57 protein-coding genes and 2 pseudogenes (1 of these 59 only partly in view) are annotated in these 54,474 nt (G+C 60.8%); 28 read left to right on the top strand and 31 right to left on the bottom strand.

Annotation, left to right across the window (positions count from 1 at the left end; genetic code table 11):
* The 8 genes from BN1143_RS16015 to putP all read left to right on the top strand — a co-directional run.
* Positions 1 to 406, top strand: partial view of an aspartate/glutamate racemase family protein gene (locus BN1143_RS16015; protein WP_042051366.1) — the 3' portion only. 287 nt of this gene lie to the left of the window's left edge; the window shows 406 of its 693 coding nt (coding positions 288-693); its start codon lies beyond the left edge, outside the window; the stop codon is at positions 404 to 406.
* A 251-nt stretch (positions 407 to 657) separates the two neighbouring features.
* Entirely contained in the window at positions 658 to 2,262 is a 1,605-nt protein-coding gene (gene cueO, locus BN1143_RS16010) for a multicopper oxidase CueO (protein WP_042051365.1), read from the top strand.
* Positions 2,263 to 2,417: 155 nt separating this feature from the next.
* Positions 2,418 to 3,524 carry a 1-acyl-sn-glycerol-3-phosphate acyltransferase gene (locus BN1143_RS16005; RefSeq protein ID WP_010636222.1) on the top strand — a complete coding sequence of 369 codons (1,107 nt, stop codon included), beginning with the start codon at positions 2,418 to 2,420 and terminating at the stop codon, positions 3,522 to 3,524.
* 309 nt (positions 3,525 to 3,833) lie between these two features.
* Positions 3,834 to 4,304, top strand: a complete 471-nt coding sequence (locus BN1143_RS16000; RefSeq protein WP_005304798.1) for a NanQ anomerase/TabA/YiaL family protein — start codon at positions 3,834 to 3,836, stop codon at positions 4,302 to 4,304.
* A 174-nt stretch (positions 4,305 to 4,478) separates the two neighbouring features.
* Entirely contained in the window at positions 4,479 to 5,678 is a 1,200-nt protein-coding gene (locus tag BN1143_RS15995) for an acetate kinase (RefSeq protein ID WP_042051364.1), read from the top strand.
* 123 nt (positions 5,679 to 5,801) lie between these two features.
* Positions 5,802 to 7,043, top strand: coding sequence for a mechanosensitive ion channel family protein (locus BN1143_RS15990; protein ID WP_005304793.1), 1,242 nt, complete (start codon positions 5,802 to 5,804; stop codon positions 7,041 to 7,043).
* Between the two features lie 187 nt (positions 7,044 to 7,230).
* Entirely contained in the window at positions 7,231 to 8,157 is a 927-nt protein-coding gene (locus tag BN1143_RS15985; RefSeq protein ID WP_026141444.1) for a L,D-transpeptidase family protein, read from the top strand.
* A gap of 289 nt (positions 8,158 to 8,446) precedes the next feature.
* The gene (putP, locus tag BN1143_RS15980; RefSeq protein WP_017766278.1) at positions 8,447 to 9,964 is read left to right on the top strand and encodes a sodium/proline symporter PutP; all 1,518 of its coding nucleotides are present in this window, start codon (positions 8,447 to 8,449) and stop codon (positions 9,962 to 9,964) included.
* A gap of 155 nt (positions 9,965 to 10,119) precedes the next feature.
* Here the strand turns inward: putP and BN1143_RS15975 are convergent, their stop codons facing one another.
* From BN1143_RS15975 to BN1143_RS15960, 5 genes are all read right to left on the bottom strand, one after another.
* Positions 10,120 to 10,722, bottom strand: a complete 603-nt coding sequence (locus tag BN1143_RS15975) for a hypothetical protein (protein WP_017780495.1) — start codon at positions 10,720 to 10,722, stop codon at positions 10,120 to 10,122.
* A gap of 38 nt (positions 10,723 to 10,760) precedes the next feature.
* Complete coding sequence (locus tag BN1143_RS22465; protein WP_139399259.1) at positions 10,761 to 11,345, bottom strand: hypothetical protein; 585 nt, start codon at positions 11,343 to 11,345, stop codon at positions 10,761 to 10,763.
* 248 nt (positions 11,346 to 11,593) lie between these two features.
* Positions 11,594 to 12,022 (bottom strand): VOC family protein, encoded by a 429-nt coding sequence (locus BN1143_RS15970; RefSeq protein WP_017780496.1) that lies wholly within the window; start codon positions 12,020 to 12,022, stop codon positions 11,594 to 11,596.
* A 338-nt stretch (positions 12,023 to 12,360) separates the two neighbouring features.
* The gene (locus BN1143_RS15965) at positions 12,361 to 12,945 is read right to left on the bottom strand and encodes an MliC family protein (RefSeq protein WP_017780497.1); all 585 of its coding nucleotides are present in this window, start codon (positions 12,943 to 12,945) and stop codon (positions 12,361 to 12,363) included.
* Positions 12,946 to 13,044: 99 nt separating this feature from the next.
* A complete protein-coding gene (locus BN1143_RS15960; protein ID WP_017780498.1) occupies positions 13,045 to 13,407 on the bottom strand; it encodes a DUF2061 domain-containing protein in 363 nt (120 codons plus the stop codon).
* A 186-nt stretch (positions 13,408 to 13,593) separates the two neighbouring features.
* Between BN1143_RS15960 and BN1143_RS15955 the strand changes: the two genes are divergently transcribed.
* Entirely contained in the window at positions 13,594 to 13,812 is a 219-nt protein-coding gene (locus tag BN1143_RS15955) for a hypothetical protein (RefSeq protein ID WP_042051389.1), read from the top strand.
* A 78-nt stretch (positions 13,813 to 13,890) separates the two neighbouring features.
* Here BN1143_RS15955 and BN1143_RS15950 read toward each other — a convergent pair whose 3' ends face one another.
* From BN1143_RS15950 to BN1143_RS15940, 3 genes are read right to left on the bottom strand one after another with little or no spacing between them, the layout of a single operon-like run.
* Positions 13,891 to 14,745, bottom strand: a complete 855-nt coding sequence (locus tag BN1143_RS15950; RefSeq protein WP_042051363.1) for a 23S rRNA (adenine(2030)-N(6))-methyltransferase RlmJ — start codon at positions 14,743 to 14,745, stop codon at positions 13,891 to 13,893.
* Positions 14,739 to 15,200, bottom strand: coding sequence for a DUF2390 domain-containing protein (locus BN1143_RS15945; RefSeq protein ID WP_017780501.1), 462 nt, complete (start codon positions 15,198 to 15,200; stop codon positions 14,739 to 14,741). Before BN1143_RS15945 ends, BN1143_RS15950 begins: the two co-directional genes overlap by 7 nt.
* Positions 15,193 to 17,103 (bottom strand): ABC transporter ATP-binding protein, encoded by a 1,911-nt coding sequence (locus BN1143_RS15940; protein ID WP_017780502.1) that lies wholly within the window; start codon positions 17,101 to 17,103, stop codon positions 15,193 to 15,195. The genes BN1143_RS15945 and BN1143_RS15940 overlap by 8 nt, the downstream gene beginning before the upstream one ends.
* A gap of 156 nt (positions 17,104 to 17,259) precedes the next feature.
* Here BN1143_RS15940 and BN1143_RS15935 point away from each other — a divergent pair, with 156 nt between their 5' ends.
* Positions 17,260 to 17,673 (top strand): CBS domain-containing protein, encoded by a 414-nt coding sequence (locus BN1143_RS15935; RefSeq protein WP_017780503.1) that lies wholly within the window; start codon positions 17,260 to 17,262, stop codon positions 17,671 to 17,673.
* Between the two features lie 80 nt (positions 17,674 to 17,753).
* Here BN1143_RS15935 and BN1143_RS15930 read toward each other — a convergent pair whose 3' ends face one another.
* Positions 17,754 to 18,209: an NfeD family protein gene (locus tag BN1143_RS15930; protein ID WP_042007075.1), complete on the bottom strand. Its 456-nt coding sequence runs from the start codon at positions 18,207 to 18,209 to the stop codon at positions 17,754 to 17,756.
* On the bottom strand, positions 18,206 to 19,126 hold the full coding sequence (locus BN1143_RS15925) for an SPFH domain-containing protein (protein ID WP_005304750.1): 921 nt from the start codon (positions 19,124 to 19,126) through the stop codon (positions 18,206 to 18,208). Before BN1143_RS15925 ends, BN1143_RS15930 begins: the two co-directional genes overlap by 4 nt.
* 187 nt (positions 19,127 to 19,313) lie before the next feature.
* Here BN1143_RS15925 and cysG point away from each other — a divergent pair, with 187 nt between their 5' ends.
* The 5 genes from cysG to cysC all read left to right on the top strand — a co-directional run bounded on the left by cysG (position 19,314) and on the right by cysC (position 25,673).
* Positions 19,314 to 20,732 carry a siroheme synthase CysG gene (gene cysG / locus BN1143_RS15920; protein WP_042051362.1) on the top strand — a complete coding sequence of 473 codons (1,419 nt, stop codon included), beginning with the start codon at positions 19,314 to 19,316 and terminating at the stop codon, positions 20,730 to 20,732.
* Positions 20,733 to 20,835: 103 nt separating this feature from the next.
* Entirely contained in the window at positions 20,836 to 21,744 is a 909-nt protein-coding gene (gene cysD / locus BN1143_RS15915; protein ID WP_005304721.1) for a sulfate adenylyltransferase subunit CysD, read from the top strand.
* 24 nt (positions 21,745 to 21,768) lie between these two features.
* Complete coding sequence (gene cysN / locus BN1143_RS15910) at positions 21,769 to 23,211, top strand: sulfate adenylyltransferase subunit CysN (protein ID WP_042051361.1); 1,443 nt, start codon at positions 21,769 to 21,771, stop codon at positions 23,209 to 23,211.
* A 4-nt stretch (positions 23,212 to 23,215) separates the two neighbouring features.
* The gene (locus BN1143_RS15905; RefSeq protein ID WP_042051360.1) at positions 23,216 to 24,940 is read left to right on the top strand and encodes an SLC13 family permease; all 1,725 of its coding nucleotides are present in this window, start codon (positions 23,216 to 23,218) and stop codon (positions 24,938 to 24,940) included.
* 139 nt (positions 24,941 to 25,079) lie between these two features.
* Positions 25,080 to 25,673 carry an adenylyl-sulfate kinase gene (gene cysC / locus BN1143_RS15900; protein WP_042051359.1) on the top strand — a complete coding sequence of 198 codons (594 nt, stop codon included), beginning with the start codon at positions 25,080 to 25,082 and terminating at the stop codon, positions 25,671 to 25,673.
* A gap of 155 nt (positions 25,674 to 25,828) precedes the next feature.
* Here the strand turns inward: cysC and BN1143_RS22075 are convergent, their stop codons facing one another.
* From BN1143_RS22075 to BN1143_RS15840, 13 genes are all read right to left on the bottom strand, one after another.
* A complete protein-coding gene (locus BN1143_RS22075; RefSeq protein ID WP_082038586.1) occupies positions 25,829 to 26,404 on the bottom strand; it encodes a GIY-YIG nuclease family protein in 576 nt (191 codons plus the stop codon).
* Between the two features lie 168 nt (positions 26,405 to 26,572).
* The gene (locus BN1143_RS15895; RefSeq protein ID WP_042051388.1) at positions 26,573 to 27,004 is read right to left on the bottom strand and encodes a nuclear transport factor 2 family protein; all 432 of its coding nucleotides are present in this window, start codon (positions 27,002 to 27,004) and stop codon (positions 26,573 to 26,575) included.
* 131 nt (positions 27,005 to 27,135) lie between these two features.
* Complete coding sequence (locus BN1143_RS15890) at positions 27,136 to 28,020, bottom strand: alpha/beta hydrolase family protein (RefSeq protein WP_082038591.1); 885 nt, start codon at positions 28,018 to 28,020, stop codon at positions 27,136 to 27,138.
* A 173-nt stretch (positions 28,021 to 28,193) separates the two neighbouring features.
* Positions 28,194 to 28,493, bottom strand: coding sequence for a hypothetical protein (locus tag BN1143_RS22070; protein WP_231570641.1), 300 nt, complete (start codon positions 28,491 to 28,493; stop codon positions 28,194 to 28,196).
* Between the two features lie 684 nt (positions 28,494 to 29,177).
* The gene (locus tag BN1143_RS15880; RefSeq protein WP_042051357.1) at positions 29,178 to 30,806 is read right to left on the bottom strand and encodes a methyl-accepting chemotaxis protein; all 1,629 of its coding nucleotides are present in this window, start codon (positions 30,804 to 30,806) and stop codon (positions 29,178 to 29,180) included.
* A 266-nt stretch (positions 30,807 to 31,072) separates the two neighbouring features.
* The gene (locus tag BN1143_RS15875; RefSeq protein WP_017787620.1) at positions 31,073 to 31,939 is read right to left on the bottom strand and encodes a TIGR03899 family protein; all 867 of its coding nucleotides are present in this window, start codon (positions 31,937 to 31,939) and stop codon (positions 31,073 to 31,075) included.
* Between the two features lie 139 nt (positions 31,940 to 32,078).
* Positions 32,079 to 32,558 (bottom strand): DUF3299 domain-containing protein, encoded by a 480-nt coding sequence (locus BN1143_RS15870; RefSeq protein WP_010636242.1) that lies wholly within the window; start codon positions 32,556 to 32,558, stop codon positions 32,079 to 32,081.
* A gap of 30 nt (positions 32,559 to 32,588) precedes the next feature.
* Positions 32,589 to 33,836, bottom strand: coding sequence for an ABC transporter permease (locus BN1143_RS15865; protein WP_017766291.1), 1,248 nt, complete (start codon positions 33,834 to 33,836; stop codon positions 32,589 to 32,591).
* A complete protein-coding gene (locus BN1143_RS15860; protein WP_042051356.1) occupies positions 33,830 to 34,519 on the bottom strand; it encodes an ABC transporter ATP-binding protein in 690 nt (229 codons plus the stop codon). Before BN1143_RS15860 ends, BN1143_RS15865 begins: the two co-directional genes overlap by 7 nt.
* A gap of 4 nt (positions 34,520 to 34,523) precedes the next feature.
* Positions 34,524 to 35,126 carry a DUF2796 domain-containing protein gene (locus tag BN1143_RS15855; protein ID WP_042051355.1) on the bottom strand — a complete coding sequence of 201 codons (603 nt, stop codon included), beginning with the start codon at positions 35,124 to 35,126 and terminating at the stop codon, positions 34,524 to 34,526.
* A 35-nt stretch (positions 35,127 to 35,161) separates the two neighbouring features.
* Positions 35,162 to 35,452, bottom strand: coding sequence for a hypothetical protein (locus tag BN1143_RS15850; RefSeq protein WP_017766294.1), 291 nt, complete (start codon positions 35,450 to 35,452; stop codon positions 35,162 to 35,164).
* Positions 35,453 to 35,496: 44 nt separating this feature from the next.
* Positions 35,497 to 36,039 (bottom strand): YtfJ family protein, encoded by a 543-nt coding sequence (locus tag BN1143_RS15845; RefSeq protein ID WP_010636247.1) that lies wholly within the window; start codon positions 36,037 to 36,039, stop codon positions 35,497 to 35,499.
* 258 nt (positions 36,040 to 36,297) lie between these two features.
* Positions 36,298 to 37,176: a hypothetical protein gene (locus BN1143_RS15840; protein ID WP_042051354.1), complete on the bottom strand. Its 879-nt coding sequence runs from the start codon at positions 37,174 to 37,176 to the stop codon at positions 36,298 to 36,300.
* Between the two features lie 124 nt (positions 37,177 to 37,300).
* Between BN1143_RS15840 and BN1143_RS15835 the strand changes: the two genes are divergently transcribed.
* Positions 37,301 to 37,663, top strand: coding sequence for a hypothetical protein (locus tag BN1143_RS15835; protein WP_017780517.1), 363 nt, complete (start codon positions 37,301 to 37,303; stop codon positions 37,661 to 37,663).
* A 26-nt stretch (positions 37,664 to 37,689) separates the two neighbouring features.
* Here BN1143_RS15835 and ppa read toward each other — a convergent pair whose 3' ends face one another.
* Positions 37,690 to 38,220: an inorganic diphosphatase gene (gene ppa / locus BN1143_RS15830; protein WP_005304649.1), complete on the bottom strand. Its 531-nt coding sequence runs from the start codon at positions 38,218 to 38,220 to the stop codon at positions 37,690 to 37,692.
* A 179-nt stretch (positions 38,221 to 38,399) separates the two neighbouring features.
* Between ppa and mpl the strand changes: the two genes are divergently transcribed.
* Positions 38,400 to 39,770, top strand: coding sequence for a UDP-N-acetylmuramate:L-alanyl-gamma-D-glutamyl-meso-diaminopimelate ligase (gene mpl / locus BN1143_RS15825; RefSeq protein ID WP_005304646.1), 1,371 nt, complete (start codon positions 38,400 to 38,402; stop codon positions 39,768 to 39,770).
* Entirely contained in the window at positions 39,767 to 40,378 is a 612-nt protein-coding gene (locus tag BN1143_RS15820; protein WP_010636251.1) for a flavin prenyltransferase UbiX, read from the top strand. Before mpl ends, BN1143_RS15820 begins: the two co-directional genes overlap by 4 nt.
* 73 nt (positions 40,379 to 40,451) lie before the next feature.
* Here the strand turns inward: BN1143_RS15820 and BN1143_RS15815 are convergent, their stop codons facing one another.
* A complete protein-coding gene (locus BN1143_RS15815) occupies positions 40,452 to 41,066 on the bottom strand; it encodes a TetR/AcrR family transcriptional regulator (protein WP_005304640.1) in 615 nt (204 codons plus the stop codon).
* Positions 41,067 to 41,266: 200 nt separating this feature from the next.
* Between BN1143_RS15815 and hpt the strand changes: the two genes are divergently transcribed.
* The 6 genes from hpt (at position 41,267) to BN1143_RS15785 (ending at position 46,027) form a co-directional block, all read left to right on the top strand.
* A complete protein-coding gene (hpt, locus tag BN1143_RS15810; RefSeq protein WP_017785869.1) occupies positions 41,267 to 41,797 on the top strand; it encodes a hypoxanthine phosphoribosyltransferase in 531 nt (176 codons plus the stop codon).
* 111 nt (positions 41,798 to 41,908) lie between these two features.
* Positions 41,909 to 42,826 carry an ABC transporter ATP-binding protein gene (locus tag BN1143_RS15805; protein ID WP_024942492.1) on the top strand — a complete coding sequence of 306 codons (918 nt, stop codon included), beginning with the start codon at positions 41,909 to 41,911 and terminating at the stop codon, positions 42,824 to 42,826.
* Positions 42,823 to 43,596 (top strand): ABC transporter permease, encoded by a 774-nt coding sequence (locus BN1143_RS15800; RefSeq protein WP_042051353.1) that lies wholly within the window; start codon positions 42,823 to 42,825, stop codon positions 43,594 to 43,596. Before BN1143_RS15805 ends, BN1143_RS15800 begins: the two co-directional genes overlap by 4 nt.
* Before the next feature lie 233 nt (positions 43,597 to 43,829).
* The gene (locus BN1143_RS15795; RefSeq protein WP_042051352.1) at positions 43,830 to 44,981 is read left to right on the top strand and encodes a double-cubane-cluster-containing anaerobic reductase; all 1,152 of its coding nucleotides are present in this window, start codon (positions 43,830 to 43,832) and stop codon (positions 44,979 to 44,981) included.
* Between the two features lie 9 nt (positions 44,982 to 44,990).
* Positions 44,991 to 45,773: an acyl-CoA dehydratase activase gene (locus BN1143_RS15790; protein WP_042051351.1), complete on the top strand. Its 783-nt coding sequence runs from the start codon at positions 44,991 to 44,993 to the stop codon at positions 45,771 to 45,773.
* Positions 45,770 to 46,027: a putative Se/S carrier protein gene (locus BN1143_RS15785; protein ID WP_042051350.1), complete on the top strand. Its 258-nt coding sequence runs from the start codon at positions 45,770 to 45,772 to the stop codon at positions 46,025 to 46,027. The genes BN1143_RS15790 and BN1143_RS15785 overlap by 4 nt, the downstream gene beginning before the upstream one ends.
* A gap of 56 nt (positions 46,028 to 46,083) precedes the next feature.
* Here BN1143_RS15785 and BN1143_RS15780 read toward each other — a convergent pair whose 3' ends face one another.
* Positions 46,084 to 48,195 (bottom strand): hypothetical protein, encoded by a 2,112-nt coding sequence (locus BN1143_RS15780; RefSeq protein ID WP_042051349.1) that lies wholly within the window; start codon positions 48,193 to 48,195, stop codon positions 46,084 to 46,086.
* A gap of 246 nt (positions 48,196 to 48,441) precedes the next feature.
* On the opposite strand from BN1143_RS15780, the gene BN1143_RS15775 reads away from it, so the two are divergent.
* The 3 genes from BN1143_RS15775 to BN1143_RS15765 all read left to right on the top strand — a co-directional run bounded on the left by BN1143_RS15775 (position 48,442) and on the right by BN1143_RS15765 (position 49,919).
* On the top strand, positions 48,442 to 48,849 hold the full coding sequence (locus tag BN1143_RS15775; protein WP_042051348.1) for a type III secretion system chaperone family protein: 408 nt from the start codon (positions 48,442 to 48,444) through the stop codon (positions 48,847 to 48,849).
* 118 nt (positions 48,850 to 48,967) lie between these two features.
* Positions 48,968 to 49,390, top strand: a complete 423-nt coding sequence (locus BN1143_RS15770; protein WP_042051347.1) for a MauE/DoxX family redox-associated membrane protein — start codon at positions 48,968 to 48,970, stop codon at positions 49,388 to 49,390.
* A gap of 1 nt (position 49,391) precedes the next feature.
* Positions 49,392 to 49,919, top strand: coding sequence for a rhodanese-like domain-containing protein (locus tag BN1143_RS15765; RefSeq protein WP_017781511.1), 528 nt, complete (start codon positions 49,392 to 49,394; stop codon positions 49,917 to 49,919).
* 64 nt (positions 49,920 to 49,983) lie between these two features.
* On the opposite strand, the gene panC is transcribed toward BN1143_RS15765, so the two are convergent.
* From panC to BN1143_RS22065, 5 genes and pseudogenes are all read right to left on the bottom strand, one after another.
* Positions 49,984 to 50,841: a pantoate--beta-alanine ligase gene (gene panC, locus BN1143_RS15760; protein ID WP_024942498.1), complete on the bottom strand. Its 858-nt coding sequence runs from the start codon at positions 50,839 to 50,841 to the stop codon at positions 49,984 to 49,986.
* Between the two features lie 184 nt (positions 50,842 to 51,025).
* Entirely contained in the window at positions 51,026 to 51,820 is a 795-nt protein-coding gene (gene panB, locus BN1143_RS15755; RefSeq protein WP_042051345.1) for a 3-methyl-2-oxobutanoate hydroxymethyltransferase, read from the bottom strand.
* Complete coding sequence (gene folK, locus BN1143_RS15750; RefSeq protein ID WP_042051344.1) at positions 51,817 to 52,326, bottom strand: 2-amino-4-hydroxy-6-hydroxymethyldihydropteridine diphosphokinase; 510 nt, start codon at positions 52,324 to 52,326, stop codon at positions 51,817 to 51,819. Before folK ends, panB begins: the two co-directional genes overlap by 4 nt.
* Before the next feature lie 11 nt (positions 52,327 to 52,337).
* Positions 52,338 to 53,837, bottom strand: a complete 1,500-nt coding sequence (gene pcnB, locus BN1143_RS15745) for a polynucleotide adenylyltransferase PcnB (RefSeq protein WP_017766306.1) — start codon at positions 53,835 to 53,837, stop codon at positions 52,338 to 52,340.
* Positions 53,838 to 54,059: 222 nt separating this feature from the next.
* A pseudogene (locus BN1143_RS22065) lies at positions 54,060 to 54,251 on the bottom strand (tRNA glutamyl-Q(34) synthetase GluQRS); the annotation flags it as partial.
* Between BN1143_RS22065 and BN1143_RS15740 the strand changes: the two are divergent.
* Positions 54,243 to 54,474 (top strand): annotated as a pseudogene (locus BN1143_RS15740) (glutamate--tRNA ligase family protein); the annotation flags it as partial. The pseudogenes BN1143_RS22065 and BN1143_RS15740 sit on opposite strands and share 9 nt — an antisense overlap.

Here is a 54,474-nt window from a genome sequence, read left to right as displayed (position 1 = left end):
CATCGACATCCCACTGCTCCATATCGCCGATGCCACCGCACGTCAGCTGCAAGCGGACGGGATCCAGAGGGTCGGCCTGCTCGGCACCCGCTTCACCATGGAGCAGGAGTTCTACAAGGGGCGCTTGCAGGAGAAGTTCGGGCTGGAGGTGCTGGTGCCGCAGGAGGCCGAGCGGGAGCGGGTGCATCGCATCATCTATGACGAGCTGTGTCTCGGCGACATTCGCGACGCCTCGCGGGCCGAGTACCTGGCCATCATCCGCGCGCTGGCCGACGCGGGCGCCCAGGCGGTGATCCTCGGCTGCACCGAGATAGCCTTGCTGGTGGGAGAGGCCGACGCCGCGGTGCCGCTCTACGACACCACTGCGATCCACGCCGAGGCGGCGGTGAGTCTGGCGCTGGCTTGACGACCATGGCTCTGCTGGCAAGCAGGTGAGGCAGATAGTGGGTTGGAAAATGCCGGCGCCACGGTGCCGCTCTACGACACCACCACGATCCACGCCGAGGCGGCGGTAAGCCTGGTGCTGGCTTGACGACAGGGGTCTGCTGGCAAGCGGATAAGCCAGAAACTGTCCGGCCGCCGGCTCGGCAGGGCTTGACCTTGCCGCAGGGTTGCTGCATAGGCTGAAGGTCCGCTTTGGCCAACGAGGAACGACTCATGCAGCGTCGCGATTTTCTCAAACTCTCCACCGCCGTCGGCATCGCCGGTGCCTTGCCCTGGTGGGGACGGGCGCTTGCCGCCGAGCGCCCAGCCCTGCCTATTCCTGCGTTGCTGGAGGCGGACGCCAGCGGCCTGTTCCAGCTCAGGGCCCAGCCGGGCCAGATGCAGTGGCGACGCCAGCCGACCCGCAGCTGGGGCTACAACGGCAACCTGCTCGGCCCCACATTGCGTGCCCGCCAGGGGCAGGCGGTGCGAGTCCGGGTCGCCAACCAGCTGGCGGAGACCACCACGATACATTGGCACGGGCTGGAGGTGCCGGGCACCGCCGATGGCGGCCCGCAGGCCAGCATCCCCTCCGGCAAAGAGTGGCAGGCGGCGTTTCGCATCGAGCAGCCGGCGGCCACCTGCTGGTATCACCCCCATACCCACGGACAGACCGGCCATCAGGTGGCCATGGGGCTGGCCGGGCTCTTCATCCTCGACGACGAGGAGAGCCTGCGGCTGCCGCTGCCGCAACGCTGGGGGGTGGACGACATCCCGCTGGTGCTGCAGGACAAGCGCCTCGATGGGCGGGATCAGGTGGACTACCAGCTGGACGTGATGAGCGCCGCGGTCGGCTGGTTCGGCGATCTGATGCTGATCAACGGCGCCGTCTATCCGACCCACGACGCCCCCCGCGGCTGGCTGCGGTTGCGGTTGCTCAACGGCTGCAATGCTCGCTCCCTCACGCTGGCGACCAGCGATGGCCGCCCCTTGTATGTGATCGGCAGCGATGGCGGCCTGCTGGCGGAGCCGGTGGCGTTGAGCGAGCTGGCGCTGCTGCCGGGGGAGCGCTTCGAGGTGATGGTGGATGCCCGCAATGGCCAGGCGTTCGACCTGCTCACCCTGCCGGTGCGCCAGATGGGGATGACCCTGGCGCCGTTCGATGCGGCTCTGCCGCTGCTGAGGATCCGGCCCTCCCTGATCGAGGGCAAGGGGCGCCTGCCGGACAGCCTGGCCCGGCTGCCGGCGCTGCCTGCCACTCAAGGCTTGCCGAGCCGCACCCTGACCCTGTCGATGGATCCCGAACTGGACCGGCAGGGGATGCAGGCGCTGATGAGTCGCTACGGCCACGGTGCCATGGCGGGCATGAGCATGGAGCATGGCGATACGGGCAGCATGGCCGGGATGAAGATGGACGGGCAAGGCGACGGGATGGCCGGGATGGATCATGGCGACATGGCCGATATGACGCAAGCGGGCGGCGCGCTGGACTTGCACGGCGGCAACCGCATCAACGGCCAGGCCTTCGCCATGAACGACCCGCAGTTTGCGGTCAAGCGCGGCCGCACCGAGCGCTGGATCATCTCGGGGGAGGGGGACATGATGCTGCACCCCTTCCACATTCACGGCACCCGTTTCCGGATCCTGAGCGAGAACGGTCAGCCGGTGGCCCCCCATCGCGCCGGCTGGAAGGATATCGTCAAGGTGGAGGGCGGGCGCAGCGAGGTGCTGGTGCGCTTCGATCACACGGCGCCGAAGGAGCGGGCCTACATGGCTCACTGCCATCTGCTGGAGCATGAAGACACCGGCATGATGCTCTCGTTCACGGTGGAAGAGTGAAATAATGGCCCGTTCGGGGCCATTGTTTTTTACTGGTCAGATCTCACTATCTGGCTGCGCCGCATACCCCTCGGCATAAAAGCGTGTAAAATTGCGCCCTGAATTTTCCGGCCGGCGCACGCCGGCCGCGACTCCTTACACGCAAGGCTGACATTGTGACAGAAGTAGATAGATTCGCGGACATTCGCCCCTACCGCGATGAGGAAGTACCGGCAGCCATCGAGCGGCTGATCCGGGATGATGAATTCATCGGCGCCATCGCCAAGTATCGCTTCGGCTCCCTGATGAGCTGGCTGGGCTGGGCCATTCGCCCGCTGATCCGCCAGTTCCTGCGCTACAAGTGGTCCAAGGTGACCACCATCCATCAGGTGCAGATGGGGGTGACCCGCTACATGAGCCGGATGATCGCCACCTCCACCCAGGGGGTGACCTTCTCCGGGCTTGAGCATCTTAAAAAAGAGCAGGGCTACCTGTTCGTCTCCAACCACAGGGACATCGCCATGGATCCGGCGTTCGTCAACTGGGGTCTGCACACCCATGGTTTCGATACCGTGCGCATTGCCATCGGCGACAACCTGCTGCGCAAGCCTTGCGCCACCGAGCTGATGAAGCTCAACAAGAGCTTCATCGTCAAGCGCTCCGCCAAGGGGCCGCGGGAGATGATGAAGGCGCTCGGCGAGCTGTCGGCCTACATCGGCCAGTCGGTGCACGAAGGCCACTCCATCTGGATCGCCCAGAAGGAAGGGCGCGCCAAGAACGGCGATGACAAGACCGACCCGGCCATCCTCAAGATGTTCTATGTGGATGGCAAGAAGCAGAAGATCGAGTTCGTCGACTACATGCGCAGCCTCAATATCGTGCCGGTCAGCATCAGCTATGAGCTGGATCCCACCGACAAGGCCAAGGCGCGCGAGCTCTACGAAAAGTCCATCAACGGCAGCTACGAGAAGGGCGAGTTCGAGGACATCGAGAGCATAGTCGCCGGCATCGTCGGCCAGAAGGGGCGGGTACACGTCTCCTTCGGCGCCCCCATCACCGAAGGCTTCAGCGATCCGGACGAACTGGCGGCGCTCATCGACAAGGCGATCTGGGGCAACTACCGCCTCTTCCCGGGCAACTACCTGGCTGCGGATGTGGCAGGCCACGCCAATACCATCGAACAGGCCGCCTTCCTGAGCCGTCAGTCCGAGGTACCGGAAGAGCACAAGGCCATCTGGCGTGCCATGTACGCCAAGCCGGTGGAGAACGCCGCCAAGGCTTGAATGACACCGGTTTTGACCAGGTGATGCGAAAAAAACGGGAGCTGATGCTCCCGTTTTTGCGTCTGGTCAAAGTCGCCGGCAATGGAGTAGTGAATAATATTGTTTCAGCTGGTACGATCACCCGGCGAACGCGCTTGCCCCGCTTGGCAAGCCGAGGATGAGTGTGTAACAGTGCACTCACCACGCCGGAGAGAGCCATGGCTCCATCCCGGTCTGCACGGATAGCAGACGGTGTGACACAAGGACCTTCAACGGGTCCTTTTTCATTTTGCGGCTAAGATGTCGCCTGAATACACCTAAGGAAGCGCCATGATCACCGGCAGTCTGAATACCTTGCAGCGTACGCCGCTGCCCGCCCCGCTCGACCGCATCCTGGTCGAGGTGGTGCAAAGCGTCGACCGGTGGCGGCATGCCCCGCTCGGCAAGCAGGAGGTCGACGGCCTCAAGCTGTTCTGTCTGGTGAGCGAAGAGCTGACCGAGCCGGCGGCGGATCGCCGTGGCGAGTTCCATCAGCAGTACCTGGACATCCAGCTGCTGCTCGCCGGCGAGGAGTGGATCGGGGTCGGCCCGCACACCTACGCGAGCGAAGGGGCGGATCACCCCCATCCCGACCTCTGGTTCGTCGACGACGAACAGACCAGTTATCTGGCGTTGCAGCCCGGCGACTTCGCCATCTTCTGGCCGGGAGAACTGCATCGCCCCCTCTGCACCCCCAACCCGCCGGCCAAGGTGAAGAAGCTGGTGGTCAAGGTGCACCGGGATCTGCTGGCCGGCCTGTAACCGCTGGCGCAGCCTGGCTGAGACGAGTGGCCGGAATCATCCGGATTTGCACTTAACATATTGAAAAATTGGGCGCACTTTCCTGCGACCATAAGCCCCCGGCAGGGGAATCCCATCCACTTTGGATGACACGACACTGTCGGCATAAAGCCGAAGCACAGGAAGATGTAGAACATGAGCAAGTTGGTATTGATCCTTAACTGCGGTAGCTCTTCCCTGAAATTTGCCGTAATGGACGCCGAAACAGGTGAGGACATGCTGTCCGGCCTGGCCGAATGCTTCAATCTGGATGATGCACGTATCAAATGGAAACTCCACGGCGTCAAGGGCGAGGCCATGCTGGGCGCGGGTGCCGCGCACCAGGAAGCCCTCGACCACATCGTGGGTCACATCCTGCCGCAGGATCCGACCCTGGCCGAGCAGCTGGTGGCCATCGGCCATCGCATCGTGCACGGCGGCGAGCAGTTCTCCCGTTCCGTTCGCATCGATGACAGCGTGATTGCCGGCATCGAAGCCGCCATTCCGTTCGCTCCCCTGCACAACCCGGCGCACCTCATCGGCATCCGTGCCGCCCTCAAGGTCTTCCCGGCGCTGGCAGAGAAGAACGTGGCTGTGTTCGACACCGCCTTCCACCAGACCCTGCCAGAGGAAGCCTACCTCTACGCGCTGCCCTACAAGCTTTACAAAGAGAACGGCATCCGTCGTTACGGCGCCCACGGCACCTCTCACCGCTTCATTGCAGAAGAGACCGCCAAGGCGCTGGGCAAGCCGCTCGAAGAGCTCAACATCATCAACTGCCACCTGGGTAACGGTGCCTCCGTCTGCGCCATCCGTGGCGGCGAATCCGTCGACACCTCCATGGGGCTGACCCCGCTGGAAGGGCTGGCGATGGGTACCCGCTCCGGCGACATCGACCCCGCCGTGGTCTTCTTCATGCACGACCAGCTCGGTTACAGCGTGGAGCAGATCAACCACACCCTGACCCGTGAGTCCGGCCTGCTGGGCATGACAGAGGCGAGCAGCGACTGCCGCTACGTCACCTCCAACTACGCCACCGACGCCGGTGCCAAGCGTGCGCTGGATGTGTTCACCTACCGGGTGGCCAAGTATGTCGGCGCCTACGCTGCCGCCATGGACGGTCGTCTGGATGCCCTGGTGTTCACCGGCGGTATCGGTGAAAACGCCGCCATGGTGCGCGAGATGGTGCTGGCCCGTCTGGCCCTGTTCGGCTTCAAGATCGACAAGGAAGCCAACAACGCCGCCGTGCTGGGCGGCGAGGGCCCCATCACCGCCGAAGGCAGCCGCCTGGCGCTGGTGATGCCCACCAACGAAGAGCTGGTCATCGCCCGCGATGCCCTGAGCCTGGTCGGCTGACGCCCCCTCGCTCCCAGACAACGCCCGGCCCCTGCCGGGCGTTGTCGTTTGTGGGCCGGTGCCCATTTGACATGGGGTGGCAGATACGTACCCTGACCGCAGTTTCACGCACAGGAGGATGGGATGAAGGAGACGATTTTTCGCTGGCTGGCCGGGCTAGGACTGGAGGTGACCGGCATGACGGGGCTGGTGATCGCCCTCGGCTTTATCGTGCTCACCTCGCTGGTGCTGCACATGCTGCTGCACCGGGTGTTGCTGGTGCGGCTGGTGGGCGTGCTCGGCAAGACCATGCAGGTGTGGCTGCCGCCCCAACTGCAGCAGCGGCTGTTCTACCGGCTCGCCTTCGTGCTGCAGGGGGCCGTGCTGCTGGGGCAGGCCGAGATCTGGCTGCCGCGCGACTCCGAAAGCCTGCAGCTCATCGAGACGGTGGCCCAGCTCTGGATCCTGCTGTTCCTGCTGCTGGCGCTGTTCGCCCTGCTCGACTGCCTGCTGTCGGTGAGCCGCTACACCCGGCTCGGGCGGGATCTGCCCCTGCGCGGCATCTTCCAGGGGGTGAAGCTGGTGGGCAGCATCCTGGTGGGCATCCTGATGATCGCCCTGCTGCTCGGCAAGTCGCCGCTGTTCCTGTTCAGCGGCCTGGGTGCCATGACCGCGGTATTGATGCTGGTGTTCAAGGACCCCATCCTCGGGCTGGTGGCCGGTATCCAGCTCTCCGCCAACCGTATGCTGAGCGTCGGTGACTGGCTGCAGATGGACAAGTACGGCGCCGATGGCGAGGTGACCGACATCGGCCTCACCACGGTCAAGGTGTCGAACTGGGACAAGACCATCACCACCATCCCCACCTATGCCCTCATCTCCGACTCCTTCAAGAACTGGCAGGGGATGACAGAGTCGGGCGGGCGGCGCATCAAGCGCAGCGTCAACATCGACATGACCAGCGTGCGCTTCCTGACGGCGGACGAGCAGCTGCAGCTCAAGCAGGCCCAACTGCTGGCGCCCTATCTGAGCCGCAAGGAGCAGGAGCTGAGCGCCTACAACCAGCAGCTGAGCGACGCCATCAGCTGCCCCATCAACGGCCGCCACCTCACCAACCTCGGCACCCTGCGCGCCTATCTGGACGCCTACCTGCGCGCCCACCCCGGCATTCGCAAGGACATGACCCTGATGGTGCGCCAGCTGGCACCGACCACGGACGGCCTGCCGCTGGAGATCTACTGCTTCACGGCGACCACCGCCTGGGCCGATTACGAAGGGATCCAGGCCGACATTTTCGACCACATTTTTGCCATCATCGAGCAATTTCATCTGCGGTTGCACCAATCTCCCACAGGTTACGATATGCGCGCCTGGCAAAAGGGGTGAACGGCCATCAGACAAGGGCTGGCGGCGGATAAAAAAAGCGATATTAATCGCTGACCCGCCGCCACTTGTCAGTTGAAATTTGCCCGGCAGAGGAGAAAAATGGCGGCCTTCTCTTCGCCCCCCGGATCGCCCGCCGCTCCCGGGTCAGCCCAGAGTCTTGAACCACGTCATCCATTACAGGAAAGTTATGAAGCTCCTCCACACTACTGCGGCCCTGCTGTGCTGCAGCCTCCTTTTGGGCGCCGCGCCTGCGCTCGCTGTTGAATACGCCCTGCCTGCGGCCAACAGCCGCCTGGTGGGTGAAAATCTGGAATACGTGGTCCCGGCCGAAGAAAACGGCCAGCCGCTGGAGGCCGCCGCCGCCAAATTCCAGCTGGGGCTGACCAACATGCTGGAGGCCAACCCCAAGGCGGATCCCCTGCTGCTGCAGACCGGCGAGAAGCTGATCGTGCCGCACCAGCTGATCCTGCCGGATGCGCCCCGTGAAGGGATCGTGCTGAACGTGGCCGAGATGCGCCTCTACTACTACCCGAAAGGCAAGAAAGTGGTGGAAGTGCTGCCCATCGGCATCGGCCAGCTTGGCACCGACACCCCGGAAAACTGGGTGACCAGCGTGCAGCGCAAGAAGGCGGGCCCGACCTGGACCCCGACCGCCAAAATGCATGCCGAATATGCCGCCCGTGGCGAGACCCTGCCGGCAGTATGGCCGGCCGGCCCGGACAACCCCATGGGGCTGTTCGCGCTCTACATCGGCAAGATGTACGCCATCCACGGCACCAACGCCCAGTTCGGCATCGGCCTGCGGGTGAGCCACGGCTGCGTGCGCCTGCGCAACGACGACATCGAGTACCTGTTCAAGAAGGTACCGGTCGGTACCCGCGTGCAGTTCGTCAACCAGCCGATCAAGGCCAGTGTCGAGCCGGATGGCCGCCGCTACCTGGAAGTACATCAGCCGCTCTCCCGCAATCAGGAGGAGTTCAACTCCAGCCTGCCTGCGCCGCTGCCGATGACCCCGGCGGTGACCCGCTTCATCGCCCACGCCGACAGCGACTCCCAGCTGGTCAAGCAGGCGCTGGAGCAGCGCAGCGGCATGCCGATCGCGATCAATCGCTGATTGGCGCCTGCCGAGATGGCCCCGACTTCTGGTCGGGGCTTTTTTTTTGCCGCCGTGGCGGGATCGAGCCCCTGAACATGCCCGGTGGATAAGCAGTTGCTGCGTCAGGATAAAATCTGGCGGAACGGGGCAAAGCTGGTCTGTTGGTTAAAGATGAAACGTTTATATTGTGTTTTCTGTTTGTTAAAAAAGGTTGAGGTCATGGGATCTGCTGATTAAGCTAGGGCGGTTTTTTTAAGGAAGAGTCCGTCGTCAGAACGGGCACACACGTCACATAACGGAGTTTTGAATGACAGCCAGCACCCCCATGCTTATCACCTTTCTGGTGTACATCCTCGGGATGGTTCTGATCGGCTTTATCGCCTATCGCGCCACCCGCAACTTTGACGACTACATTCTCGGCGGCCGCCGGATGGGGAGCTGGGTGACCGCCCTCTCCGCCGGTGCCTCCGACATGAGCGGCTGGCTCCTGATGGGCCTGCCGGGCGCCGTCTTCATCGGCGGCATCTCCGAGAGCTGGATCGCCATCGGCCTCACCCTGGGTGCCTATCTCAATTGGCGCTGGGTCGCCGGCCGGCTGCGGGTACATACCGAGAAGAACCGCAACGCCCTGACCCTGCCGGACTACTTCACCTACCGCTTCGAGGACAAGAGCCGGGTGCTGCGCATCCTCTCCGCCCTGGTGATCCTGCTGTTCTTCACCATCTACTGCGCCTCCGGCGTGGTGGCCGGTGCCCGCCTGTTCGAGAGCACCTTCGGCATGAGCTATGACACCGCCCTCTGGGTCGGTGCCGCGGCCACCATCACCTACACCTTCTTCGGCGGCTTCCTCGCGGTGAGCTGGACTGATACCGTGCAGGCCACCCTGATGATCTTCGCCCTGATCCTCACCCCGGTGTTCGTCATCATCGCGGTGGGCGGCATCGACACCGCCATGGTGCAGGTGGCGGCGCAGAACGCCGGCAACCTCGACATGTTCAAGAACCTGGACTTCATCGCCATCATCTCGCTGATGGCCTGGGGCCTGGGCTACTTCGGCCAGCCCCACATCCTGGCGCGCTTCATGGCGGCGGACTCCCACCACTCCATGACCAATGCCCGTCGCATCAGCATGACCTGGATGGTGCTGTGCCTGGGCGGTGCCGTGGCCATCGGTTTCTTCGGCCTCTCCTACTTCTCCACCTTCACCGAGCAGGCTGGCGGCGTGACTGCTAACCCGGAGCGGGTCTTTATCGAGCTCTCCAAGATCCTGTTCAACCCCTGGATCGCCGGCGTGCTGCTCTCCGCCATCCTGGCGGCGGTGATGAGTACCCTCAGTTGCCAGCTGCTGGTCTGCTCCAGCGCCATCACCGAGGATCTCTACAAGCCGTTCCTGCGCAAGAACGCCTCCCAGCAGGAGCTGGTGTGGGTCGGCCGCGCCATGGTGCTGGTGATCGCACTCATCGCCATCGCCGTTGCCATGAACCCGGAAAACCGGGTGCTGGGGCTGGTGAGCTACGCCTGGGCCGGCTTTGGCGCCGCCTTTGGCCCCGTGGTGCTGCTCTCCGTGCTCTGGTCGCGGATGACCCGCAACGGCGCCCTGGCGGGCATGCTGGTGGGCGCCCTGACCGTCATCGTCTGGAAGCAGTTCGGCTGGCTGGGGCTCTATGAAATCATCCCCGGCTTCCTCTTCTCCGGACTCGCCATCCTGGTGTTCAGCCTGTTGGACAAGGCCCCCTCCAAGGCCATGCTGGAGCGCTTCGACGACGCCGAGCGCGAGTTCCAGACTCCGCCGGATGCGCTGGGTCAGCCTGCAACCGTCAACTGAGTTGGTTACTGCCGATAACAAAAAGCCCCGCGATGCGGGGCTTTTTTATGGCGCTTAGTTGGGCATAGTCTGCGGCTGCAAAGCTGCTCGAGGGACCACTTTAGTTCTCTATTAACGTTGACTACTTTCTTGAGCCGTGTATTGGAGTTTGGTTTTCACCAACTAAACCCTTCCATTAACGCTATGAAGTCACTGCCACTATTAGTAATTTCGTACTCGAGTTTGTCATTGTGGCTCAGTGATTCTGGAGTAAAACAGTAAAAGCCGACAAACTGTAATCTTTGAGATAAAGATGCTTCCGTAGAAGATGACAGATCACCACCCTCGACACAATGTTTCTTTAAATCACTAACGGAACACATTGAAATGACATAAAGGTAAGCCTCGAAGTCATTCAAAGTTATTTTCTCTTCCACTAAACTCCTGAATATGTGACCAATAATCTTACATTTAATAAGCTCATGCTGAGAGTCAATGTGTAGGATAAGAGTGCTTGCAATTTTTTCAGCGGATTCAGTATTTTCTAAAGCCCAACTATTCCACCTGACGAAATGCGCTCTATTTACGTTGTAAAAGGTCTCGTAAAAGCTGACTACCTTTCTATAAAAAATTTTATCGCTAATAGTTGTCTTGATATTGTAAAGGCTAACTAAGTTGTTAATTATTGGTATGTCTTTTAAAAGACCATCTTTTAATATGTAGTCGAGAACGACCTCTGAGTTATTAACGATAATATCTTTAAAATCGCTGTTTTTCATATACTATCATATCCGCATTTTAACCGTATTTAGTTAAGCTATTGCCTCTGATACTTCTTATCCACTTTCCACATAATCATGGGGAAATTTTTACCAAATGGATCATCAAGTTCGAAAGTGATTTTTTTAGAGTTTTTCTCTACGATGAGATATTGATCAGAAGTATTTTTTGGTAAAAATGACTCAAGCTTTGGAATTAGCTCTCTAAAAATATGCTCATTAAGGTCAATCTGCTTACCATCGACTTCTAGGTGGCGAGGGTGAGATTTTGAGTCAGATAATGTAATGTAGAGGTTATTTTTGTCATTTTTCCACGTTCCTGCCCCATCAACATCATACATAATCTTCACAGTACCCAGTTGATTACTAATTGAGTTTGTAATAACTCCTGTAAAGTTATACATCCCACTTTTGAAATACTCTGTTGTCCCTCTAACAGTTGTAGTGCCGTTAGTGATTTTATAACTATATTCTGTCTGCCAAATTCCTAAGAAATCTCTTGAGTTTGTCAATTTATCATCCAGTGGTTCCCAATAAATATAAGCACTCAAAAAAACACCAAAAATACCAAAAAAACCTGTAATTATGCTTACCCATAAACCAATAGCGGATTCTTTACTCATGCTCTCTCTTTTTTTAGCTAATAGTGACTAGATTGAGGCCTATACCAATACCATGGTATGGTCTTTAGTGCACTTATTTTTACTTTTTAATTTTAGTATTAATAAATCAATAGTCCTCTGTTATATAAGTACATTTGTTTTATTATAGTGTTTGATGGTTGCATTACGTTAGTTCAAAAAATAGAAATGATTTCATTAAGGAATTCAAAATAAAAAGATCTTCTAATTATTGATATTCTTTCTTCTTGCTAAAACCGAATCTCCACCGATTCTGCACTGCGCTTTGCCTCGCCGTGATACACAGCTTCGATATTATTGCCGTCCGGGTCGAGCACAAAGGCGGCGTAATAGCCAGGGTGATAATTGCGCTCGCCGGGGGCGCCGTTGTCCTGGCCGCCATGGGCCAGCGCTGCCTGATAGAAGCGATCCACCATGGCTCTGTCTTGCGCCTGAAAGGCGAGGTGGTGGCGGCCGGTCAATGCCCCCAGCGCCGCCGGGCTGTCGATGGCGGTGACAAACAGCTCGTCTGCCCAGAAGTAACCCTCACCGGCGCCGCCTATGGGAATATCGAGGGCGGCCAGTGCGGCCGTGTAAAAACGCTGGCTGGCGGCCAGATCTTTCACCACCAGCTGGAGATGGTCGATCAGCCGACCGCGATGCAGTGTTTGTGTTTCCATACACCACCTTGCTTTGCATGTTGTGGATGAGCCGCTGGCCGGCCCCTTGCTGTGAGCAACAGGGGTTGGCCAGCCGATGGCATGGCTACCGCCCCTGAATTTCAGCTTCCAGTGTGCTGCTTGTTACCTGTGAGAGGGTTGGCATGGCTCATGGGGAGACTCCGACGAGGCGAATGTTGCCATTTGGCCATAGTAACGCCCCTTGGATGGGGGAAAAGGGGGCTGTGAGTTATTTCTGAGCAAGATCAATAAATTAATAGATATGGCGAGAGCGGAGGGGGGGGGGGGCAGGAGAAGGCGGCGTGGATGCCGCCGTCCCCAAGTGATCGGCTTCTGGATTAGCGCTGCGTGCAGGTGAGAGTTGGCTGGCCGACACGCTCCAGCCTGGCTTCGCCTCCCTTGGTAAAGAGGGTGAGGTTTTGCCCTTCATAACGGGAGCCGCTGGCGCTGGGGGTTTCATAGGCGAGCACCTGCAGCGGGTCAGTACCCTCGTTCAGGTTGATCACCGCGGCGGGCCGCTTGGCCTCGTTGTAGAAGTAGGTGGAGAGAGTGATGTTCTTGCCACACAGGTAGTTCACCGGTGCTGGCACCATCAGCTGGCCCCCTTTTATCTGCAACTCGGTGATCCGTAGCTGGTAGCTCTCTTCCACGCACTGGCGCAGATCGCTCGCCTTCCAGCAGTCGTTGCGCCCCTTGATCCAGCCGCGCTGGATGGCGCGCTCGGTTTTCTGCTGCTCGGGTGAGAACGCGGCAATTGCCTTGGGGTAGAGGGCCGCCAGCTCGTTATCCAGCGCCGCCAGCGCGGCATCCTTGCAGATCAGGGTTTCGGCGGCGCCTTTCGCCTTGGCGCAATCGAAGGAGGGGGTGGCAGCGGTGGCCAATAAAGGGGCAAACAGCAGAGTGGCAAGCAAGGTCTTGTTCATTGAGGGGCTCCAGCAAGGGGGACCCGGCTACTAAAGCACAATGGCGCTGGGCCGCCGAGCATTTTTTGCGCCGGGCGGCCCCAGACAAGGGGAGGGAGATCAGGCGAGCGCCAGGGACTGGCGGGTGCGCCACAGCCGCTCGTGGAAGAAGAACACGACGGTGTTGATGGCAGGCTCGATCATCGCCATCACGCCGCCGGTGAGCAGCTCGCCGCTCAGCAGGTAGGCGACGCCGAAGGCCACCGAGAAGTGCACCAGGGCGAAGCTGCTGGTCTTGGCCTGCAGGCTGTGGTGGGGTTTGAGCTTGTGCCAGCCGAGATCGTGGAAGTAGAAGGCGACCGTGTTGACGGCGGGTTCGATCAGGGCGATCAGGCTGGCGGTGAGCAGTTCACCGGTCAGCAGGTAAGCCACGGTGAAGGCCACGGTGAAGTGCAAAACGGCGAAGCTGATGGTCTTTTTCATGATGGCGGCTCCCTCTGGTGATGAGCAGAGTATCCCCCGAAACCTCAATAAATGAAAACCATTCTCATCTAATGGTTGGATAGGGACGACCTATCAAGTGAGAATGCCCTCACCGTATTGGGAGTTGCCTGGGGCCACAGCGGCGCTAGAGTGAGCCTTTGCCATGAAAAAGGAGCTTTCATGCATATGAATATCAACGCCACCCTGCTGGGGCAGTTCATCCTGTTGCTGATGATCATCGTGGGCGTCGTGGCCTGGCGACTGGCCCGCCGCAAGAGCAAGCATCCGGCGCTGATCACCGTGCTGTGCATGCTGCTCAGCCTGGCCCCGCCTTTCGCCCTGCTGGCGCTGCTTATTCTGGCGCTCTGGCGGGATCTCCCCGCAGAGGCTGGCACCCGGCAATAGCAGCCCCCTCAGCCACAACTGCCGCAGTAATAGAAAAGCCCCTCGCGGGGCTTTGTCGTTTTTGTGGCGGATGAACGGTCAGGCCTCGGCCTTGTTCAGCCACTCCACCTTGTACTGGGCGCCGGCGCCCTGGGCCAGCTTGGCGCAGAGGGGTTTGAGGAAGGCGTCGATCTGTTCGTCCAGCAGCCAGGGGGGGCTCACTATCAGCATGCCTGAGCCGTTCATGCCCCAATCGGCAGTCTGGCCGGCCACTTCCAGCTCGGCCACCAGGACGTTACCGAAGTTTTCCCGCTTGATGGCGCGCAGCATGTCGCGGGATTTGTCCGCCTCTTGCCCGAGGATCGGATACCAGAGGGCGTAGATGCCGGTGGCCCAGCGTTTTTGCGCCTTTTTCAGGGTATCGACCACCGCGAAGTAGTCTTCTTTCAGCTCATAGGGTGGGTCTATCAGCACCAGGCCGCGGCGCGGAGTGGGCGGCAGCAGGGCCACCAGCCCCTCGAAGCCATCACGATGGTGCACGGCGACGCGGGGGTCGTAACCCATGTTGGCGCGCAGGTCCTCCACCTCGTTGTTGTGCAGCTCCATCAGCGCCAGCTTGTCCTGCTCGCGGGCGAGGCGACGGGAGAGCTCCGGCGAGCCGGGGTAGTAGTGCAGCTGACCATCGACATTCATATCGGCGATGACGTCCAGATAGGGGGCCATGGCAGACCACTGGGCTCGCTCATCCCACAGTCGGCCGATGCCGTCGGCATATTCCGCCTTCTTCTGCGACCAGTCGCCGCGCAGGTCGTAGAGACCGCCGCCGGCATGGGTATCCAGCACGATGAAGGGTTTCTCCTTCTTCTTGAGGGACTCGATGATCAGGGCCTGGACGGCGTGTTTCAGCACGTCGGCATGGTTGCCGGCGTGAAAGGCGTGGCGATAACTCAGCATATTAGGTCTCTGAGGGGGCCCTGCTGGGCCCCCAGTAACAATAGATAGTTCAACAGGTTGCGGCTGTTGCCGCGAAACAGGGTGAGGCTGCGCAGGGTCTGCAGCAGCACCCCTTGTTGCAGCCGCTCCAGCTCCAGCTCGTGGGCCAGCATGGCCTGATACTCCTGCTCGCCGAGCCGCGCCTTGGCGCTCGCTCGCAGGTTGCGCCAGGGGCCGAGCACCGCCTCGGTCTGCACCAGCGCCGGTTGCAGGTCGGTCAGATCGACCGGGATCCCGCACTGATCCAGCCGGTGCAGCAACAGGGCCAGGTTGACGTTGCCCCCTTGCGCCTGCACGCTGAGCCAGTCTTGGCTGCGCGCGCCGTAGACCTCGCCGCTCCACTGCCAGAAGTCGAGCGGGCCCGGCAGTTCGTGGGCGGCGATCCGCTCGCTCGCCATCAGCTGTTCGTCACGCAAGGAAGGCCTGCTCCATGGTTTCCAGCTCTTCAGAGAGGCTCATCCACTCCAGTTCCACCCCTTCCAGCTCCTCCTTGATGGGGCCCTGGGACTTGAGCAGCTCGGAGAGCTTCTGCTTGGCGCTCTCTTCATAGATGGCGGGATCGGCCAGCTGCTCTTCCACCGCGGCCAGCTTGGCCTGCAGTTTCTCCATGCTGGTTTCGAGCTTTTCCAGCTTCTGGCGCAGCGGCCGGGTCGCTTGCCGGAACTCCGCCTCGCGCCGCTTCTGATCCTTGCGCGCCACCGCCGAGTTGGCGGAGACAGGGCCGTCGTCCGGTTTGGCGTTGGCCTCTTTTTCCTGCTCGCCGAGCCACTTGTGGTAGTCGTCCAGATCGCCGTCGAACGGCTCGACCCGACCACCGTGCACCAGATAGAAGTCATCCGTGGTGGTACGCAGCAGGTGACGGTCGTGGGAGACCACCACCATGGCGCCCTCGAAGCCTTGCAGCGCCATGGTCAGGGCGTGGCGCATCTCCAGATCCAGGTGGTTGGTCGGTTCATCCAGCAGCAAGAGGTTGGGTTTTTGCCAGGTGATGAGGGCCAGCACCAGCCGCGCCTTCTCGCCGCCGGAGAAGGGGGCCACCTTGTCGAGCGCCTTGTCACCGTGAAAGCCAAAGCTGCCCAGATAGTTGCGCAGCTCCTGCTCGGTCTTGTCCGGCGCGAGGCGCACCAGGTGATCGAGGGGTGAGTCATCCAGGCGCAGGGTCTCCAGCTGATGCTGGGCGAAGTAGCCGATGCTGACCCCGGCGCTCACCTCGAGCTTGCCGGAGAGCGGCGGGTTGGAGCCTGACAGCATCTTGATGAAGGTGGATTTGCCGGCGCCGTTGCGACCGAGCAGGCCGATGCGCGAACCGGGCACCAGGTTGAGTTTGATCTTCTCCAGGATCACCTTGTCGCCGTAACCGGCGCTGAGGTTCTCCATGGCAATCAGCGGGGTCGGCAGGGCCGACGGCTCGCGAAACTCGAAGCTGAACTCGGAGTCTGCGTGGGCGGGCAGGATCTTCTCCATCCGCTCCATGGCCTTCAAGCGGCTCTGGGCCTGACGGGCCTTGGAGGCCTTGTAGCGGAAGCGATCCACATAGGATTGCATGTGGGCCATCTCCCGCTGCTGCTTCTCGTACATGGACTGCTGCTGGGCCAGGTGTTCGGCGCGCTGCAGTTCGAAGTCGGAGTAGCCGCCGCTGTATTCGTTGAGCTTGCCGTTCTCGATATGGATGATGCGAGTCACCACAGAGTCGAGGAAGTCGCGGTCGTGAGAAATCAAGACGAGCGTGCCCTGATAGCCCTTGAGCCACTTCTCCAGCCAGATGACGGCGTCGAGATCCAGGTGGTTGGTCGGTTCATCGAGCAGCAGCAGATCGGAGCGGCAGAGCAGTGCCTGGGCGAGGTTCAGGCGCATGCGCCAGCCACCGGAGAAGCTGCGCACCGGCGAGCCGAGCTGCTCGTCGCCAAAGCCGAGGCCGTGCAACAGCTCGGCGGCGCGAGCGCGGATGCTGTAGGCGCCTATGGTGTCGAGCTTGCCGTGCAGCTCGGCCACCAGCAGACCGTTGTCATCCCGCTCGGCCTGGGCCAGCTCGGCCTCCAGCGCGCGGAACTCCTTGTCGCCGTCGATCACGTAGTCGAGGGCGGAGCAGTCCAGCGCCGGGGTCTCCTGTGCCACCCCGGCAATCTGCCAGCCGGCGGGCAGGCTGAAGCTGCCGCTGTCGATGGCCAGCTCGCCCCGTACCAGTGCAAAAAAGGTGGACTTGCCACAGCCGTTCTTGCCCACCAGACCCACTTTGTGGCCGGGGTGAATGGTGGCGGATGCGTTGTCCAGCAGCTTGCGGCCGCCGCGGATCAGTTCGATTTGACTGGCAACTATCATGGATTGGTCTGCTTGGCTCAAATGAAGGAGAAAAACTGGCGCGGATCTTACGTGAAATGGCGCCGGTTTGCACTTTAGGTACGGGCCTGCTACTGGCTGGCACCACAAAAACATGTCATAACAGAACTATCAAACAGTATGACGGTGGAGGCTAGCATGCTGCATATCAGGGACATCATGACGACCCGGGTCGCCACCGTATCCATGGACGACAGGTTGAGCATCATCAAGGAGATCTTCGAGCAGGCCCACTTTCGCCATCTGCTGGTGCTGGAAGAGGAGGAGCTGGTAGGAGTCATCTCCGATCGGGACCTTTTTCGTGCCATCAGCCCCTATCTCGACTCCGAGGCCGAGATGAGCCGCGACACCGAGACCCTCAACCGGCGCGCCCACCAGATCATGAGCCGCCACCCCATCACCATCGCCCCCCAGCTTACGGTGCGGGAAGGGGTCAAGCTGATGCTGGAGAAGAACGTCTCCTGCCTGCCGGTGCTGGAAAACGGCGCCCTGGTCGGCATCATCAGCTGGAAGGATCTGCTGCGCGCCGCCCTCGACAGCGACGCCTTCTAGTCCGCCGGCACGGCTTGCAAGAGAATGAAAAAGGGCTCCGCGGAGCCCTTTGTTGTTGGACACTGGCGCCTGCCCTCGTGTCAGGACAGCGGCTCTACCAGCAGGATATGGGAGTCATGCCCCATCACCCGCACCTTGCTGCCGGCGAGCAGTGGCTGGCTGCAGCGCACCGTCCAGGCGGTGTCGTCCAGGTGTACCCGGCTCATCCCCTGAGTCACGTCATCCAGCAGCACCAGCTCGCGCCCCAGATACCCCTGCATCCGCTCGTTGATGGGGGCGGCGGCATCTTGATCGGAGCGATCCCGGCGGTGCTGCCAGCGCCACCAGGCCCAGGTGGTGAGCAGGGATTGCAGGGCGAACAGCAGCAGCTGGGCCTGCCAGCCGAAGGGCCAGACCAGCAGCAGCAGGCCCACCTCCAGCGCGGCGATGCCGGTCCAGAGCAGAAAACCCACCGAGCCCAGCACCTCGATGGCCAGCAGCACGAAGCCGAGCCCCAGCCAGTGCCAGTGGGTCAGCCCCTCGAACAGGGCTGTCATGACTTGCCGCCCTTGCCATCCTTGAACAGCTCGGCCATGCCGGCGACGGCGCCGATCAGGCTGCCCGCCTCCAGCGGCATCATCACCACCTTGCTGTTGGGGCCTTCACCGATGCGGGCCAGCGCCTCTGTGTATTTCTGGGCCACGAAGTAGTTGATGGCCTGCAGATCCCCTTCGGCGATGGCTTTTGACACCATGTGGGTCGCCTTGGCTTCCGCTTCGGCGGCCCGCTCCCGCGCTTCGGCGGCGAGGAAGGCGGCCTGACGCTCGCCCTCGGCTTTGAGGATCTGGGACTGCTTCTCCCCTTCCGCTTTCAGGATCTTGGACTGGCGCACCCCTTCGGCCTCCAGTACCTCGGCCCGTTTCTGGCGCTCGGCCTTCATCTGGGCGTTCATGGCTTCGACCAGCGCCAGCGGCGGACGTACATCCTTGATCTCGATCCGGGTCACCTTGATGCCCCAGGGGGCGGTGGCCGCATCCATGGTGCGCAGCAGCTTCTCGTTGATGGTGTCGCGCTGGGAGAGCATCTCGTCCAGCTCCATGGCGCCCAGCACGGTCCGCATGTTGGTCATGGTCAGGTTGCGGATGGCGCTGGTGAGATCGTTGACCTCGTAGCCCGCCTTGCGGGCATCTACCACCTGCACGAAGCTGATGGCGTCTATGGTGACGTTGGCGTTGTCGCGGGAGATCACCTCTTGCGCCGGGATGTCCAGCACCTGCTCCATCATGATGATCTTGTGGCCGATGCGATCTATGTAGGGGATCAGCAGGTTGAGGCCGGGGGAGAGGGTGCGGGTGTAGCGGCCGAAGCGCTCCACGGTCCAGTTGTAGCCCTGCGGCACTATCTTGATGCCGGCACTCAGGGTGAGAAGTACCAGAAACACGAAGATCCCCAGCACAATCAATGACTCATTCATCATTTAGCTCCTTATGAAACACTTTCACTAGCCTATGGCCTTGTGTGCGGCACCACAAGCGCCTTTGTCATCACACGGCTTTGTTAATTACTAAAACGCATTAAAAAGCATTTTTTATTATTTTGAGGGATAAGCAGCCCTGCCTATAGTCGCCCCATATTAGTCGTGTTCCGAGGGATGGGCCGAAATGGATTATTTGCCGATGTTTGCCAAATTGGACGGTCGCCCTGTGCTGCTGGTGGGGGGGGGCGAAGTGGCCCTGCGCAAGGCGCGCCTGCTGCTGGCGGCCGGTGCCAGGCTGACCCTGGTCTCCCCCGAGCTGGAACCCGACTTCCATGAATTTGCCGGTCGCTTCACCCATCTGGCGGAGCGCTTCACCCCGGCCCACCTGGCCGGCCAGATCCTGGTAGTGGCCGCTACCGACGACCTCGAGGTGAACGCCCTGGTCTATCAGAGCGCCAACCAGCTCGGCCTGTTCGTCAATGTGGTGGACGACCCCAAGCGCTCCAGCTTTATCTTCCCCTCCATCATCGATCGCAGCCCCATCATGGTGGCGGTCTCCAGCGGCGGCAAGGCGCCTGTGCTGGTGCGCCTGCTGCGCGAGCGGCTGGAGAGCCTGCTGCCGCGCCACCTCGGCGGCCTGGCCGAACTCTCCGGTCGGGTACGCGACCGGGCCAAGCGGGTGCTCTCCTCCATTTCCGACCGTCGCCGCTTCTGGGAGCGGGCGTTTGCCTCCAACACCCTGGCCGGTTTGATTGAGAAAGCCGATTGGCAGGGGGCCGAGCAGTGGCTGAACGAGGGGCTCGACAAAGCCCAGACCGAGGTGGGCGAGGTGGTGCTGGTGGGGGCGGGCCCAGGGGATCCTGGCCTGCTGACCCTCAAGGCGCTGCAACAGATCCAACAGGCCGAGGTGGTGCTCTATGACCAGCTGGTCTCCGCCGAGATCCTGGACCTGGTGCGCCGCGATGCCACCCTGGTGTCGGTCGGCAAGAAGGCGGGCGCTCACAGCGTGCCCCAGGAGGAGACCAATCGCCTGTTGGTGGAATACGCCAGGGCGGGCAACCGGGTGGTGCGGCTCAAGGGGGGCGACCCCTTCATGTTCGGTCGTGGTGGCGAGGAGCTGGAAGTGCTGGCAGAGGAGGGCATCCCCTTCTCGGTGGTGCCCGGCATCACGGCCGCCGCCGGTGCCACCGCCTATGCGGGCATTCCGCTCACTCACCGCGACCATGCCCAGAGCGCCGTTTTTATCACGGGCCACTGTCAGAAGGAGGGCAAGGAGCCCGACTGGCAGCAGCTCGCCGCTACCAGCCAGACCCTGGTGATCTACATGGGGCTGATGCGCTCCGAGCATATCCAGCAGCAGCTGGTGAACCATGGCCGAAGTGCCGCCACCCCCATCGCCATCATAGAGCGCGGCACCACGGCGCGGCAGCGCGTGCTGACCGGCACCTTGGCTGAGCTGGCCGAACTGGCCGCCCAGGCGGTGAGCCCGTCCCTTATCGTCATCGGCGAGGTGGTTGCCCTGCGCCAGCAACTCGCCTGGTTTGGCGAGACGGCGCAGGGGGCCGACAGCGGCCACGAGCTCAAGCTGGTGAGCCTGGCCTGAGGCCGAGACCCGAATCGATTTGACGGTGTTGCCAAGGCGGCACCGACCTGAACCAAGACTGCGTACCGACCAGGCGCGTCAGCAATGAACCGAGGACCCAGACATGGACCGTGAAAGATTGACCCATCTGCAGCAGCTGGAAGCCGAGAGCATCCACATCATCCGCGAGGTGGCTGCCGAATTTGAAAACCCGGTGATGATGTACTCCATCGGCAAGGACTCCTCCGTCATGTTGCACCTGGCCCGCAAGGCCTTCTATCCGGGCAAGATCCCCTTCCCCTTGCTGCACGTCGACACCGACTGGAAGTTCAAGGAGATGATCAAGTTCCGTGACGAGACCGCCAAAAAGTACGGGCTGGATCTGATCGTTCACAAGAACCCGGACGGCCTCGCCATGGGCATCAACCCCTTCGTGCACGGCAGCGGCAAGCACACCGACATCATGAAGACCGAGGGGCTCAAGCAGGCGCTCAACAAATACGGCTTCGACGCCGCCTTCGGTGGGGCCCGCCGCGACGAGGAGAAGTCTCGTGCCAAGGAGCGGGTCTACTCCTTCCGTGACAAGTCCCACCGCTGGGATCCGAAGAACCAGCGCCCCGAGCTGTGGCGCGTCTATAACAGCCAGGTCAACAAGGGGGAGAGCATCCGGGTCTTCCCGCTCTCCAACTGGACCGAGCTCGATATCTGGCAATACATCTATCTCGAGAACATCGACATAGTGCCGCTCTACTTTGCGGCCCATCGCCCTGTGGTGGAGCGCAATGGCATCAAGATCATGGTGGATGACGAGCGCATGCCCATCGGCCCGGAAGATGAAGTGAAGCAGGAGCTGGTGCGTTTTCGCACCCTCGGTTGCTACCCGCTGACCGGGGCCATCGAATCCAATGCCACCACCTTGCCGGAGATCATCGAAGAGATGCTGATCACCACCTCGAGCGAGCGGCAAGGGCGGCTCATCGACCACGATCAGGCCGGCTCCATGGAGCAGAAGAAGCGTCAGGGCTATTTCTAAAAAAATGTTCTAAGGAATCGCAACATGAACAACCACATTCAGACCGCCATCAGCGAACAGGGCATTGAAGCCTACCTGCACGCCCAGCAACACAAGAGCCTGCTGCGCTTTCTCACCTGCGGCAGCGTTGACGACGGCAAGAGCACCCTCATCGGCCGCCTGCTGCACGACTCCCAGCAGATCTATGAAGATCAGCTCAAAGCGCTGGAGTCCGACAGCCAGAAGCTTGGCACCACCGGCGAGAAGCTGGATCTGGCGCTGCTGGTAGACGGCCTGCAGGCGGAGCGCGAGCAGGGCATCACCATCGACGTGGCCTACCGCTATTTCTCCACCGCCAAGCGCAAATTTATCATCTCGGACACCCCGGGCCACGAGCAGTACACCCGCAACATGGCCACCGGCGCCTCCACCTGCGATCTGGCCATCATATTGATCGACGCCCGCAAGGGAGTGCTGGATCAGACCCGTCGCCACAGCTTTATCGCGAGCCTGCTCGGCATCAAGCAGTTCGTGGTGGCAGTGAACAAGATGGACCTGGTGGAGTTTAGCCAGGAGGTGTTCGAGCGCATCAGTGCCGATTACCGCGAATTCGCCAAGAAGCTCAGCGTCGACACCATCCATATCGTGCCGGTCTCTGCGCTGGACGGTGACAACGTGGTCAACCCCAGCGACAAGCTGGCCTGGTACGAAGGCGAGACCCTGCTCTCCCTGCTGGAGAGCGCGGAAGTGGAGCGCGAGCTGGAGCGTCACCCGGTGCGCCTGCCGGTGCAGTACGTGAACCGCCCCAACCTCGATTTTCGCGGCTTCGCAGGCACTTTGGCCTCCGGCATCCTGCGGGTGGGCGACCGGCTTGCTGTGCTGCCGTCCGGCAAAGAGAGCACGGTGACTCGCATCGTCACCTTCGACGGGGATCTGGAGTACGCTCTGCCGGGTCAGGCCATCACGGTCACCTTCGCGGACGAGATCGACATCAGCCGGGGCGACCTGCTGGTGGATGCGGCGAAAAAGCCCCAGGTGACCCAGAACGTGCTGGCTCACATCGTCTGGATGGGGGAGGAGTCCCTGCAACCGGGCCGGGTCTATGACGTCAAGCTGGCCACCAAGAAGAGTCGCGGCCAGGTGGAGGCCATCCGCCACCGCATCGAGATCAACAAGCTGGACGAACTGCCGGCCTCCGAGCTCAAGCTCAACGAGATCGGCCTGTGCGAATTCAGCCTGACCGACCCGGTGGCGTTCGACCCCTATCAGGAGATCCGCGATACCGGCAGCTTCATCCTGATCGACCGGCTGACCAACGTCACCGTCGGTGCCGGCATGATAGTGGAAGGGCTGGCGGCCAAGGTTGTGACTCTTGCAGGCAGAGAAGGGCAGTACAGCGAGTTCGAAGTCGAGCTCAACGCTCTGGTGCGCAAGCACTTCCCCCACTGGCAGGCGCTGACCATCAGCAACGATTCCGGCAAGGAGTAAGCCCATGACCTGGCAACAATCCCTGGTGCTGGGTCTGCTGGCTGCCCTCGTCGCCCTGCTGATCCAGGGCAAACTCCGGCCGGCGCTGCTCTTCTCGGGCGCCGTGCTCATCACCTACCTGAGCGGCCTGGCGGACATCAACGCCGTGGTGGCGGGCTACACCAACAGCGCCCTGCTGACCCTGGTGCTGTTGCTGCTGGTGTCGCTCGCGGTGGAAAAGACCCGGGTCATGAGCTGGTTCGCCAACCTGGTGGGCACCGGCTCCTTCAACAAGGTGCTGGTGAAGGTGTGGTTCTCCACCGCCTTCCTGTCGGCCTTCGTCAACAATACCGCCGTGGTGGCCTCCATGCTGGGGGCGGTCAAACGCAACCCCAACCATGCACCCTCCCGGCTGCTGTTGCCCATGTGCTTCGCGGCGACCTTTGGCGGCGTGCTGACCCTGATCGGCACCTCCACCAACCTCATCGTCAACAGCTTCCTCATCAAGATGGGGGCCAAGCCGCTCGGCATGTTCGACTTCTTTATGGTGGGGGCGGGGACCCTGCTGACCGGCCTCATCGCCGTGCTGCTGTTTGCCCGCCACCTGCCGGAGCAGGATACCGAGATGAGCCGCGAATCTGGCTATTTTCTCGAGGCCAAGGTGGGCCCCGGCTCCCCCATGGCCGGGCGCAGCGTCAAGGAGAACGGCCTGCGCAGCCTGAAAAGCCTCTATCTTGCCGAGATCATCCGGGGCAATCAGGTGATCTGCCCGGTGCAGCCGGAACACGAGCTGCACGAGGGGGACATGCTGCTGTTTTGCGGTGACGTGGAGAGCGTCGGCGTGCTGCAGGAGCTCAAGGGGCTGGATCTCTACGGCCAGCACCGCCTCAACGGCCAGCACCTGGTGGAGGTGATCGTCAGCCATAGCTCGCGCCTGGTGGGTCAGACCATCAAGGATGCGGAGTTTCGCACCCACTTCGATGCGGTGGTGCTGGCGGTGCGCCGGGGCGAGACCCAGCTCACCGGCGGCCTCGGCCAGATTGAGCTGCACGCAGGGGATACTCTGCTGCTGGCCCCCGGCCCCAAGTTTGCGGGCAACAAGTCCCTCTCCCGCGAGTTCGTGGTAGTGAGCGGGCTGGAGGCCTCCACCCGGCTCGATGCCACGCGCAGCGCCGCCGTGGTGCTGGGCTTTCTCGGGGTGCTGACCCTGTCGGTGCTCGACCTGGTGCCGCTGTTCAAGGGGCTGTTGGTGATGCTGGTGGTGCTGCTGTTCTCCCGCATCCTGACCCTGGACGAGATCCGCCGCCGCTTTCCGCTGGATATCTGGCTGGTGGTGGGCGGGGCGCTGGCCATCGCCGATCAGCTGGAAAAAAGCGGGCTGGCAAAACTTATCGCCGACTGGCTGATGGGGGAGTTCAACGGCGCCAGCCCCATCATCGCCTTTATCGGTATCTACCTGTTTACCCTGGTGCTGACCGAGCTGATGAGCAACAACGCCGCCGCCGCGCTGGCCTTCCCCATGGGTTACCAGCTGGCGCTCAGCATGGATGTCTCCACCATGCCGTTCATTCTGGCGGTGCTGTTCGGGGCGAGCTCCAGCTTTATCCTGCCCTACGGCTACCAGACCAACCTGATGGTCTATGCGGCGGGCAATTACAAGATGCCGGACTACCTCAAGCTGGCCCTGCCGGTCTCCCTGGCCTACAGCCTCGGGGTGATTGTCATGGTGCCCCTGCTGTTTCCGTTTTAAGGTGGCGCAACTGGGCCTTGCAGGGAATAGGAATACACGACGACCATGGCCCCCGTCAGTGGCGAGTGGCCAGAGGCTGAGCTCCAGGGAGCCAGACCGTTTCAGCATTGAGGCGCGCGCGCCAAGCAAGGAGTTTTAGATGAGCAATATCGTGTGGCATGCCCATGCCGTCGACAAACAGAGCCGGGCCGAGCAGAAGGGGCAAAAGCCCCTGGTGATCTGGTTTACCGGGCTCTCCGGGGCGGGTAAATCTACCCTGGCGGGAGCCTTGGAGCAGGCGTTGGCGGCCGAGGGCAAGCACACCTATCTGCTGGATGGGGACAACGTGCGCCACGGCCTCTGTGGCGATCTCGGCTTCGATGACGCCGCCCGTCAGGAGAATATCCGCCGGGTCGGCGAGGTGGCAAAACTGATGGTGGATGCGGGCCTTATCGTACTCACCGCCTTTATCTCGCCGTTCCGTGCCGAGCGGGATCTGGTGCGCAATCTCGTGGGTGAAGGGGAGTTTGTCGAGGTCTTTGTGGATGCGCCTCTCGCCGTCTGTGAAGAGCGAGACCCCAAGGGGCTCTATAAAAAGGCGCGAGCGGGGGAGATCCGTAACTTTACCGGTATCGACTCCGCCTACGAGGCCCCCGAACAGCCGGAAATTCATCTGCTTAATGCAGGTAAACCGGTTGAAGTGTTGGTGGATGAGCTGCTGACCGCCCTGCGGCAAAGAGGGTTGATCGACTAAGGTTGATTGCTTATATCGAGGGTTGATGTCAGAGGGGGCGTTTGCCCCCTTCTTCTATTGAACTCCAATTATTAATTTTGGTGTCAGTGGATCTCCGATATTAGCCTCCAGTTAATACTGGGCTAAATGACATCTCATATACTGTATCGGTCTCGTCATTCTGGCTCTTCAGGGTATGCCCTCTCCAATATGCCTATTTGTTTATTTAGACGAGGCTTGGAAATGCGAAGAACAAGGGATTCTACGTGTTTTGGATAGTCCCAGTGGTTGTTGGTACCCACATCGTATGCTGATACATATTTAACTAGTTCGTGGCGCTTGAGAGTTTTGTTTTTAATGCCTGCAGGGAATGTTATTTCGTCTTCACGCATGATCGCAGAATATGTTTCCTGCAGTAGGTTCGATGCTTTCCCTATATATAGAAGGTTTGCCATTGTATCATAAAAAGCATAAACGCCAGCACGCTCTTCGTGACCAGAATATAATTTGTTGAGCTGTGTTTTAATTGGTTCTGTAGAGTTGATTTCGAAAAATTCGTTAACTACCTTGAATTCTGGAGTGTAGATACACATTGAGATATAATCGAGAGTTTCTTTGTTTGGGATTGTGCTGCCATTTATCCATCTATTTATTTGTGAGATAGGATAGCCTGTTGCCTCGGACATTGTTGCTGAGCAAGAGTTAAATTTCTCATTAAATAAGTATTGGATGACTACTGTTCTATCTTGCATTTGTATTTACTTTCTCTCGTGAGTTCTGGAGTATTGATGTGCTGACAAAGTTAGCACCACATTAAGGTGTGAGGTTTATAATGTCAAAATCTCTATAGTCTATTTTTATTAAAAAATACAATAGATTGTAGAAATATTATACATTGCGAATAAATTATTAATATTTTGCTATGATTTTATCTTCCCTGACAACACAGCAATCCTTGTCGCATCTCTACTCGGAAAGTCAGGGTCAACATACACATACATGCGGCTTATCAGCGAGCCTGTAAATTCAAATACACTACAAAAACGGCCCATGGAGATATTATTGTCAGGCCAAGAGGTACCATCACTCATTACTCCCCCTTCTTGCCCCTCGACAATCACGGTGTTGCCAGCAGTCGTTATCTTAAAGCCATCTATGTCGTGCCAGATGCTGGTGAGCGAGCTACCAATTCTATTGCCAAACTCAACCAATGCATCCTTTCCTTTAGCCTGACCAAACTTGGGGAAGAAAAAGTCAATATTCTCCGAGAAGAGGTCAAGATAACTGGGATCACCTGCATCTATTTTCTTGAAATACTCAATCGCTATCTCAACTAAATTTTCCTGTTCCATTACCATTCCTATATCTCTATTAGTTGTTCGCATAACCATGATTGGAAGGAGGGGGTTTACTTTATGACTGCACTTCATCCTGATAGTCGTTATAAAAAGCTTTACATCAATGCATTTTCAGCAGGTCTAAATCAGTGGGGATTGAACTTCTTCGGGTCGCCTAGCTTGGACTGTAACCATAAATTCATATCGCTGACGACCTCTTTGCGCTGACTTTGTCCGTCACTGTCTTTGAGTCCATGATCCAGTGCTTCGTAACGCCGATATTCAATATTGTTTTTTCCTAGGTCTTTAAGGCGCTGCATCATTTCATCTGTTTTCTGAGGTGATACCGAAGTATCCATTCCCCCCTGCATGATCAGCAAAGGAGACTTTACTTTTTTAAGGGTATCAAGCTGATCGATGGAGAGCATCTGCTGCCACCAATGATAGCCGTGTCCGCTCACATCAAGTTCAAATGGTTTGCTGTTAAGAACATGTACGGCAAACCCTTTAAAACCGTCGATATCTTTTCTCGCAGCTTCGATATTTTTATGCTCTGCAGCGATGCTGTGTGAGACGTCATCGATAAACCAGCGGCCACCGCCATTAAAGGAGATAGTGGCATCGATATAGTCAACATCTGCGGTCACTAGGTTGGCGATAACGGCTCCTTCACTGCCGCCCAGGAGAATTAATGTCTTGTATTGCCCATCTTTTCGAACGATATCGAGCACAACCTTGATATCTGCTACCCGCTGCGCAGGGTTGTCCTTTTCAAGGTACTGAGCAGGACAATCCTTGCGTGCCGGATCGGTACTGTATTTTAATTTACGATTGATGCCGTATTTTTCCACTAGAAGAATATCAGCTTCTGGCCAAACATTTTTATAGTCGGAGAGTATCGAGTCGATATTCAGTACGCTGTTGCAATCAGAGCCTTGCAAAATCAACAGCAAGGTATCTGTATCATGGGTATGTTGGACCAAGTAATAGGAGATAGGCGAGCCATCATCCCTGCTGGCTGTACGAGTCATGACCTCTTGGGCGCTTGTCGAGCATGTCAAAAATAGCAAAAATAAATATATTGTTCGCATTCTCATTTTACCCTTGGCGATCAGAACAAGGCGAAACCATGCTGCACGCAGCAATCCTGCAGAGTCCATAAAATGCAAGTGGGTCAGGTTGCTATGGCATCATGGTAATGATACTAGCCCCAGCTGTTATTGGTTTTTGCATAACGTACGACCTGATATATCGCTATGTTTTCAGTTGCCAGCAGCCGGATTATTTCTGGTATGCATTGAATGGGGAGCTCCATTTCATAGCCATGGGCCAAGGTTACTATTTTTTCAGCCCGTGCGGGGCCAAGAAAACCAGAGATTATTTTCTTGGCCATACCATCATGATCACGAATCTCGAAATAGACGCGGTACATGTCTGATGTGTAATCCAGTGGTGTGCCTATTTCTTGCGTCTCATATGGCGGTACTGCGTCTGTGTTGTTCATGTTGCCTCTGAACTATTTCATTTGTTTAATGCGCCAAGGGAATTTAGCGCATTGACGTATCCTGTCTGAGGGAGATGCTGCCTTTTATGGCGAAGCGTTTCCAGTGAAATTAGTAGCCTGACTGGGTGTGGCGTTTTTTAGTGCTATCACCTGGGCAGTGAAATAATGGCGCCAACAAAATCAGGGCTGTCATCCTTGTTAATAAGGCGCAGCAGGTCGCCACCCGCGTGGCTATTCCTCAAGCAAGGCTACCGCCCCTGAATTTCAGCCTCCAGTCTGCTGCGCTTTCCCTGCGGTGTGGCTCTGGTCTGGTTCATGACTGACTCCGACAAGAGGGGATCTGATGGCCATGTTACCGAACGGAGCTGGTTAGGGAAGGAGGAGTGAGTGATTTCTCGGGCAAGATCAATAAATTGAGCTGCCATGGGGGGGCGGGCGTAGGGGTATCTCAGCGTCCGTACTTTCTCAATGCTCGCTGCGTATTTGGGCGGGGGGAATGAACTGCGGGATGCCACTCTGTTGAATGAGTTGCAGAGCAGATGCCAAGGTAATGACATCAAGGCCGGGCCAGCGATGGCATGGGCATCCCGGCCCAGTCAGATCTGCGTTTCCCACCAGAGATAAATGGGCCCGCTGCCGGTGACGACAGAGGCCCTTTTTTGTTGTTAGCGCACGGTCTCGGGATCAGCGGACCAGCACCACCTGGCCGGCGGGGCTGGGGTTGACGAGTTGTGGAGAGGCGGGTTGTTGCTGGAACTGGCGTACCAGCCGATCCAGGTCACTCAGCTGTCGTACCAGCTGGTTGATGCCGTGGACGGCATGCTGGCTGCCGACGCTGGAGTCATCGGCCAGGGTCTTGATGCTGAGCACGTTGCGATCGATATCGGCAGTGACCTGGGACTGCTCCTGCACGGCCTGGGCTATCTGGCTGCTGCCGGAGGCGACCTGCTGCAACATGCTGTTGATCTGCTGCAGTATGGTGCCGGTAGCGGAGGCCTTCTGCTGGCAGCTGGCGGAGAGATCCCCCCCTTTTTCCATCGCCTGCTCGGCGTTGGCCGCGCTGGTTTGCAAGAGGCTTATCATCTTCTGGATCTCGCCGGTGGAGGCCTGGGTCTTGATGGCCAGGGATCTGATCTCGTCCGCCACCACCGAGAAACCACGGCCCGCCTCACCGGCACGGGCCGCCTCGATGGCCGCATTGAGGGCCAGCAGGTTGGTCTGGTTGGCGATGCTGTTGATGACGTCCAGGATGCCGTCGATATCCCGGCATTGGGTCGCCAAGGTGTGGATCACCGTCTTGGAGGTAGCGATCTCGCCGTGCATTCCTTCGACCGCCCCTATGGTCTCCTGCACGCTGCGGTTGCCTTCCCGGAACAGGTCGGCGGTTTCATCCAGCAGGTCGGAGGCGGCGGTGGAGCTGTGGGAGACCTCGCGGATCGACTCGGCCATCTGGGTGATGGCGGTGGCGACCTGATTGGTCTCGGCCTGTTGTTGCTGCAGGTTGCTGGTGATGGATTCGGCATTGCGCAGATCGCCTTCGGCCGAGAGCAGGATCCGGCTGCAGGTCTGCTGGGTGCGCGCCAGCACGGCGTTGAACTCGGCCTGATTCATCAGCATGGCGAGCTCGATGGCGGCGATGTTGTCGACCTTGTTGGTGTAGAGCAGCTGCATCAGCGGGTTGTCAAAGCGGCTGCGGGCCAGCTTGTCGAGCTTGCCGAGGCGACGGCTCAGGGCCTGAGTGATCATGGCCGCCAGCAGCAAAGGCAGCACGGCCAGGGTCAGCAGCCAGCCGGAGGCCTGCTCATACCCCAGCGCCATCATGGCCACCAGGCTCGGCAGCAGGCAGAGGGTGATTGCCAGCGTGTGGGAGAAGGCCGGCAGCCTGAGCGCCAGCGGCGCCTTGTCGGCGCGCAGCCCGGCATAGATGCGCTCGGCCCGCTGCTTGATCTCCTCGCTGGGGGCGGTTCGCACCGATTGGTACTCCACCACCTTGCCGTGGGCATCCTTGATCGGCGTGACGAAGGCACTGACCCAGTAGTGATCGCCGTTCTTGCAGCGATTCTTCACCGGCCCCATCCAGCTCTTGCCGGCCCGGATATGGTGCCAGAGGTCGGCGAAGGCCTGTTTGGGCATATCCGGATGGCGCACCAGATTGTGGTGCTCCCCCTGCAGCTCCTCCAGCGTGAAGTCTGCGATCTGGCAGAACTCCTCGTTGGCATAGGTGATACGGCTCTCCAGATCCGTGGTGGAGATGAGGTGCTGGTGTTCGGGATAGCGACGCTCATGCTGGGTGACAGGCTGATTGACTCTCATGGTGTGCTCCGAAACCGGGTTGTGGGGAAGGCGTCATCACCAATGCAAGGGCTGCACCAGCGGGGGTGAAAATCGTCGATCATGCGGCACTCATGCGGCACTGCGGGGGGGCGATGGCCGGTGGCGAGCGGATCTGCGGGCGCGGGGCTGGCGAGTCAGAGGGGGGGGGGATTTGCATTTCAAGAACCGTTTTGGCAACGGCGGCGCCATTTCGCGAGCGGCGGCGGGAGGCGTAAAACAGCGGAGCCCTGACGGGCTCCGGAGGATCAGGGGGTTGGTTCGGCCGGGGCCGGCTCAGGCCCGGCGGGCGGGGTCAGCATCATTGTCTCGATCTGCAGCCCCTGCACCAGCACGGTTTTCAGATCCTGCAGGTACTCCTCCAGCGGCGGCTCCTGCAGCAGCTGGGCGAGCTCGTTGCCGACCGGGGTCAGCCGGTAGTAGAGCAGGGTGATGTTGGTCTGCTTGCGCTGCAGGCGCCAGCGCTGATCGCCGAACTCCAGCTCCACCCCGTCGGCGGGCAGCGGGCCGGACTCCAGCTCGCCACGGTGCAGCAGGCCGAGTTCGAACAGTTGCAGCAGGGCGTTGTAGGGGATGCGGTACTTGCCAAGGCCGAGCCGGGTCACCCGGGCGCGGCTGAGCAGGCTGGCCCCCTTGTGCAGCCCCAGCAGCAGCCGCTGCTCGTCGCTGCCCACGTAGTGGCAGGAGAGGGAGCAGATGCGCTGGAACAGCTGGGCCTCGCGCTGGGTCATCTCCTTGAGGGTGGAGAGGGCACGGATGGAGAAGCGGCCCGGGGTGGCGATCTCGATGGCGAAGATGCGGCCCCACAGCTGCTGCATGGGCACCATGCTGATGTCTTCCGCCAGTTGCAGGAAGTGGGTCAGCCAGTCGCTGTCCATCTCGCCGCCGGCGGCCGTCTCCTCGCAGTGGCGAGAGGCCATCACCATGATGGATTCCAGGTTGCGCTGGCGGGCGGCCTGATCCGCCAGCTGGCGAAAGGCGGCGCGCTGCTCGAAGGTGCTGTCGCTGTTGCGGGTGAGCATGCCGTCGATGCCGCGGCTGCGGGCCAGGCGCAGGGTCTGCTCCTGGCTGCTCAGGATGGAACTCTCTTTCTTGGGCGGGGGCAGGTCAGCCATGCTGGCTCCGTGATCGCAAGGTCTAGCCTTGAATGTTACTCCAACCGGGATGGCGGGCAATCCCTCAGGCAGGGGCTGGCCGGGTTCTTGCCGTCGCGGATAACAAAACGGCCCCCCGCGGGAGGCCGTGTGTGCCTAGTCACTGCTCTTCGTAGACACTGACCTCGACCGCCTCCAGCGAATAGGAGGCGGTGGCCATCTCGTGACTGGAGCTGACCGTGCGCATCTTGCCCTTCACCCAGATGGCGTCCCACAGGTCATCCACTGGCGCTCCCTTGGGGTAGCTCACATAGACCACCTGGTTGGTGGGCGGGGGCGGCACATGGATGCAGGCGCCGAAGTAGGGCACCAGCAGGAAGGCGGTGATCTTCTTGGCATCCCCCTCCAGCGGTACCACGAAGCCCGGGATGCGCACCTCTTGGCCGTCCAGCTTCTTGTTGACCCCGCCCACCGGCTGGGGCACAGAGGCAAGATTGCCATCGTGGCTCACCTGGGGTGGGGGCAGCAGTTTTTCACCTTCCGGAATGAGCACATCCCAGTCGATGGTCTTGTAGTCGGCAGCCATGGCCGGCAGCGTCAGCAGGGCGGCCAGCAGCGCCACGATTTTCCACTTCATCATCTGTCCTTCTCGTTTCTTATGGGCGCCTGGCTAGACGCGAATGCTCATGCCATCGCTCAGGCTGTAGCGATAGGCGCGGGCGGCGGGCAACAGGCCTATCACCATGCCGGCCAGCCAGACCAGCCCCAGCAGTTGCCACTCGTGGGCGCTTGGCAGCCCCAGGCTCAATTGCAGGCCATAGTGACCGAGCAGCCAGGGGGTGGCAAGGGCTTGGCCCAGGTAGAGCGCGGCCACCCCGAGCGCAATGCCGGCGGTGGTGAGGGCCATCGCCTCCAGCGCCAGCAGCAGGAACAGGTGAGAGGGGCCGGCGCCGAGGGAGCGCAAGATGGCGAGCTCACGGCGCCGCTCGTTGAGGCCGGCCAGCAGGGTGGTCAGCATGCCGATGAGGCCTGCCACCACCACGAAGCCGGCGATCACCGACAGCGCCGTCTCCGCCACGCTCATCAGGCTCCACAGCTCCTGCAGGGCGGCCCCCGGCAGGATCGCCATCAGCGGCTCGCCCCGGTAGGTGTTGACGCTGCGCTGCAGCTGGAACGCCAGGATCCGGTTGCTGAGCCCCACCATGAAGGCGGTGATGGTCTTGGGGGTGAGATCCTGCGCCAGCGCCTGCTCGGCGGTCACGTTCTTGCTGTGACGGCCGGTGTCCCAGCCAAGGTGGATCGCCTCGATACCGGCCAGCGGTACATGGATGGTGCGATCGATGGGGGTGCCGGTCGGTGCCAGGATCCCCACCACCTTGAACGGCAGGTTGTCGTGCTGGCTGAACGAGGTGTTACCGGCACCGTGGGCGATGACGATGGACTGCCCCAGGTGATAACCGAGCTTCTCGGCCACCTGGGCGCCGAGCACCGCCTCGAACGGCGTCTCGAATGCTCGCCCTTCACGCATGACCAGTGCCTGCTGCTGGCCATATTTGAGGTGGGTGAAGTAGTCGCCATTGGTGCCAAGCACGCGAAACCCCTTGTGGGAGTCACCAAGGGAAAGCGGGATGGTCCAGGCGATGCCGGGTTGTTGCTTGATGGCCTGATAGGCGTCCCAGCCCACGTTGTTGGTGGGATTGCCGATGCGAAACACCGAGTAGAGCAGCAGGTTCACCTGGCCGGAGCGGGCGCCGACGATGAGGTCCGTGCCCGACACCGTGTTGGCGAAGCTCTCGCGGGCCTGATTGCGCACTCGCTCCACCCCGAGCAGCAGGGTGACACTGATGGCGACCGCCAGCAGGGTGAGCCCGGCGGTGAGGCGGCGGGCCCAGAGGCTTTGCAGGGCGAGTTTCAGCATGTTGCCCTCCTGTTCAGCTGTTGCAGGTTCTCCACCCGCGGGAAGAGCGGCTCGAGATAGGGGTCGTGGCTGACGAAGACCAGGGTCGAGCCCTGCTTGTCGCACTCCTCGAACAGCAGCTTGATGAAGGCGGCCCGGTTGTCGGTATCGAGCGCCGAGGTGGGCTCGTCGGCGATCACCAGCGGCGGCGAGCCGATCAGCGCGCGGGCGGCGGCCACCCGCTGCTGCTGGCCGATGCTGAGGGCATGGACTGGCCTGTGAAGCGCCTCCTCGGGCAGTTGCAATTCCCGCAGCAGGCGGCGCGCCTCCTCGGCCGGGCTGCCTTGCAGCCGGGCCCGCTTCTCGGGGGAGAAGGTGAGGGCGCTGGTGACGTTGTCCTGCACGGATAAAAACGGCAGCAGGTTGAACTGCTGGAAGATGTAACCCAGATTGGCCGCCCGGAAGTGGTCACGGGCACGGCCAGAGAGCTGGGCCAGCGGCTGGCCCAGTACCTCCAGGGTGCCGTGGTTGGCGGTCTGGATCCCGGCCAGCAGGCCGAGCAGGGTCGACTTGCCCGAACCGGACGGTCCCTTGATGAACACCCGTTCCCCCTCGCCGATGGTGAGGGCGGGCAGATCGAGTACAACCTCGTGACCCGGCCAGGCAAAGGCCAGATCGCGGATCTCAACCACGGCATTTTTCATGGCGTTACCAGCTCAGTTTGTTGGCGGAGGGGGTCAGCTCGGCCGCGGTCTGGCCGCTGGGCAGTATGCCCTGCACGCTCAGCTTCTCCAGGCTCGGATAGACGCTGAACAGGGTGGCTTCCAGCCCGGTCAGCTTGGCTGGCTCCGCGCAGGTGTAGGTGTACATAGCCCCCATGTCGGCGTGACCGGCATCGTCGTGCTGGTGTTCGTCGTGCTTGCCGTCAGACTTCTGGTGGTCATGGTCATGGTCATGGTCATGGTCATGGTCATGGTCATGGTCGTGATCTTCCTTGGCGGCCTGCAGCGCCTGCTGGGTCAGCGTGCAGCCGGCGGCCGGGTCGAAGCGCAGCAGGGCATCGGGTTGCTTGAGCTGGGCCACGGCCTTGGCGTATTGCGCTTTCTCGTCATCGCTCTTGGCGGCGTGCTCGAAGCCCACCAGATCGGCGGCGGGGGCCTGCAGCTCGATCATCAGCTGGTTGCCATCAAGCACCAGGTTGAGGTGGCCGTTGCCGTGCTCGTGGGCGCCGTGGCCGTGACTGTCGTGTTCATCGTGGTTTGCCTGCACGCCAAATGCGGCGGCCGCCAATAACAGGGTGACTGCTTTCATCGTTAATCCTTTGAAAAGTTTATTGAAAAATGGATTTAGCCGGATAAGCGATGAAGCTGTGGCGGCGCGCGGATGCGGCACTGACCTGAGGGGGTGGCATGAGGTTTGGGCAAGGCGGCGTCAAGGAGCTTGCCGATGACGACTTGTGAAGAGGGGATGACCAGGGTCGGGGTGAGTGCCAGCTTGCCATCCAGATGCAGGGCGCAGAGGACACAGGCGTGGTTGTGGCCGGGCAGGTCGGCTTCCAGCGGATGTTGTGCCAGCACGGGTTGCAGCCACAACCAGCCCAGCAGCAGCAACCAGATTTTCAGCTTGGTACGACCCATAGACCCCTATCAAAGGGGCGCCATCAGCGCCCCTTTTCTCTGGCTTAGAGATGGGACTGGATGAGCCCCATCACGGTAGCGATATTGTTGGCATCGAGCTGACCGTCCTTGACGAACAGCACCTTGCCCTCTTTGTCCAGCAGGATGATGGCCGAGCTTTCCGGCGCCAGGTCCCAGGCGTTGCGGGCCATGCCCTTGGCATCCAGCACCATGGCGGACCAGGGGAATTCCTTCTTGCTGTCTTCGGCACTGCTCTTCACGAAGCCGGAGGTGCCCCAGATGGCGTCATTGCTGTTGATGATGGTGACGGTCTGGTACTTGTCGTGGGGCAGCTTGGCCGCCTTGATCGCTTCGATCATGGGGGCGTTGAGCTCCTTGGCGCTGGAGCGACCGGCGATGTGCTGGATCAGAAAGACCTTGCCGGTCAGTACCTTGCTTTGCCAGGGCTGATAGCCGATCTCTTTCTCTTTCAGTACCAGCTCACCCTTGTCGCCGATGTTGACCAGCGGCACCTGGGCCGACTCCTTGATGTTGTGAGCCAGGGCCAGCGTTGGCAGCAGCGCCAGAGTAAGTACGAGATGTTTCATCCTGATGACACTCCTTTTGTTATGTTATAACGATTTTTGCATTGAGGGAATGGGGCCGAACTCATCCTAAACTGATCGGATCTGTTTAAAAAGTGTTAAATAAAAGCCGGCATTGAGGCGTTCGACTGCCCGCCTGCACGGGGGCTGGCGGACAAAGGCGGCTAGGATGGCACGCAGTCGATAAAAATCAATTGCTTATAAACTGGTTTGAGGAGTCTGGCCGCGCTCTGCAGCCAGACTTGAGGAAGGGGATAGGCCTCAGTAGAGCGGTTCGCTCACCAGCGGGATCTTGGCCATGGTCATCTGCTGGGCCAGCAGGGGAGAGCCGGTCAGCAGAATGTGGCGCTGGTTGCCGATCACCACCGTATCTCCTTTCAAACCGCTGTCGGCGGTGATGGCCAGCCAGGCTGGCGAGACGCTGCCGATGCTGATGTTCGGATAGATGATGCTGAGCATGTACTGGGGGGCCAGCTCGGCCAAGAGGCTTGCCATCAGCAGCGCCTTCTCGTCGCTGTCCGCCTTGTTGTTCTGCAAGGCCTGCAGCGGCGGAGCGAAGTGGTCCATCTGTTCGGGCGGAGTGGGAATGCCACTCAGCCACTCCTGCAGCAGGCCGACACTGGTGGCGAGATCCTTGGCCAGGAACTGTTTCGCCAGGGGCCTCAGGTCGCCCTTGAACTGGTAGAACAGCTGGGAATAGTTAGGGCGCACGCAGGGCAGCTTGCGGTTGGCGGGGTGAACGCAGGGCACCACCCGCATCTGATAGAAGGCGTCGTCCTGATATTGCTGATAGGCCTGCCAGAACAGGGTCGACTCCATGCTGTCGTCGTGCAGGGTGAAGGCCTGCTCCAGATTGCGAAACTTGGTGGCGGTCTCGGGGCTGGTCTGGTTGATGAGGTTGATGCTGTTGTAGAGCCGCGGGCTGATGTAGGAGTAGAGGGTCTCCAGCGGATAGTTGAGGGAGGCATCGAGCAGGGTCATCTCGTGGCGGCTGGCGGCGATGACCCGCTCGTCCGCGTTCAGTTGCAGATGCTTCTGCTGACCGTCGGCCGATTGCCACTGCCAGCTCAGGGTGACCTCGTTGGCCCCGGCCATGGACGCGAACACTAGACTCAACAACAGACCTTGTGCCAGTTTCATGATGTGCATCCTGCTCGGGGTGATAATAAACAACTAGGTGAGCTGGCCGATTTTGGATGAGTCTGGCATTTGTGATTTTGATAACAGATTGATCGGGCTTTTAATTTAATTCTGGAAATAAGTCATGCAGGAAACCGTCATGAAGCGAATCACACCCTTGTTGCTGCTGTTGGCCACGCTGCCGGCCGCGGCGGGGCCTGTCATCGTCAACCAGGGAATGTCCAGCGCGGATACCTTTGCCCTGCGCGACAAGCTGGCGAAGGAACATGAGTGGCAGGAGTGGCTGCGCTTTCAGCAGGCCATCAAGTGGCTTGAGGTGCTGCCGGTAAACTGCGAGCTGATGAGCGATGCTGGCGGCAGTTATCGCTGCGGGGGGAATTACTATCGGCCCTATCAGCAGGATGGACGTGACATCTATATACAGGGGGATCCCAGCGGTGTGACGCCGGGTCAGCCCCAGCAACAGCCCACGAAAAAGGCGCCCTGAGGCGCCTTTTTTCACGAAGGTTACGCTTACTTGGCAGCGTAACGCTCGGCAGAGCTCTTGATCTCTGCTTCGGCAGCGGCCTTGTCGCCCCAGCCTTCAACCTTGACCCACTTGCCAGCTTCCAGCTCTTTGTAGCGCTCGAAGAAGTGCTGGATCTGGGCGCGCAGCAGCTCGGGCAGATCGTTCACATCCTGGATGTGGTCGTACTGCTTGGTCAGCTTGGAGTGCGGAACGGCCACGATCTTGGCGTCTTCGCCAGATTCGTCGGTCATCTTCAGCACGCCAACCGGGCGGCAGCGAATGACGGAGCCGGCCAGCAGCGGGTAGGGAGTCGGAACCAGCACGTCAACCGGATCACCATCCAGAGACAGGGTGGCGTTCACGTAGCCGTAGTTGCACGGATAGAACATCGGGGTAGACATGAAGCGATCAACGAAGATGGCACCGCTGTCCTTGTCGACTTCGTATTTGATCGGGTCGGCGTTCTGCGGGATTTCGATGATGACGTAGATGTCGTCGGGCAGGCTCTTGCCAGCCGGTACCAGATTCAGGCTCATGACGTTTCCTTTGAGTGTTGGAGTCAAGTTTGCAGGCCGATATTATAGCGATGTCGCGTCAAATGACCATATTTCAGGGCCACTGCGACAGAGTTGGTGGATACCCTGCAGCTTGGGTCTGCCAAATTGCCGTCACCTTGTTAGAATGCGCACTTCCCTTTACTGCGAAAGGAAGCGGTATGCATATTCACATTCTCGGGATCTGCGGCACCTTCATGGGTGGTCTGGCGGTGTTGGCAAAACAGCTTGGTTATCGGGTCACCGGCTCTGACGCCAATGTCTATCCCCCCATGAGTACCCAGCTCGAGCAACAGGGCATCGAACTGACCGAAGGCTACGACCCTTCCCAGCTCGATCCGGCGCCGGATCTGGTGGTAGTCGGCAACGCCATGAGCCGCGGCAACCCCTGTGTGGAGTATGTGCTGGATCGCAATCTGCCCTACATCTCCGGCCCCCAGTGGCTGTTGGAGCACGTGCTGCAGGATCGCTGGGTGCTGGCCGTCGCCGGCACCCACGGCAAGACTACCACCGCCAGCATGCTGGCCTGGGTACTGGAATACGCCAAGCTGGAGCCCGGCTTCCTCATCGGCGGCGTGCCCGGCAACTTCCCGGTCTCCGCCCGTCTCGGCTCCGCCCCCTTCTTTGTCATCGAGGCGGACGAGTATGACTGTGCCTTCTTCGACAAGCGCTCCAAGTTCGTCCACTACCACCCGCGTACCCTGGTGATGAACAACCTGGAGTTTGACCATGCGGATATCTTCCCGGATCTCGCCGCCATCCAGCGCCAGTTCCACCACCTGATGCGTACCGTGCCGAGCAACGGTCGAGTGCTCTTCCCCAAGGGGGACGAGAACCTGGCCGCCGTGCGCAAGATGGGCTGCTGGAGTGAAGTGGAGCTGGTGGGTCAGGACGATGCCAAGTGGAAGGCGGTCAAGCTGGCCGACGATGGCTCTGCCTTCGAGGTATGGCTGGACGGCGTGAAACAGGGCGAGGTGCACTGGGAGTGCATCGGCGAGCACAACGTCAACAACGGCCTGATGGCCATCGCCGCCGCCCGCCATGCCGGTGTCATGGTGGAGCACGGCATTGCGGCCCTCTGCCAGTTCAAGTCTCCCAAGCGGCGCATGGAGCTCAAGGGGGAAGTGGCCGGCATCAGCATCTATGACGACTTCGCCCACCACCCCACCGCCATCGAAACCACCCTCGGCGGCCTGCGCGCCAAGGTGGGCAAGGCCCGTATCCTGGCAGTGCTGGAGCCCCGCTCCAATACCATGAAGCTGGGAGTGCACAAGGAAGAGCTGGCAGGTTGTTTCGACGGCGCCGACGAGGTGTTCTTCTTCCAGCCGCCCAACATCGGCTGGGATCTCGGCGAGGTGACCGCCCACATGACCCGACCGGCCAAGGTGTTCAACGATCTGGAGACCCTGATCAACCGGCTGGTGGCCGAGTGCCGCGATGGCGATCATATTCTGATCATGAGCAACGGCGGCTTCGGCGGCATTCATGACAAGCTGATCGCCCGCCTCAAGGACTATCACGGCCAGCTATGAACAAAGCGATCACCCTGGCGCTGACCGGTGCCTCCGGCGCCCCCTATGCCCTGCGCCTGCTGGAATGCCTGGTGCAGGCGGACTATCGGGTCTATCTGCTCGCCTCTTCGGCGGCTCGTGTGGTGCTCAAGACCGAGCAGCAGCAGGAGTGGCCTAGCTCGCCAAAAGAGATCTCTGCCTACCTCTGTCGCCAATATGGCGCCAAGGAGGGGCAGATCGTCGCCTGTGGCAAGGAGGAGTGGTTCTCGCCGGTGGCCTCCGGTTCGGCGGCGCCCAGGCAGATGGTGGTCTGCCCCTGCTCCATGGGCACCGTCTCGGCCATTGCCAACGGCACCTCCGACAACCTGCTGGAGCGGGCGGCGGACGTGGTGATCAAGGAGCGCGGCCAGCTGATCCTGGTGCCCCGCGAGAGCCCCTTCTCGGCGATCCACCTGGAGAACATGCTGAAACTGGCCCGCCTTGGGGTGACCATCATGCCGGCGGCGCCGGGCTTTTATCATGAGCCAAAAAGCATCGCGGATCTGGTGGACTTCATGGTGGCGCGGATCCTCGATCATCTGGGGATCGAGCACGCACTAACCCGCCGCTGGGGCTACGCCAAAGGGTGAGATGAGCGGATAGCGGACAAACAAAAGCGGCGCCAACCTGAACAGTTCGGCGCCGCTTTTTTGCTGGCGCGGGTTAGGCTGCCTGGATGGGGGCGGTTACGTACTTGAACAGAAAATCGGTCACCTCTTCCCGGCTCGGGCGTTGTGGCTGATTGATCATCTGCATCATGACGTAGCCAAAGCCGGTCAGGGAGCGGGCCAGATCCTGCGCCGACAGCACGCTCTGGATCTCGCCGGCATCCATGGCGCGTTGCAGGTGAGGTGCAATGCGCTCCAGAGCCTTGTCCAGCAGCTTGGCGTAACGGGGCCAGACCTCTTCCCGCACCGATGAGCTCCACTCCAGCCAGATGCTGGCGTGGTCAGGCTGATCGTAGGCGGCGTCAACAAACAGCTTCACGTGGCGGCGAATGCTGTCGCTGACCGGGCCCTGGCCGGAGTAGGCCTGTTCCAGCATCTGATGCACGAAACGTTCGATCTCGGCCAACACTTCATCCACCAGCTCTTCACGGGTGTTGAAATAGTTGAACACGGTAGCAACCGAGACCTTGGCCTGTTCTGCGATTTCGGCGTGACCCGCACGGCCGATGCCGCGACGGGAAAACACCTCGATGGCACATTCCATCAATTGATTGCGTCGGGCCTCCGGCGAAAGCCGGGTTCGACGTCTAATTTCTGCGCGTGGTTCCATAGTTTTTTCATCTAATAGTTATTGATTATGGTGTTTATAGTATTGTCACCGATAATGCCCGAGGGCCTGCTAACTCTATCAATTAAAATAAGCCGATAAAAGCATCACGTATGCCTGACGCCCTTCGGCTTGAATGGTAGAATCATCGGTTTTGACGTTAATGAACGGCCAAATTTGCTTTGGCCATTATGGAGTAAGTGATGAAACACACTGTCGAGGTGATGATCTCCGAGGCTGAAGTCGCCGCCCGGATCGCCAAATTGGGTGAAGAGATCACCGCCCGTTACCAGGGCTCTGATGAAGTGGTCATGATCGGCCTGCTGCGCGGCTCCTGCGTCTTCCTGGCCGACCTGTGCCGCCAGACCCAGCTGCCCATCACCCTGGATTTTATGACCGCCTCCAGCTATGGCTCCGGCATGCACAGCACCCGCGACGTGCGCATCCTGAAAGACCTGGATGACGACATCAAAGGGAAGGACGTGGTGATCGTCGAAGACATCATCGACACCGGCTACACCCTCAACAAGGTGCGCGAGATCCTCTCTCTGCGCGAGCCGAAATCCCTGGCCATCTGTACCCTGCTGGACAAGCCGTCCCGCCGTGAAGTGCAGGTGCCGGTGGACTGGATCGGTTTCTCCATTCCGGATGAATTCGTGGTGGGCTGCGGCATCGATTATGCCCAGAAGTACCGCAATCTGCCGTTCATCGGCAAGGTAGTACCGCAAGAGTAAGCAAGGTTCAGGAATATGACGGGCAAGGTGGCAGAGCGCCATTTTCTGTCTGCAGGCGGCCTTGGCCGCCTTTTCTGTCTCGAGATGGGATGAGCCATCACAGGGGTTGCAATGAACGCACTGGAAATCAGCGGCCTGAAGAAGACCTATCAGGGGGGCGTCGAAGCCCTTAAAGGCATTGATCTCACTGTCAAACAGGGGGATTTCTTCGCCCTGCTCGGCCCCAACGGGGCGGGCAAGTCCACCACTATCGGCATCATCAGCTCGCTGGTGAACAAGAGTGCCGGCAAGGTGAAGGTGTTCGGCTACGACATCGACACCCACCTGGAAGAGGCCAAGGCCCAGCTCGGGCTGGTGCCGCAGGAGTTCAACTTCAGCCAGTTCGAGAAGGTGATCCAGATCGTCACCCATCAGGCCGGCTTCTATGGCGTGCCGCGGGCCGAGGCCAAGATCCGCGCCGAGAAGTACCTGCGCCAGCTCGACCTGTGGGACAAGCGCGACATGCCGGCTCGCACCCTCTCCGGCGGCATGAAGCGCCGGCTGATGATCGCCCGCGCCCTGATGCATGAGCCCAAGCTGCTGATCCTCGACGAGCCGACCGCCGGGGTGGATATCGAGATCCGTCGCTCCATGTGGAATTTCCTCAAGGATCTCAACGAGCAGGGCGTCACCATCATACTCACCACCCACTATCTGGAAGAGGCGGAGATGCTGTGTCGCAACATCGGCATCATCGACAAGGGGCGCCTCATCGAGAACACCAGCATGAAGAAGCTGCTGGGCAAGCTGGGCCGCGAGACCTTCATGCTGGATCTGGCGCCGGGCTCCGCCGTGCCGAACCTGCCGGAGTTCAACGGCCGCATGCAGGACGAACGCACCCTGGAGGTGGATCTGGACAAGAGCCAGTCTCTCAACAGCCTGTTCGAGCAGCTGTCGAGCCAGCAGGTGCAGGTACTGAGCATGCGCAACAAGGCCAACCGGCTGGAAGAGCTGTTTGTCAGCCTGGTCGAGGAGGGGAGAAAAGCATGAACCTGACCACTTACTACATCGCCTTCAAGAGCATTCTGGCCAAGGAGATCAGCCGCTTCACCCGGATCTGGATCCAGACCCTGGTGCCGCCCGCCATCACCATGAGCCTCTACTTCGTCATCTTCGGCAACCTCATCGGCGGCCGCATCGGTGACATGGGGGGCTTCAGCTACATGGAGTTCATCGTGCCCGGCCTCATCATGATGTCGGTCATCACCAACTCCTACTCCAACGTCGCCTCCTCCTTCTTCAGCGCCAAGTTCCAGCGCAACGTGGAGGAGCTGCTGGTGGCGCCGGTGCCCAACTACGTCATCATCGCCGGTTATGTGGGCGGCGGTGTGGCGCGCGGCCTCTGTGTCGGCCTCATCGTCACCCTGGTGTCGCTGTTCTTCGTGCCGCTGCAGATCCACCACCTGTTCAGCGTCTGCTTCACCGTGCTGCTGACCGCCATCCTCTTCTCGCTGGGCGGCCTCATCAACGCGGTGTTTGCCAAGACCTTCGACGACATCAGCATCATCCCCACCTTCGTGCTGACGCCGCTCACTTACCTGGGCGGGGTGTTCTACTCCATCAGCCTGCTGCCACCCTTCTGGCAGGGGGTCTCCCAGGTGAACCCGATCATCTACATGGTGAACGCGTTCCGTTACGGCTTTCTCGGGATCTCCGACGTGCCGCTCGGCACCGCCTACCTCATCATCATCGGCTTCATTGCGGCTCTCTACGGTCTGGCCTGGTGGCTCATCTCACGCGGCACCGGGCTGCGCCACTGATGCAATGCAACGGGCACCTTTCGGTGCCCGTTTCTTTGTTGCCTCTTTTACCTCTCCTGATCTGGCCCATCTCGAACAGGGCCAATAACCACCCTTTTATCAAGGCTTTATCCGGCACCTTGTGATCCACCGCAATTTTCAGATTACCCCCAAAGGTATAATTCCCGCGGTTGGAAGGTCTGCGCAATGGCGGCCCTCCGTCTCTTCTTTTTCTCACCAGGGCAGGATCGCCTATGTCACTGATCACCGAGTTGCCAACCATTTTCGACAGTTTTTCAGATGCCCGCCGTCAGGGCTTTCTGGCCGTGATGGCACTCAAGGAGCGACAGATCCCCCTGGTCGGCACCTACTGCACCTTCATGCCGCAAGAGGTGGCGATGGCCGCCGGTGCCGTGGTGGTCTCGCTCTGCTCCACCAGCGACGAGACCATCGAGGAGGCCGAGAAAGATCTGCCCCGCAACCTCTGCCCGCTGATCAAGAGCAGCTACGGGTTCGGCAAGACCGACAAGTGCCCCTACTTCTACTTCTCCGATCTGGTGGTGGGGGAAACCACCTGCGACGGCAAGAAGAAGATGTACGAGTACATGGCCGAGTTCAAACCGGTGCACGTGATGCAGCTGCCCAACCGCGCCGATGACGAGGCCTCCCGCACCCTGTGGCGCAGCGAAATCGTCCGCTTCAAGGCGTTGCTGGAGCAGCAGTTTGGCCAGCCCATCGGCGAGCAGGCGCTGCGCGACGCCATCGTGCTGAAGAACCGCGAGCGCCGCGCGCTGGCCGACTTCTACCGGCTGGGTCAGCTCAATCCGCCGGCGCTGAGCGGCACCGACATCCTCAAGGTGGTCTATGGCGCCACCTTCCGCTTCGACAAGGAGCAGCTCATCAGCGAGCTGCAGGAGATGACTCGCCGCATCAAGGCCGAGTACGCCGACGGCAAACGGCTCGATGCCCGCCCGCGCATCCTCATCACCGGCTGCCCCATCGGCGGCGCCGCCGACAAGGTGGTGCGCCTCATCGAGGAGCACGGCGGCTGGGTGGTGGGTTACGAGAACTGCACCGGCGCCAAGGCGACCGAGCAGTGCGTCAGCGAGGAGGGCGATCCGTTCGATGCGCTGACCGACAAGTATCTGGCCATCGGCTGCTCCTGCATCTCCCCCAACCACCAGCGCATGAATCTGCTGAGCCAGATGGTGGAGGAGTATCAGGCGGACGGGGTGATCGACGTGATCCTGCAGGCCTGTCACACCTATGCGGTGGAGTCGCTCGCCATCAAGCGCCACGTGCGTGATCGCCACGGCATCCCCTACATGGCGGTGGAGACCGACTACTCCAGCGCCGACAAGGGACAGCTGGCCACCCGGCTGGCGGCCTTTATCGAAATGCTGTGAGGAGGCGCCGTGTCACTCACCATCGGGATTGACTCGGGCTCCAGTGCGACCAAGGGGATCCTGTTCGACCACAAGGATGGCGGGCGCATCGTCCGCCGTTTTCTGGTGCCGACCCCCTTTCGTCCGCTGGCCGCCATCGAGCAAGGCTGGGAGACGCTCTCGGCCGCGCTGCCAGAGCGCCCCCATCTGACCCTGACCGGCTATGGCCGCGATCTGGCGTCGTTCGCCGATCGGCGGGTCACCGAGATCTCCTGCCACGGGCTGGGGGCACGCCTGCTCTGTCCGTCGGTGCACACCGTCATCGACATCGGCGGCCAGGACAGCAAGGTGATCCAGCTCGATGGCGACGGCAACCTCACCGACTTTCTGATGAACGACAAGTGTGCCGCCGGTACCGGCCGCTTTCTCGAGGTGATCACCCGCACCCTGGGGGCACGGGTCGAGCAGCTCGACGAGCTGCTGCAAGGGGCCGAGCCCCACGACATCAGCAGCATGTGCACCGTATTTGCCGAGTCGGAGGCGATCAGCCTGCGCTCGGCGGGCATTCCCGCCGAGTCGATCCTGGCCGGTATCGTCCGCTCCATGGCTAGGCGCAGTGCCAACTTCATCGGCCGCCTCGGTGCCAGACCGACGGTGCTCTTTACCGGCGGCGTCAGCCACTGCGCCACCTTCCGCCACTATCTGGCGCAAGGATTGGGCTGCGATGTGGCCACCCACCCGGACGCCCAGTTTGCCGGCGCGCTGGGGGCGGCCCTGCTCGGTGCGCGTGCCCGCACGGGAGGCAAGTCATGAACGCAGAGTTCCTCTACCTGTTCCACTCCACCCTCGGCACGGTCAGGCTGCGCAAGCGGCTGGAGCAGCAGCCCCACCCGTTTCGGGTCTGCGACGTGCCGCGCCGGCTCAGCGCCGGCTGCGGTCTCGCCATCCGCCTGCACTGCCCGCCCGAGGAGTGGCAGCAGTGGTGCCAGCGCGGCGAAACCGCCGCCGTCTTTCGCTGTGACGAAGACGGTGAGTATTGCGAACTGGCCCGCTATCCGATCACCTGAAGAGCAGAGGGGCTCCCGTGCGGTAGCCCCTATTGTTCATTGTCATTAGCGGACCGTTATACCTTGATGGCATGCTCCTTGAGCAACCGGGCGGTGAGCTCAAGTTTCTCATTGCGCTCAATTGCCCGCTCCGGCACGGTGACGATCCCATGCTCATCGACCCGCTCAAGCCCGAAGGTGTCATCGATGGCCTGGGCCATGGCGCTGCGGCCAGCGGCGATATCGGGATCGATAAGGCTTTCCTGCATCCTGATCCGGTTTGCACTGGTTGCCAGTTGCAACTCGTCAAGCTGTGACGTGAGTGTGTCGATCCGGCTTTCGACTCGCTGAGCCAGCTCGAAGAGGCGGTGGTCGTTGCCGGAAGCCATCGCCAGTCCCTCAAGCATCTCCCCTTTGCGCTGATCAAAGGCATTCACCGCGCGGGCCGCCAGCTCCAGTGCATAGGCTTTGGTCGCCATGGCGTTGACGCTGCCTTCCCAGCCCACATCAGATCCTATCCCCAGCGTTACGCCGAGGGAGGTATGGAGTTTAGCCCCCTGAGGTCCGATTGCCGCGGTAGCTCCGGCCGATGCCCCGACGCCAACATTGGCTGATGCTCGCACCTTGGCCGAGAGACTATAGGCATCGGCATACTGGCTCTTGAGCAGATTGAGCTGGGCAGTGCCTTCCGCCTTGAGACCGACAAAAGCCGAAGCATTGGCTGTGGCGCTCAGGATCGGACCCGCCGGCGTCATAATTGCCGCCGCTCCCGCCTCCAGCTTGGCATTGATCCCTGCCTCGGCAGTACCTGCCAACTTGAGGTTGAGCAGATTGCCCACCGTCCAGCTGGCTTCGGCCGAGAGACCCAGCTTGCTCACCAGCTCGGCACTGGCGCCGATGCGTAGCAGGCTCACATCATGAGGGCCTGGCTTGTAGCGATCACCGTCGGTTTCACTCAGGATGCGGGTGGCTGGGTTGAATGCCAACGAGCCTTCCACCTTGCCCACCACCAGCTCTGCCTTGGCACTCGCCTTGTTCTCCTGGGTCAGTGCTACCTTGCCGCTAAATTCGCCCACAGGAGTATCACGGCTACCTTCCCACTTGCCGATCTCGATTTTGGCAAAGGCTTCTACCAGCGCACTGGCGCTTACCAGACCAAGCCCGCTGAAGGCTTTCTGGCTCATTGGTTCGCCCGGTTTAAGCTCCTTGCCAGCAGTCTCTAGCGGGTTCTTGATCTCGGCCCGCCCACCGGTCTGGTAGTGCTTTTCTGACTTACCCTCTCTCTGCCAGAGTGCTTTATCCTGAGCCTCGCGTTCAAGCCAGGGTTCATCCAGGCCATCGACCAATGCCGTCAGCAGCTCGGTTCGGAGCAGGCCAATCTCTCCCTGTTGACTCACCTTCTGCTCCATACTGAGGGCCAACACCTCCTTGAGGTGGGTCAGCTCCAGCAACTGGCTGTGAGTCAGCAGGATATCGCGACCATTTTCCTCGGCGGTGGCCTGCGGCTTGAGCGTCAGCTCGGCAGGGAAGCGATCCCGCAAGAGGCCGCAGAAGCACTTCCACTCATGGCTGTCGACGACCTCTTCCCGGGTGGGAGCCCGCTCCAGCCGCCGTGCCGTCATGGTCTCGCTCACTCCGTACATCAGGTCTAGCCCCCTTTGCAGCTCGTGGTGGAACAGATCGTGTGCCCCCTCCTTTTGCAGGCCGGCGAGTTCACTGCACCACTGGCGGATCTTCTGGTTGCTCTCAATGGGTTGATTGACCAATCCCTGCGCGTTACAGAGCCAGGACAGCTGAAACGAAGGGGCGCTTCCTGTTTGTCCCAACGCCTGCCGACGGGCGGCAATGTCGGCCACCAGTTGTTTCAGCACGGGATCCTGCTGGCGGGAGCGGTTTTTGCCTGAATCGATCCAGAACTGCAGCGCCTGCTCGATCTTGGTCAGCCCGGCCAACGAAGGTGTCTTTCCATTCTGGTACTGGCGTACGGCTTGTTTGACCGCTTTGAGTTCATAGCTCTGCATGTGGCCGATCCCGCGACGGATACCACGTTCGAACTCACGGTTGCCGGCATCCAGCAGTCGCAATCGTACGTTGCCAAGGTGCGCCGTTGCTGGCTGGGCTGGTTCGCCCCCGTTGGGCAGGGTGCGAGCAGCATTCAAATCCTGTGGTGCAATTCTCATCTCGGGCATGGCAGTGATCCTGACTTGGAAAGGGGGATATCTTCAGCCTACGCCTGCCCGACATTCTCCCCTGTCACTCTCGGCCCCCCTTTTTTAGGATTCGGACAGCCCCTTTAAAGATGCTTGCCAGCTCACAATTCCGGCATATCTCGCCCCTCAACCGACACTAACCTAAAAAAAGCTGGCCTTAGGTGATAAGCAGCGACTGGCCGACCACATAGGGTGTCATTTTCTCCCCTAATCTGAGATTCATCCATGTATCACGCTCTCATCTCCACCCTCTTTACCGAACTGGGTTTACCCTTGCCTGCCAGCGGCAAGTCCGTCACCACCCTCGCCATCAACGAAGAGCTGGTATTGACGCTGGCAGAGGATGAGGGACACCTGGTGATCTATCTGTTGTTGCCGGGCCACGCCATGCCCAACGCTCCCCTGCTCAATCATCTTGGTGACGAACCGGCCTTTCTACTGGACCAGACCAAACAGGGTGAAACCCTTATATGGACTCGCGAGTGGCTCGATCACCTGACTTTGGAGAGCCTGCTGATATTGCTGGAGCGTGCCGTCGAGCTTGCCGCCGAGTTGCTGGCCCACCAGTATGATCGGGGGCAGTCTCAGGAGGCTGAACCAGCAGCCAGGCAAGCTGGCAGCATCCGGGTGTAACCACTGCCTTACCGGTTCGAAGTCAGCAACAATCGGATTTGTCGTAGCTCCTGAGCCAGGTCATTGCGACCCCATCTGTTGTTGATAGAATATGCGACTATCCATAAAGAGGTGGTCCATGGCCGTGTATCTGCGGGTGTTGGCCAGGTTGGCGCTGGGGGGATTTTTCGTCGCCTCCGCCGGGTTCAAGCTGGCTGCGCCGGACCTGTTCGCCGAGCAGATCGGCGCCTTCGGCCTGCTCTGGTCGCCGTTCATTCCCCTTGCCGTCTGGGGGCTTATCGGGCTGGAGCTCTGCGCCGGGTTAGCGGTCATCGCCAACCGGCGCTGGGGACTGTGGCTGGTGATCGGGCTGCTCGCCCTGTTTATTCCGGTGTTGGGCTATGGCATCGCCATCGGGCTCGACATCTCTTGCGGCTGTCTTGGCAGGGCTGATCTCGGCTCGCTGCCACAGGCCCTCTTGCGGGATCTGCTGCTGTTGACGCTTGCGGGCGCCTTGCTGCGTCACTCCCGCCTCGTTTTTACCGTTCCAAAGGAGCAGTGACATGATGAGATTGCAATCCCGCACCCTGATGGCCTCGCTGATTGCGGCCAGCTTTGCCCTCGGTGGCTGTGGCGACAACCAGTTCGAGCAGGAGACCAAGCTAGAGCAGGCGGCGGTACAGCTCTCCCAGGAGACCCAGCAGGGTGGCTATCAGCTGCTGACCGTGGCTGAGCTGAAGACCCGGATGGACAAAGGTGAGGCGCTGGTGATCATCGACACCATGCCGTTCGAGGACTCCTACAAGAAGGAGCACATTCCGGGGGCCAGGAATTTTGCCTTCGTGAAGGAGGCCAAATCCGGCGATGACTGGAGCCAGATCGTCGAGGGGAGCGGTACGCCCGAGCAGCTGTTGGCCCTGCTGGGGGCCGACAAGACCCGTCCGGTGGTGTTCTACTGCGGCTTCGTCAAGTGCGGCCGCAGCCACAACGGGGCCGCCTGGGCGGTCACCCAGGGCTATCAGCAGGTCTATCGGGTGCCGGGCGGCATCTTCGCCTGGAAAGGGGCGGGGTACCCGGTCAGCGCCGAGTAGGCAGGAAGTGCTCAGATACAACAAAGCCCGCACATGCGGGCTTTGTTGTCAGTGGCGCAGCGACTCAGGGGCGGGCCAGCGTCACCACCCGGTTGTCGATGAGGCGGGCCTTGCCGAGATACGCCGCCATCAGGATCACCAGCTGCTCGCTCTCGTCGGTGGCCGCTTCCAGGGTGGCGGCATCGACGATGTCGATGGCGTCGGTCCGAAAACCGGCCTTGTCGAGGCGCTGGCTGGCCTGGGCCACCAGGGAGGGCAGGTGATGGTCACCCGCTTCAATCTGCTCGGCGATCCAGTTCATGGTGCGCGCCAGCTCAGGGGCCAGGGCCCGCTCGGCGGCGGTCAGGTAGCCGTTGCGCGAGGAGAGCGCCAGCCCATCTTCGGCCCGCACGGTGGGCACGCCGACGATCTGGATGGGCATCGCCATGTCGGCCACCATCTTGCGAATGAGCGCCAGCTGCTGGTAATCCTTCTGGCCGAAGCAGGCCACATCCGGCTGCACCAGATTGAACAGCTTGGTGACCACTGTGCTGACGCCGCGGAAGTGACCTGGACGCAGCGCTCCTTCCAGCAGACCGGAGAGGCCCGGTACCTCGACGAAGGTCTGGCTGGCCAGCCCCTGCGGATACATGATCTCCGGGGTCGGCGTGAACACCATGTCCACCCCGGCCGCCTCCAGCGCGGCGCAATCCTGTTCCAGGGTGCGGGGGTAGTTGGCGAGATCCTCGGCCTTGTCGAACTGCATCGGGTTGACGAAGATGCTGACCACCACCTTCTCGGCGTGGCTGTGCGCCTCCTTCACCAGGGTAAGGTGGCCCTGATGCAGGTTGCCCATGGTGGGCACGAATGCGATGGCGCGCCCTTCACGGCGCCATTGGCCGATCTGTTCACGCAGAGCGGCGGGATTGTTAACGACCAACATCAACTGTTCACCTTCGAAAAGATCAAAGAGAGGCGGGCAGGAGCCCGTGCGGATAAGCGCGAAGTGTCAACGCGCGGCATCATCATCGGCGGTTACCTTGGGATGAATCATCAAAAGAGGGGGCTCACTCTGCCCCGGAGGGCGAAACGGGGGCGCAGGCCCCCGCTCTCGTCACGGCATCACATCAGTTGAAGCAGTGCTCCGGGCCCGGGAAAGTCCCTTCGCTCACCTGCTTCACATAGAGCCGAATGGCGGCACGCATGTCGCCAGTCTCGGCCAGGAAGTTCTTGGTGAACTTGGGCACATAGCCGGAGGTGATGCCGAAGGCGTCGTGCATCACCAGGATCTGGCCGTCGGTGGCCGGGCCGGCACCTATGCCGATCACCGGAATGCGCAGCGCCTTGCTGATGCGCTCGGCCAGCGAAGTGGGCACGCACTCGAGCACCAGCAGCTGGATGCCGGCGGCCTGCAGCTCGAGGGCCTGACGGTAGATCTCCTGGGCCTGGAACTCGTCGCGCCCCTGCACCTTGAAGCCGCCAAACACGTGGACGGATTGCGGGGTGAGGCCGAGGTGGCCGCACACCGGCACGCCGTTGCGGGTCAGGTGGCGGATGGAGTCGCACAGCCAGTCGCCCCCTTCCATCTTCACCATGCGGGCACCGGCTGCCATCAGGCGGGCGGCGTTCTGATAGGTCTGCTCGGGGGTGGCATAGCTCATGAACGGCATATCGCTCACCACCAGGGCATTGGTCGTTCCGCGCACCACGCAACGGGTGTGATAGACCATCTCGTCCATGTTGACCGCCAGGGTATCCTGGCAACCCTGCAGCACCATGCCCAGCGAATCGCCGATGAGCAGCACGTGGGCGCCCTCGTCGTCGAACAGCTTGGCAAAGGTGGCATCATAGGCGGTAATGGCGGTGATTCGTTGGCCTTCCTGCTTCATCTTCAGCAGGTTGGTGGTGGTGATCTTGCTCATAGAGGCTCCTGTTCGTCTGCACTTGCGGCAATGATGGCAAGACCATTGCGCGGGCAGCGGGCAACCAGTTGTGCGAGCGGCGTGCCGCAGGGCAGCACCAGAGCGGGCGCGATTTCGGCCAGGGGCAGCAGCACGAACTCCCGCTCCTGCATGCCGTAATGGGGAACGATGAGGCGCTCTGTGTTGATCACTTGATCGCCAAACAGCAGCAGATCGAGATCCAGGGTTCTCGGCCCCCACCGCTCATCCTTGCGCACTCGTCCTTGTTCCAGCTCGATTTTTTGCAGTTGATCCAGCAGCGCCAGCGGCGCTAGCCGGGTGTTGAGCCGGGCCACGGCATTGACGTAGTCCGGTTGATCAGCAGGGCCCATGGGGCGGCTGCTGTAAAGCGACGAGGCCTGCACCAGCACGGAATCCGGCAGGGTCGCCAGCGCGGCGATGGCGCGGCGAGCCTGGCCGACGGGGTCGGCCAGGTTGGAGCCGATGGCGACGAAGACCTCGGTCATCACGTCAGTTGTCACTCGGCCGCTTTCGGTTTGCGACGACGGGGGCGACGACGGTTGCGGCTGTTGCTGCTGCGTTTCTCGCCATCGTTGCTGCGGGCCGCACCGCTCTGACCACGCTCACCGCTGGCCGGGCGGCGAGTCGCCTCCCGTTGCAATTGCGGGCGCACGTCCGGGTTGGACTCCACGTAGCGTTCCCACCAGCTGGCCAGCTCGCCGAGGCCACGTTCGACCCGGTTGCGCAGCAGCAGGAAGTCAAACGCCGCACGGAACTTGGGGTGTTCCATGGCGCGCTCGGGGTGGCGGCCCTGACGGCGGGTCAGCCGCTGTTGCAGGGCCCAGATGTCGCGCACATCTGTGGTGAAACGGCGCGGGACGGCGATGATCCGCACCTGGTTGTCCAGCACCTCGTTGATCGCCAACATGAAGGCGTCATACCAGGGCAGGCCGCTCTCGTTCTCCAGCACCCGGCCGCGGGCCTCGACGCAGCCCCACAGCAGGGTGGCGTAGAGGAAGGCGGGGGTGACGCGCTTCTCTTCACGAACGCGAGTGTCGGTATCGATCAGCGCCTGCTCGATGAACTGCTCGTAGGGCGAGTTGCCGTGCGGGGTGAACAGCGCGGCTACCTGCGGGAACAGCTGCTGGAACAGGCCGTACTCGCGCAGCAGCTTGTAGGTGGTCAGGGCATCGCCGGCCAGGAACAGCTTGAGGGTCTCCTCAAACAGGCGGGCCGCCGGAATATCCTGCAGCAGCGGCGCCAGCTCCTTGATGGGGGCGGCGGTGCGCGGGCTGATGGTCATGTCCAGCTTGGCGGCGAAGCGCACGGCGCGCAGCATCCGCACCGGATCTTCCCGGTAGCGGGTCTCGGGGTCGCCGATGAGTTCCAGCTTGCGCTCGGCCAGGTCTTCCAGCCCACCCTCGAAATCGTGCAGGGTGAAATCCTTGGCGCTGTAGTAGAGGGCGTTGACGGTAAAGTCGCGACGCTCGGCATCCTCTTCGATGGTGCCGTAGACGTTGTCGCGCAGCAGCATCCCTTCATCGGACTGGGCCGACACATGTTTGCTGGTATTGACCTGATGGTGGTGACCGCGGAAGGTGGCCACTTCGATCACGTCACGACCAAAGACGATGTGGGCCAGGCGGAAACGGCGGCCGATCAGGCGGCAGTTGCTGAACAGAGACTTGATCTGCTCCGGCGTCGCATCGGTGGCGATGTCGAAATCCTTGGGCGTCTTCCCGAGCAGCAGATCCCGTACCCCGCCGCCGACCAGGTAGGCTTCGTAGCCGCCCTTGTTCAGGCGATAGAGCACCTTGAGTGCATTCTCGCTGATCTCTTTGCGCGAAATCGGGTGCTGGTCACGGCTTAAGGTACGACGTTGCCCGGCGACACGGGCCGGAATGGGGGACTCCACCGACTGCTCGCCGTCTTCCTTGCCGAGCACCTTGCGGCAAAAGTTTGCGATCTGGGAAAAAATGGTACACCTCGTTATGACTTCAAATTGACGGGAGGCCAAAAAAATAGCGGCCTATCATAGCTCACGCCTAACCAAATGAAAAACCGTGCTGGCAATTGATCCCGTTTGAATCAGGATTGCCGCCAAAAATAGCGGTCTATTCAATAACTCACGTCTAACCAAATGAAAAACCGTGACGGCAATTGATCTCGTTTGACTCGGATTATCCCGGCTAAATCATCGCAAACCGCGCTGATTCACACCCAAATCCCCCTGAACTGCCTATTCGTTTACGCCAGCTGTCAGCGCAATCTTCTCGCTGGCGGGCACCCTGGCCAGTTGCCAGTGGGCGATGCCCCAGTTGATGATCTCGTCCACCCGGCTCGCCAGCAGCTCGGGGGGCGGGCATTGACCGAGGAAGTGCAGCGCCCGCCACAGGGCCGGGCGCACCTCGTCCTGCGCCAGCGCCGGCGCGATGGCCTCTACGCCTACAACCTGGCGGTGGTGGTGGACGATATGGACTGCGGCATCACCGAGATAGTGCGCGGCGCCGACCTGCTGGAGCCGACGGTGCGCCAGATTGCCCTCTACCAGACCCTAGGGGCGCCAGTGCCCGCCTGGGTGCACCTGCCGCTGGCGGTGCAGGCCGACGGCAACAAGCTCTCCAAGCAGAATCACGCGCCGGCGCTGGCGCAGG

It is taken from the genome of Aeromonas dhakensis (assembly GCF_000820305.1).
Classification (GTDB): domain Bacteria; phylum Pseudomonadota; class Gammaproteobacteria; order Enterobacterales; family Aeromonadaceae; genus Aeromonas; species Aeromonas dhakensis.
This window is presented reverse-complemented; position numbering and strand designations above follow the sequence as displayed.

What these genes read in the sequence shown, in the direction of transcription:
- cueO (WP_042051365.1), top strand. Translation starts at nt 658, where the DNA reads ATGCAGCGTCGCGATTTTCTCAAACTCTCCACCGCCGTCGGCATCGCC.
- BN1143_RS16000 (WP_005304798.1), top strand. Translation starts at nt 3,834, where the DNA reads ATGATCACCGGCAGTCTGAATACCTTGCAGCGTACGCCGCTGCCCGCC.
- BN1143_RS15995 (WP_042051364.1), top strand. Translation starts at nt 4,479, where the DNA reads ATGAGCAAGTTGGTATTGATCCTTAACTGCGGTAGCTCTTCCCTGAAA.
- BN1143_RS15990 (WP_005304793.1), top strand. Translation starts at nt 5,802, where the DNA reads ATGAAGGAGACGATTTTTCGCTGGCTGGCCGGGCTAGGACTGGAGGTG.
- BN1143_RS15985 (WP_026141444.1), top strand. Translation starts at nt 7,231, where the DNA reads ATGAAGCTCCTCCACACTACTGCGGCCCTGCTGTGCTGCAGCCTCCTT.
- putP (WP_017766278.1), top strand. Translation starts at nt 8,447, where the DNA reads ATGACAGCCAGCACCCCCATGCTTATCACCTTTCTGGTGTACATCCTC.
- BN1143_RS15975 (WP_017780495.1), bottom strand. Translation starts at nt 10,722, where the DNA reads ATGAAAAACAGCGATTTTAAAGATATTATCGTTAATAACTCAGAGGTC.
- BN1143_RS22465 (WP_139399259.1), bottom strand. Translation starts at nt 11,345, where the DNA reads ATGAGTAAAGAATCCGCTATTGGTTTATGGGTAAGCATAATTACAGGT.
- BN1143_RS15970 (WP_017780496.1), bottom strand. Translation starts at nt 12,022, where the DNA reads ATGGAAACACAAACACTGCATCGCGGTCGGCTGATCGACCATCTCCAG.
- BN1143_RS15965 (WP_017780497.1), bottom strand. Translation starts at nt 12,945, where the DNA reads ATGAACAAGACCTTGCTTGCCACTCTGCTGTTTGCCCCTTTATTGGCC.
- BN1143_RS15960 (WP_017780498.1), bottom strand. Translation starts at nt 13,407, where the DNA reads ATGAAAAAGACCATCAGCTTCGCCGTTTTGCACTTCACCGTGGCCTTC.
- BN1143_RS15955 (WP_042051389.1), top strand. Translation starts at nt 13,594, where the DNA reads ATGAATATCAACGCCACCCTGCTGGGGCAGTTCATCCTGTTGCTGATG.
- BN1143_RS15950 (WP_042051363.1), bottom strand. Translation starts at nt 14,745, where the DNA reads ATGCTGAGTTATCGCCACGCCTTTCACGCCGGCAACCATGCCGACGTG.
- BN1143_RS15940 (WP_017780502.1), bottom strand. Translation starts at nt 17,103, where the DNA reads ATGATAGTTGCCAGTCAAATCGAACTGATCCGCGGCGGCCGCAAGCTG.
- BN1143_RS15935 (WP_017780503.1), top strand. Translation starts at nt 17,260, where the DNA reads ATGCTGCATATCAGGGACATCATGACGACCCGGGTCGCCACCGTATCC.
- BN1143_RS15930 (WP_042007075.1), bottom strand. Translation starts at nt 18,209, where the DNA reads ATGACAGCCCTGTTCGAGGGGCTGACCCACTGGCACTGGCTGGGGCTC.
- BN1143_RS15925 (WP_005304750.1), bottom strand. Translation starts at nt 19,126, where the DNA reads ATGAATGAGTCATTGATTGTGCTGGGGATCTTCGTGTTTCTGGTACTT.
- cysG (WP_042051362.1), top strand. Translation starts at nt 19,314, where the DNA reads ATGGATTATTTGCCGATGTTTGCCAAATTGGACGGTCGCCCTGTGCTG.
- cysD (WP_005304721.1), top strand. Translation starts at nt 20,836, where the DNA reads ATGGACCGTGAAAGATTGACCCATCTGCAGCAGCTGGAAGCCGAGAGC.
- cysN (WP_042051361.1), top strand. Translation starts at nt 21,769, where the DNA reads ATGAACAACCACATTCAGACCGCCATCAGCGAACAGGGCATTGAAGCC.
- BN1143_RS15905 (WP_042051360.1), top strand. Translation starts at nt 23,216, where the DNA reads ATGACCTGGCAACAATCCCTGGTGCTGGGTCTGCTGGCTGCCCTCGTC.
- cysC (WP_042051359.1), top strand. Translation starts at nt 25,080, where the DNA reads ATGAGCAATATCGTGTGGCATGCCCATGCCGTCGACAAACAGAGCCGG.
- BN1143_RS22075 (WP_082038586.1), bottom strand. Translation starts at nt 26,404, where the DNA reads ATGCAAGATAGAACAGTAGTCATCCAATACTTATTTAATGAGAAATTT.
- BN1143_RS15895 (WP_042051388.1), bottom strand. Translation starts at nt 27,004, where the DNA reads ATGGAACAGGAAAATTTAGTTGAGATAGCGATTGAGTATTTCAAGAAA.
- BN1143_RS15890 (WP_082038591.1), bottom strand. Translation starts at nt 28,020, where the DNA reads ATGACTCGTACAGCCAGCAGGGATGATGGCTCGCCTATCTCCTATTAC.
- BN1143_RS22070 (WP_231570641.1), bottom strand. Translation starts at nt 28,493, where the DNA reads ATGAACAACACAGACGCAGTACCGCCATATGAGACGCAAGAAATAGGC.
- BN1143_RS15880 (WP_042051357.1), bottom strand. Translation starts at nt 30,806, where the DNA reads ATGAGAGTCAATCAGCCTGTCACCCAGCATGAGCGTCGCTATCCCGAA.
- BN1143_RS15875 (WP_017787620.1), bottom strand. Translation starts at nt 31,939, where the DNA reads ATGGCTGACCTGCCCCCGCCCAAGAAAGAGAGTTCCATCCTGAGCAGC.
- BN1143_RS15870 (WP_010636242.1), bottom strand. Translation starts at nt 32,558, where the DNA reads ATGATGAAGTGGAAAATCGTGGCGCTGCTGGCCGCCCTGCTGACGCTG.
- BN1143_RS15865 (WP_017766291.1), bottom strand. Translation starts at nt 33,836, where the DNA reads ATGCTGAAACTCGCCCTGCAAAGCCTCTGGGCCCGCCGCCTCACCGCC.
- BN1143_RS15860 (WP_042051356.1), bottom strand. Translation starts at nt 34,519, where the DNA reads ATGAAAAATGCCGTGGTTGAGATCCGCGATCTGGCCTTTGCCTGGCCG.
- BN1143_RS15855 (WP_042051355.1), bottom strand. Translation starts at nt 35,126, where the DNA reads ATGAAAGCAGTCACCCTGTTATTGGCGGCCGCCGCATTTGGCGTGCAG.
- BN1143_RS15850 (WP_017766294.1), bottom strand. Translation starts at nt 35,452, where the DNA reads ATGGGTCGTACCAAGCTGAAAATCTGGTTGCTGCTGCTGGGCTGGTTG.
- BN1143_RS15845 (WP_010636247.1), bottom strand. Translation starts at nt 36,039, where the DNA reads ATGAAACATCTCGTACTTACTCTGGCGCTGCTGCCAACGCTGGCCCTG.
- BN1143_RS15840 (WP_042051354.1), bottom strand. Translation starts at nt 37,176, where the DNA reads ATGAAACTGGCACAAGGTCTGTTGTTGAGTCTAGTGTTCGCGTCCATG.
- BN1143_RS15835 (WP_017780517.1), top strand. Translation starts at nt 37,301, where the DNA reads ATGCAGGAAACCGTCATGAAGCGAATCACACCCTTGTTGCTGCTGTTG.
- ppa (WP_005304649.1), bottom strand. Translation starts at nt 38,220, where the DNA reads ATGAGCCTGAATCTGGTACCGGCTGGCAAGAGCCTGCCCGACGACATC.
- mpl (WP_005304646.1), top strand. Translation starts at nt 38,400, where the DNA reads ATGCATATTCACATTCTCGGGATCTGCGGCACCTTCATGGGTGGTCTG.
- BN1143_RS15820 (WP_010636251.1), top strand. Translation starts at nt 39,767, where the DNA reads ATGAACAAAGCGATCACCCTGGCGCTGACCGGTGCCTCCGGCGCCCCC.
- BN1143_RS15815 (WP_005304640.1), bottom strand. Translation starts at nt 41,066, where the DNA reads ATGGAACCACGCGCAGAAATTAGACGTCGAACCCGGCTTTCGCCGGAG.
- hpt (WP_017785869.1), top strand. Translation starts at nt 41,267, where the DNA reads ATGAAACACACTGTCGAGGTGATGATCTCCGAGGCTGAAGTCGCCGCC.
- BN1143_RS15805 (WP_024942492.1), top strand. Translation starts at nt 41,909, where the DNA reads ATGAACGCACTGGAAATCAGCGGCCTGAAGAAGACCTATCAGGGGGGC.
- BN1143_RS15800 (WP_042051353.1), top strand. Translation starts at nt 42,823, where the DNA reads ATGAACCTGACCACTTACTACATCGCCTTCAAGAGCATTCTGGCCAAG.
- BN1143_RS15795 (WP_042051352.1), top strand. Translation starts at nt 43,830, where the DNA reads ATGTCACTGATCACCGAGTTGCCAACCATTTTCGACAGTTTTTCAGAT.
- BN1143_RS15785 (WP_042051350.1), top strand. Translation starts at nt 45,770, where the DNA reads ATGAACGCAGAGTTCCTCTACCTGTTCCACTCCACCCTCGGCACGGTC.
- BN1143_RS15780 (WP_042051349.1), bottom strand. Translation starts at nt 48,195, where the DNA reads ATGCCCGAGATGAGAATTGCACCACAGGATTTGAATGCTGCTCGCACC.
- BN1143_RS15775 (WP_042051348.1), top strand. Translation starts at nt 48,442, where the DNA reads ATGTATCACGCTCTCATCTCCACCCTCTTTACCGAACTGGGTTTACCC.
- BN1143_RS15770 (WP_042051347.1), top strand. Translation starts at nt 48,968, where the DNA reads ATGGCCGTGTATCTGCGGGTGTTGGCCAGGTTGGCGCTGGGGGGATTT.
- BN1143_RS15765 (WP_017781511.1), top strand. Translation starts at nt 49,392, where the DNA reads ATGATGAGATTGCAATCCCGCACCCTGATGGCCTCGCTGATTGCGGCC.
- panC (WP_024942498.1), bottom strand. Translation starts at nt 50,841, where the DNA reads ATGTTGGTCGTTAACAATCCCGCCGCTCTGCGTGAACAGATCGGCCAA.
- panB (WP_042051345.1), bottom strand. Translation starts at nt 51,820, where the DNA reads ATGAGCAAGATCACCACCACCAACCTGCTGAAGATGAAGCAGGAAGGC.
- folK (WP_042051344.1), bottom strand. Translation starts at nt 52,326, where the DNA reads ATGACCGAGGTCTTCGTCGCCATCGGCTCCAACCTGGCCGACCCCGTC.